The organism is Providencia vermicola (assembly GCF_010748935.1).
GTDB lineage: Bacteria > Pseudomonadota > Gammaproteobacteria > Enterobacterales > Enterobacteriaceae > Providencia > Providencia zhejiangensis.
The window spans coordinates 4,213,541-4,271,211 of the sequence record NZ_CP048796.1 but is presented as its reverse complement, the minus strand read 5'-3'; the positions used below and the strand labels follow the sequence as shown (position 1 = coordinate 4,271,211).

Here is a 57,671-nt window from a genome sequence, read left to right as displayed (position 1 = left end):
CAACATTTGGTCGCGGTGCGATGACCAACCACTGGGTTGATATTAAAAACGCAAACCTTGTTGTTGTTATGGGCGGTAATGCGGCAGAAGCTCACCCAGTCGGTTTTCGCTGGGCGATGGAAGCCAAAATCCATAATAAAGCTAAACTCATTGTTATTGATCCACGCTTTACCCGTACAGCGGCTGTGGCGGATTTCTATACGCCTATCCGTTCTGGTACTGACATTGCATTTTTGTCAGGTGTGATTAAATACCTACTGGATAACAAAAAAATTCAGCAGGAATACGTTGAAGCTTATACCAACGCTAGCCTTATCATTCGTGAAGACTACGGTTTTGATGATGGTTTATTCACAGGCTATGATGCAGAAAAACGTCAGTATGATAAAACGACGTGGAACTACGAGATGGATGAGAATGGTTTCGCACGACGCGATCCTACGTTAACTCACCCTCGTTGTGTCTTGAATCTGCTGAAAGATCACGTTAGCCGTTATACACCTGAAGTGGTGAATAACATCTGCGGTACGCCGATTGAAGACTTCTTGAAAGTCTGTGAGTACATTGCAGAGACGAGTGCAAAAGATAAAACGGCCTCTTTCCTGTATGCACTTGGCTGGACGCAACATACCATCGGTGCACAAAACATTCGTACCATGGCGATGATCCAGTTACTGTTGGGTAATATGGGTATGCTAGGCGGTGGGGTTAACGCACTGCGTGGTCACTCGAATATCCAAGGTCTGACTGACTTAGGCTTGTTATCTCAAAGCTTACCGGGTTATCTGACTTTACCGTCAGAAAAACAAACCACGCTAGAGAGCTATTTAGAAGCGAATACCCCTAAAATGACCCAACCTGGTCAGGTGAACTATTGGGGCAATTACCCGAAATTCTTTGTCAGTATGATGAAGACTTTCTACGGTGATAAAGCGCAAAAAGAGAATAGCTGGGGCTTTGATTGGTTACCTAAATGGGACCAAGGCTATGATGTGTTACGTTATTTCGAAATGATGGATAAAGGTGAAGTCAATGGTTATATTTGCCAAGGCTTTAACCCATTAGCCTCATTCCCGAACAAAAACAAAATCATCAAATCGCTATCTAAGTTGAAATTCTTAGTCACGATTGACCCATTAAATACAGAAACGTCAAACTTCTGGCAAAATCATGGCGAAATGAATGATGTCGACCCATCGACTATTCAAACAACGGTTTTCCGTCTGCCATCTTGCTGTTTTGCTGAAGAGAATGGTTCGATTGTAAACTCTGCTCGTTGGTTGCAATGGCACTGGAAAGGTGCAGATGCCCCAGGTGAAGCCATCAGTGATGGTGAAATTCTGTCAGGTATTTATCACCGTATACGCCAGCTCTATGAAACCGAAGGTGGTGAGTCACCAGAGCCAGTATTAAACATGACTTGGAACTACTTTGACCGTGATAATCCAACTCCGGAAGAAGTGGCACAAGAAAGTAATGGTTATGCGCTGGTCGATCTAAAAGATGCTGATGGCAACATCATTGTGAAGAAAGGTGAACTGTTAAGTTCGTTCGCCCAATTACGTGATGATGGGACTACATCGAGTGGTTGCTGGATCTTTACGGGTAGCTGGACACCGAAAGGTAACCAGATGGCGCGTCGTGATAACTCTGACCCAACAGGTCTGGGTAATACTCTTGGCTGGGCATGGGCATGGCCGTTAAACCGCCGTGTTATTTATAACCGTGCATCTGCTGACCCAATGGGCAAACCATGGGATCCACGCCGTCAAATTCTAGAATGGGATGGCAGCAAGTGGATAGGTATGGACGTACCGGACTACAGTAATGCGCCTCCGGGCAGTGGTGTACACCCATTCATTATGCAACCAGAAGGTATGGGACGTTTGTTTGCACTGGATAAAATGGCGGAAGGTCCATTCCCAGAGCATTATGAACCGATTGAAACACCGCTCGATACCAACCCATTACACCCTAATGTGGTGTCTAACCCTGCTGCTCGTGTATTTAAAGACGACTGGGCGCAAATGGGTAAAGCGACAGAATTCCCTTATGTTGGAACAACCTATCGCTTAACTGAGCATTTCCACTATTGGACAAAACATGCGTTGTTGAATGCCATTATTCAGCCACAGCAATTCATTGAAATTGGTGATCGCTTGGCGAAAGAAAAAGGGATTAAACAAGGCGATATGGTGAAAGTCAGCTCTAAACGCGGCTATATTAAAGCGAAAGCGGTTGTCACAAAACGTATTCATACGTTGAAAGTCAACGGCAAAGATGTGGATACCATAGGTATTCCTATCCACTGGGGCTTTGAAGGTTTAGCGGTGAAAGGCTTCATTGCAAATACACTGACGCCATATGTGGGTGATGCCAATACGCAAACGCCGGAATTTAAATCATTCCTTGTCAATGTGGAAAAGGTGTAAGGAGATAAATTATGTCAATGCAATCACAAGACATTATTCGTCGCTCTGCCACCAATTCCCTGACGCCCCCAGCGCAAGTGAGGGACTTTAAGGAAGAAGTGGCGAAGCTGATTGACGTGACTACCTGTATTGGCTGTAAAGCTTGTCAGGTAGCCTGTTCAGAGTGGAACGATATCCGTGACAAAATCGGTACAAACGTTGGGGTATATGATAACCCAACCGATTTAACCGCTAAGTCATGGACCGTGATGCGTTTTTCTGAAGTGGAAGAGAATGGCAAGTTTGAATGGCTGATTCGTAAAGATGGCTGTATGCACTGCTATGATCCAGGCTGTTTAAAGGCTTGTCCATCAGAAGGCGCGATTGTTCAGTATAAAAACGGTATTGTCGATTTCCAATCAGAACATTGTATTGGTTGTGGCTACTGTATTGCAGGCTGTCCGTTCAATATTCCACGTATTAATCAGGAAGATAACCGTGCATATAAATGTACGCTATGTGTCGACCGTGTGGAAGTTGGGCAAGAACCTGCCTGCGTGAAAACCTGTCCAACCGGTGCTATCCATTTTGGTAGCAAAGAGGACATGACCGCATTGGCGTCAGACCGTGTTGCTGAACTGAAAACACGTGGTTACAACAACGCGGGTCTGTATGATCCGGAAGGTGTTGGTGGTACCCACGTAATGTATGTATTACATCATGCAGATAAGCCTCAGCTATATCATGGTCTGCCGGACAATCCGACAATTAGCCCAACAGTCACTTTCTGGAAAGGTATCTGGAAGCCGTTAGCAGCGGTTGGTTTTGCTGCAACGTTTGCGGCGGCCATCTTCCACTATGTGGGTATTGGTCCGAACCGCGTCTCCAAGAAAGAAGAGGAAGAGGCACTGAAGGACATTCAGGACTCAACATCTTCTGAGACTTCAAAATCAGTTGAAGGGGAGGATCACAAATGATGCCGCAGGATAATGAAAAGATTATTCGCCATAAACCGATTGAGAGGATCAATCACTGGGCGGTTGTGATTTGCTTTTTGTTCACGGCTATCAGTGGATTGGGATTTTTCTTCCCATCCCTGAACTGGTTTATGAACATTCTAGGCACGCCACAGCTGGCTAGGATCCTGCATCCTTTTGTCGGTACAGCGATGTTCTTATTGTTCGTCTTTATGTTCTTCCGCTATTTTCACCATAACTTTATCAATAAAGAAGATATTAAGTGGGCGAAAAATATCGGTAAGGTATTGAAGAATGAAGAGGCTGGGGACGTTGGTCAATATAACCTTGGTCAAAAAGGGGTATATTGGGTGGTGACTATCTGTTTACTGCTGCTAGCGGTAAGCGGTGTGATCATGTGGCGTCCTTACTTCGCAGACTTTTTCTCAATCCCAATTTATCGTGCAGCCATTATCGTGCACTCCATTTCAGCGATTGCCTTGATCATTATGATTGTGGTGCATGCTTATGCTGCTATCTGGGTCAAAGGCTCAGTACGTGCAATGGTTGAAGGTTGGGTAACACGTGGTTGGGCGAAGAAGCATCACACACGTTGGTATCGTGAAATTGTCGAAAAAGAGAAACAGCAGCAACAAGAGAAAAACTAAGCTTCTATTGTTGTTCTGATCAAAAACCCACAAACGTTTATTGTTTGTGGGTTTTTTTTGATAAAAACAATATTCAATGTATTGAATAAATTGGCTTCACAAGCAGTCAATATATTCATATTAGACGTATAATATAACTAAAGCTATTCAGTAATATAAATAATGTAATAATTTATTTCATTATTATCGTAATATAAATAAATTTATAATTTAAGAAAAATAAAAACAATAAGCGTACAAAACGAAAAATATTATTAATACCCTTCATATTATGATGATCTGGATTAATCATAATAAGGGTTATATCAAATAAATAATAATTAAAGCGCATTCAATAATAGTACTCTGATTGTTGATTTTATTTTGATAATAAAGTTGTGTTTTTATTTCCATCATTGATTTATAACACTTTTATCTCTTTTGTTTATCCTTTATGGTTAGCTTAATTAAGATGCTCAAATTAATAATATCAAATAAGATAATCATAATAGGAGTGATTAATGACGTATTATAATAATCAATACTGTACATTTTAGTATTTATAAATAGCAATTCATTCAGTTATTGAAAAATTAAGAGATTAATAACTGTTTATTATTAACAAGATAGAATAATAAAACCATTGGCCGATATTATTTTGATTGCCTAGACATTAGATGAAATATTTATTATAACGGTGTAAATCATTATTTCTTAATAAGAATTCATCTAAATATAATCATTGTTTTTTGAAATGACATTCACCACAGCTAAATAAATCATTTAATTCCATTTACGACAGCTAAATAATGAGGTAATTCATGGATCTTCCTTTACAAGGTATCAAAGTACTCGATTTTACAGGTGTACAGTCTGGGCCATCTTGTACTCAAATGTTAGCGTGGTTCGGTGCTGATGTAATTAAAATTGAACGCCCTGGTGTGGGGGATGTGACGCGTAATCAGTTGAGAGATATTCCTGATGTCGATGCGCTGTATTTCACCATGCTAAACAGTAATAAACGTTCAGTTGAATTAAATACCAAAACACCAGAAGGTAAAGAAGTGATGGAACGCCTGATTAAGCAGGCCGATGTTTTGGTTGAGAATTTCCATCCAGGTGCTATCGACCATATGGGTTTTACTTGGGAACATATTCAAGAACTTAACCCTCGTTTAATTTTTGGTTCAATCAAAGGTTTTAATGAAAATTCACCTTATGCAGATGTAAAAGCCTATGAAAACGTTGCACAAGCTGCGGGTGGTGCGGCTTCAACGACAGGTTTTTGGGATGGCCCACCGTTAGTGAGTGCGGCGGCATTAGGTGACAGTAATACGGGCATGCACTTATTAATCGGCTTACTCGCCGCATTGTTGCACCGTGAAAAAACAGGCAAAGGGCAACGAGTGACGATGTCAATGCAAGATGCAGTATTGAACCTGTGTCGTGTTAAGTTGCGTGACCAACAGCGTTTAGAAAAAGTGGGTTACCTCGAAGAGTATCCTCAATATCCGAACGGTAAGTTTGGTGATGCGGTACCTCGTGGAGGTAATGCGGGGGGCGGTGGCCAACCCGGTTGGATTTTAAAATGTAAAGGTTGGGAAACTGACCCAAATGCGTATATTTACTTCACAATTCAAGAGCAGGATTGGGAGCAAACCTGTATTGCTATTGGTAAACCTGAGTGGGCAAAAGACCCCGCTTACAGCACACCGCAAGCTCGTCAGCCGCATATTTTTGATATCTTTGCTGAGATTGAGAAATTCTTAGCGGATAAAGACAAGCATGAAGCGGTTGAATATCTTAGTCAATACGGTGTGCCATGTGCACCAGTACTTAGCATGCGTGAGATAGCACGTGATCAATCACTGCGTGATAGCGGCAGTATTGTTGAAGTTGAGCAACCAAAACGCGGTACTTACTTAACCGTTGGTTGCCCTATGAAGTTCTCCTCTTTCACCCCTGAAATTAAAAGTGCACCACTGTTAGGCGAGCATACCGAGGAAGTGTTAACTGAATTGGGTTATAGCGCGGAACAAATTGCGTCAATGCGGACTAACAAAGCGATTTAATCTTAAATTAGGGAACGTTGCTGAAAGTTCCCTACGCACTTTTCTGTATTTTATGAGGTGGACATGTCGACTGAACAAACCCAAAACTTAACCGATGGTATGCATATTATCGTCGATGCTCTGAAAAAAAATGGCATTGATACCATTTATGGTGTTGTTGGTATTCCTGTGACAGATATGGCTCGTCACGCTCAAGCCGAAGGTATTCGTTACATCGGTTTTCGTCACGAACAATCTGCGGGTAATGCTGCGGCAATCAGCGGTTTTTTAACGCAAAAACCAGGTATTTGTTTAACCGTATCTGCACCAGGATTCCTAAATGGTATGGTGGCTCTCGCCAATGCGACGACGAATGGTTTTCCCATGATTCAAATCAGTGGTTCCAGTGATAGAGCGATTATCGACCTACAACAGGGCGACTATGAAGAACTGGACCAAATGAATACAGCGAAACCCTTTGTTAAAGCTGCTTACCGTGTCAATAAGCCTGAAGACTTGGGGATCGCGCTAGCACGTGCAATCCGTGCTGCTGTTTCAGGTCGTCCGGGAGGCGTTTATCTGGATTTAACCACAGAAGTACTGGCTGCTGTGATGGATAAAGATGAAGCAGATAAAACCATTTTTACTGTTGAAGATCCTGCTCCTCGCCAACTGCCAGCCCCTGAGTCTGTTGATAAAGCCCTTAAATTGCTGGCGTCAGCTAAACGACCGTTAATTATTTTGGGTAAAGGTGCAGCTTACGCACAAGCAGACGAAAATATTCGTAAATTCATTGAAACAACAGGTATTCCTTATTTACCGATGTCAATGGCGAAAGGGTTATTACCGGATGATCACCCTCAATCAGCGGCAGCAGCACGCTCGCATGCCTTATCTAACGCAGATGTTATCGTATTGATGGGAGCTCGCTTGAACTGGTTGTTAGACCATGGAAAAGGTAAACATTGGTCTCCGGATACACAGTTCATTCAGCTGGATATTGAACCGTCTGAAATTGATAGTAATCGCCGTATTACGGCACCTGTGGTGGGTGATATCTATTCGAGTATTGAGTTATTACTGGCTGGGTTGGCCTCAACGCCTGTGAAATCCCCAAGTGATTGGATGGCGGGTATTGATGATATCAAAAAAGCCAATAGTGAGAAAATGGCGGTTAAGTTAAACACTGATACTTCACCGATGAATTATTTCAACGCGTTACGCGCCATTCGCGATGTATTAGTTGATCATAAAGATGTCTATGTGGTGAATGAAGGCGCTAATACGCTCGATAACGCACGTAACATCATCGATATGTACAAACCTCGTCAGCGTTTAGACTGTGGTACTTGGGGAGTTATGGGCATTGGTATGGGGTATGCGGTAGGCGCCGCCGTGACGAGCGGAAAACCTGTTGTTGCCATTGAAGGCGATAGTGCTTTCGGTTTCAGTGGCATGGAAATTGAAACTATCTGCCGCTACAAACTCCCTGTCACCATTTTGATTTTTAACAATGGGGGCATTTACCGTGGAGACGGCGTGAACTTGCATGGTGATGCAGATCCTTGCCCTACTGTATTAATGGCAGGTGCTCGTTATGACAAGATGATCGAGGCTTTCGGTGGCATCGGTTATAACGCAACAACACCGGATGAGATTCAACAAGCGTTAAAAGCAGGTCTTGAGTCCGGTAAGCCAACATTAATTAATGTAGTTATTGACCCAGCGGTGGGAACTGAAAGTGGCCATATTGGAAACTTAAACCCGAAATCTGTGGTGAAAAACTAGTTATTACTTAATTAAATAAAAGTAAGCATTACATCTGTGCCATTTATATATTAAATGGCACAGGGCTGCTTTTTGCCAAAAAAAGGTGAGTCTAATGGCCGATTTTATGTTTAAGATATTTATGAGTGATCTATTGCCCATAATTATCATTATGATTTTGGGATACGCGAGCGGTAAACGTAACGTATTTACCAACGATCAAGCCAAAGCATTTAATAAACTGGTATTAAACTATGCGTTACCAGCCGCGTTATTTGTCTCGATTGTACGTGCAAACCGCGAAATGATTTTTGCTGATACTAAGCTAACCATTATTTCTTTTGTCGTCCTGTTGGTCTGTTTTTTCTTCTCTTTCTTTAGCTGTAAATACATTTTTAAACATAGTCGTGGTGAAGCCGCGGTGTGCGCACTGATCGCCGGTTCTCCTACTATCGGTTTCTTGGGTTTCGCCGTACTGGACCCTATTTATGGCCAAACTGTCTCTACAGGTTTAGTGGTCGCCATTATCTCGATTATTGTTAATGCTATTACTATCCCAATTGGGTTGTTCTTACTGAATCCTTCTAATGCAGATGGCAAAAAAGGTGGCGGTGGAATGGATGCCTTGATTTCGGCGTTCAAGGAGCCGGTTGTTTGGTCACCAGTCTTAGCAACCGTTTTGGTATTAATTGGCATTAAAATCCCAGATATGTGGGATCCCACTTTTGATTTGATTGCCAAAGCTAACTCGGGAGTGGCGGTCTTTGCTGCGGGCCTGACTCTGGCTGCGAATAAGTTCGAGTTTGACGGTGAGATTATCTACAACACCTTACTTAAATTAGTCTTAATGCCAGGCCTATTATTACTGGTGGGTATGACCTTTAATATGAGTTCAGAGCAGTTACAAATGATGGTATTAGCGGGAGCATTACCTCCGGCATTCTCAGGTATTATTATTGCGAGTCGCTTTAACTTGTACACTCGTACAGGAACCGCCTCTCTGGCCGTGAGTGTGCTTGGTTTTATCATCGCCGCACCGTTGTGGATTTACATCGCACGTTTAGTTGCATAAATAAATGGAGGTGAGGTCGCCGCTGGCGGTCTCACCTCTGTTATGACATAAAGGAGTGATTATGGCTTTTCCACTTCCACTTGAAGGGATTCGTGTTCTCGATTTTACTGGCGTACAGTCTGGCCCATCATGTACTCAAATGTTGGCATGGTTTGGGGCGGACGTTATTAAAATTGAGCGACCGGGTATTGGAGATGTTACCCGTCATCAGCTCAGGGATATTCCTGATATTGATGCACTCTATTTCACTATGCTCAATAGTAATAAACGCTCACTAGAATTAAACACGAAGACGCCAGAAGGCAAAGAAGTGATGGAGAAGCTGATCCGCCAAGCCGATATTTTGGTTGAAAATTTCCATCCCGGCGCTATTGACCATATGGGGTTTACCTGGGAAGTCATTCAGCAGCTCAATCCACGTTTGATTTTTGGTTCAATCAAAGGTTTTAATGAAAATTCGCCATATGCGGATGTGAAAGCCTATGAAAATGTTGCGCAAGCGGCGGGGGGATCTGCATCCACGACAGGTTTTCCTGATGGGCCTCCAGTCGTTAGTTCCGCAGCGTTAGGTGATAGTAACACAGGGATGCATCTCTTAATTGGTTTATTAGCGGCATTACTACAACGTGAAAAAACGGGGAAAGGGCAGCGCGTAACCATGTCGATGCAAGATGCGGTACTCAATTTATGCCGTGTCAAAGTGCGTGATCAACAGCGCTTGGAAAAGCTTGGCTTTTTAGAAGAGTATCCACAATACCCGAATGGGTCATTTGGTGATGCAGTTCCACGAGGCGGCAACGCAAGTGGTGGTGGTCAGCCCGGTACGATGCTGAAATGCAAAGGCAGTGATACTGATCCAAATGCTTATATCTATTTTATTAATCAGGATCATAACTGGGAAAATACGTGCGATGCAATTGGTAAGCCGGAATGGAAAACGGATCCTGCTTTTGCGACGACAGAAGCGAGAATGAGCCATATTCAAGACGTTTGGGATGCGATTGAAGAGGTCGCTAAAGACAAAGATAAACATGAGCTGACGGATTATTTTGATCAGTTTGGTGTGCCTTGCTCTGCGGTATTGAGCATGAAAGAGATTATGTATGACCCCGCTTTGCGCGCTAGTGGTTCTATTGTTGAAGTCAAACAGCCATTAAGAGGTCACTATTTAACGGTTGGTTGCCCAATGAAGTTTTCAGCTTTTACGCCAGAGATTAAAAGCGCCCCACTTTTAGGTGAGCATAATAATGAAATCTTAAAAGAGTTAGGTTATAGCGACCAACAAATAGCGTTAATGAAAACTAAAAACGTTATTTAACGTATTCAGCCCAATTAATTATAAATAGGTTAATTGGGCGGTAATGAAATAATGGCATTCAAAATGCTCAAAATAAGAAAATCCATTATTAACTGAAAAAGGTTAATAGCTCAAATTAAAGGTTTTTTACCTCACCCATTAGGGTGAGGCGGTTTTATTCGCCAATTATTTAAATACTCATTATTTGTTATCGCGGCTTATAGCGAGACGACACTATTTTATTTTTGACAATAACTTTTGTTATTAAATAAGGATTAATAATATGAATAATTTAACCGTCAAGAAAAGCAGTAAAGTGGCTGCTGTTGATTTTGTTCCTGCTTGGGGCGATCTAGAGGGCAATATTCGCCGCCTAGTGGAAGCCGCAGAAAAGGTTGCTGCACAAGGCGTTGATTATGCGGTATTCCCAGAAACAGCGGTGAGTGGCTATTTATTTTCAGATTCAGCAGAGTTAGCGCCTTATTTAGATACGATTCCGGGTAAAACGACAGAGGCAATCTTGCCTGTATTGGCGCGTACAGGTATGTATATGAGTGTTGGTATTGCGGAACGTGATACGGATACAGGGATCGCCTATAACTCGGCAGTATTAATGGGGCCAGAAGGCATTATTGGTAAGTATCGAAAAATAGGCCTAAATTCACAGGATCAAAAAGTGTTCGCCCCCGGAAATACAGGCGTGAATACCTTTGATACTCCGATTGGTCGTATTGCTTTGTTGATTTGTTATGATGATACCTATTGGCAATATGTGCGTTTAGCAGCCTTAGAAGGTGCGCAAATTTTAGGGTGGCATTCAGTATCAGATCGTATGATGCCTAATGCTACACCAGCTGAAATGCTTGGAGATCACTCAACCGTGGCGCATGTTCAGCATATGAGTGCGTTTAATGGCATGTGGGTGATTTGTGCCACCCGTAGTGGCATTGAAACTAACCCTATCACACATGGTCAGCTTTATTACAATGGAGGGTCGAGTGTATGGGCACCTTCAGGGCATAAAGTGGCGCAATCTCCGGTTCTAAGCCCACTTGAATTAGAGCCAGGCCTTAATGGAATATACAGCGCAACGATTGACCTTGATGAAGCAGATAAACAGCGCAATGCATTATTAGCAAAACGTCGCCCTGAATTATATTTCCCAACATTAGCTTTTCATCGTAGCCCAACAGATGCAAATGCAACGACTACAAAAACGCAAGCAACGTTGATTGCAGCACAATGGGAGAAATCCGTGTCTGATTTATCGTCGGTCAAAGTGGAGGAAAATGCGTTATTAGTACTGCCTGAGTTGTCTGCATTGCCTTATACCAATGATCCGAATGTCCTACTAACCCATGCAGAGAAACAAGGTGGCGCTTTTGAGCAAGCATTAGGTCAGATCGCTTCTGAAGGGAAAGGCTATGTCGTTGGAAGCTATCCTGAAATTGATGTTGATAAATTATATCATACGGTCGTATTAGCTGGCCCTGCGGGAGATATCTTAGCAAGATATCGTGTCACTCATCTCAATGAGCGTGATAAAGGTTGGGCAAGCGCGGGTCACTCTGTCAGCGTGACCACAACACCGATTGGACGTATCGCGCTCGCCGCTGCGCACGAATTAGAAGTGCCCGAGCTAGGTGGGCTATATAGTACTTTACGAGCAGATATTATTGCAGCTCCTGCCGGCCTGCCAAGTGATTTACGTGTTGAGATCGACAGCCATCTTTATTCTGTTGACAATCCGCCAACAGGTCGAGCCGACTTTATTCCGTATGCTATCGCAACGTTAAATCAGCTATGGGTAGTGTGCGGAGGACGAAGTGAAAGAGATTTCACGTCAGCAGCAATCTATGGGCCTGAACCCGTCGTGTTAACACCAACACTGACCGCAGAACGCGGTGCAGCAGATGTTAGATTACAAGCACAGGTACCAGCACCCTATACTTGGATTAACCAAGAGCGTCTTATTAGTGGGCAACAAGCGATTTGGTTTCCCCCTCTTGTATCTTAATTAATCTCAATTTATTCATGTGGTTAGGTAGGCATCCAGCGGATTGCCTACCTATTTGATGACAAAGATAAAAATGAATATAACAGCCGCTCAAACTTTTTATACAAAGCAAACCCTGATCAAAACATTACATTTTTTTGGGGTCGTCGCTTCGTTATTTTTAATTGCGAGTATTTCACTTGAAACCTTCAGACATGATCCTTTCTTAGCGCACTCGATTTATTTTGATATCCAGTTCTGGATTTGCATCTATTTTACTCTCGACTTTTTTATCTTTTTATTTCTTTCGAAAGAGAGAAAAAAATTTATTGCTAAGTATTTTATTATTATTTTTCTCTCTATCCCGTATTTAACCATCTTAGATTATACGTCGATTCAATTTACGGAAGAACAAATTTACCTAATTCGTTTTATTCCTCTTTTTCGAGGTGGTGCCGCTTTTGTCATGCTTATGATGATGGTCGTAAAACGAAATACCACTGCCTTATTTGTTTCTTACATCATCCTACTTTTTTCAACGGTGTATTTTATTAGCCTAATTTTCTTTATTTTTGAGCGAGGCAATAATGCAGACGTTAAAAATTATGGTGATGCGATTTGGTGGGCTGCGATGACAGTAACAACACTTGGTTCCAATATTATTCCCGTCACAACCGCAGGAAAAGTGGTGACTACACTATTAGCGGCGACAGGCATGACGGTATTTCCAATATTTACTGTTTATATTACCTCGGTGATCAGCCGACTAAGCCAATCTAAAAAAGTATTATCAGGAAATCCTGATGCACTGTAATCACACAAAATAACCATACTTGATAGGTTTAATCATAATGACAACATCAACATCGAAAATTCCTTTTATGCAATTGCCAACCATTGCCTTTTTATTGGCAATAACCTCGGGCATGCTTGATGGCTATGCTTTTTTTACGACTAAATCATTTGCCACTTTTCAGTCGGGTAACATCATCATGTTAGGCTATGAATTTGCTAAACACGGCATGATGGCAACCGTTCCCTACATTATTGCGATTTTTTCATTTGGTGCTGGTGCCATGCTACTGGCGCTATTACGTTATAAATACAACACCAATGAGAAAACATGGACATTTACCCTATTATCATTAGAAATCATGTTGTTACTGCTGCTTATCGCTTATATTTACTTTTTTAATGTTGCCGCGAGTGGTTTCCATGCCGTTTGGGCGCTGTCCTTTATTGCGGGTATGCAAGGTAATGCATTCCATAAAATTAATGGCATGCTATACGGTAATATTGCCGTGACACTGAATGTTCAACTCGGGTTTAGTTCATTAGCAGAATCCGTTGCGTTTAAAGGACCAGAAAGAAAAGAGGCGCTTTATAAAAGTTATTGCTACTTTTTAACTTTATTTGGCTTTGCGGGTGGGGCTTTTATGATGGCCATGTTAGCTGACTATGCGAGAGAGTACGCATTATTAATTACCCTAATCCCATTATGTTTGATTTTTACCCTGGGGCGGCATTTCTCAAGAGAAAATAGTGGACAATCTATCGACTCTAACTAAGTAGAATATCCGGAAGGTATTGAGTCTATTGTAGTGATATTGAGTCAACTCACTTTACTTGAAATAAAGAATCACAGGCGAGTTAACTCGCCTGTGATTAAAGCAAATATTATTGTTTGATGACCATTGTACTTTCTCATCTTACTATCCATGTCATAGCATGACGCTTTCGCCGCTAAATAACGTCTCGATAATAAGCGAATGTGCTATTCATTCATTTTCATGGCCTCATTGATCACGGTTTCCGATAGTATCTCATGGGGAAACACCAACATTATCTTAAAGGCAATCACCATGCGCCCACTCTACGTTGGGTCATACTGTTGCACTGCGCTCATTTCCCATCATTGCGATTGAATAACACTTAATCGAAGATCATTTCATCACTTTGGCAGGTCAAAAAATTTCGTTAGCGTAAAGTGATTAACTTCAAAGAAGAGAGCGAATAGTGGCTATTTCTCAGAGTATAAACCGCTAAAGGTACAAGGTTAAGTGATGAAGTCGCTTTATTAGATGGATTTTTACTTAGCTCCTTAAAAGGAAACTTGCTGATACCAAGGCAACAAGGTAGCTACCTAGCGACTTTTGTTTTATCCTGAGCAGTAGATAACAGCAATTTTCGCTGAATAAGCATAAAATACGAACAATAAATCCGAGGATATGGCTAGCATTCCCTCGGATAAGTCGTTTAAAAAATTTAAAAGAGAGCAATGCGATGGGTATTCGTATCGTCCCTAAAGAAGAATTAGGGCAAGAAAGACTGAAAGAAAAAGGTATTGGTTTTATTCCTCCTGTCCTATTTCCGAATTTGAAGAGTCTATATCAGCGTCGTGCTGAAAGATTAAAAGAACTCGGCGCTGGAGAACATCCTTTTGCAGGTTATCTTAATTTTGCCGCTGAAGTGGCCACTGCACAGAATAATGCACAGCATGATAATCCATTAGAAATGGATATGAATGCGGTATTAGAGCGAGCGACAGCGAGTCATAATTCGCCTCTTGATGTGAAAACATTTCCGCGTACAGCACATTGGCACAAGCTTCTGCATTCGATTATTGCGGAATTATTACCTGTAGTGCCTGAGTCTGTGCGTCCTGCACTGGAAAATCTCGATAAAGCCTCGGCCAATGAGCTTGAAGAGATGGCCTCCGCATTGCTGAATGAACAGTTCGAAAAAGTACCGGCGGATAAATCAATGTTTATTTGGGCGGCACTCTCTGTTTATTGGGCTCAAATGGCAGCGCAAATTCCGGGTAAAGCTCGTGCGGAACATGGCGATCATCGTCATTTATGTCCGGTTTGTAATAGCATGCCAGTATCAAGTATTGTCCAAATTGGGACAACACAAGGCTTACGTTATTTACACTGTAATTTATGTGAAACCGATTGGCATATGGTTAGAGTGAAATGCAGTAATTGTGAACAAACAGGTAAGCTGAACTATTGGTCTCTTGATGATGAAAACGCGGCCGTTAAAGCAGAAAGTTGTGGTGATTGTGGCAGCTACCTCAAAATTCTTTATCAAGAAAAAGACGCAAAAGTTGAAGCTGTTGCTGATGATTTAGCGTCTATTATTCTCGATGCACGTATGGAAGAAGAAGGCTTTGCTCGTAGTAGCCTTAATCCATTCTTGTTTCCCGGCGAAAAATAGTCACTAAAAGAGAGTAACCATGATGTCAGACTCCACTGCCGCGCTATACCGCCAGCTTCCTGCTATTGATAAGTTACTGCAACTCGACGAGGTACAAACCCTCGTCATTGAATCAGGGCATCATTGGGTGACTGAGCAGTTACGAGATATGCAGCAGCAAGCCCGTGAGTTTATCCAGCAATATGAGCAATTGCCTGCATGGCACGCTGACTGGGTGACAGAGCTGACTAAACGTCATAACAGGTTACAGGAAAGTGCGATAAAACCCGTTTTTAACTTAACGGGCACGGTACTACACACGAATTTAGGTCGTGCGGTAATGGCGCAATCTGCCGTTGAGGCGGTGAATAAGGTGATGAGTTCACCTGTAACGTTGGAGTACTCTCTTGATGGTGCCACGCGAGGGCATCGTGATCGCGCTTTGGCTGACTTATTTTGTCAATTAACTGGCGCAGAAGATGCCTGCATTGTTAATAATAATGCGGCAGCTGTTTTATTGTTATTAGCGACTGTCGCGCAAGGTAAACAAGTGATTGTTTCGCGCGGCGAGCTCGTTGAGATTGGCGGGGCTTTTCGAGTGCCTGATGTGATGGCACAAGCAGGTTGCCAACTCGTGGAAGTCGGAACAACCAATCGAACTCATTTACGTGATTATGTTAATGCTATCAATGAACACACTGCATTATTGATGAAGGTGCATACCAGTAACTACAGCATTGAAGGTTTCACCGCAGAAGTTGAAGGTGCCGAGCTGGCTGAGTTAGGTAAGCAGTATCAATTGCCGACAGCAATTGATTTGGGCAGTGGATCAATGATAGATATGACAGCGTATGGTTTACCTGCTGAGCCAATGCCACAAACGTATCTTTCGCAAGGGATTGATTTGGTGTCGATTTCGGGTGACAAACTGCTGGGAGGGCCGCAAGCAGGGATCATTCTCGGCAAGAAAAAATGGATTGAAGCCATTCAAAAGCATCCGCTTAAACGTGCATTACGTGCCGATAAAATGACATTAGCGGCATTAGAAGCGACATTAAAACTGTATTGCACGCCAGAAAAACTGGTTACTGAGCTACCGACATTACGTTGGTTAACCCGTAGTGCCGATGAAATTAAAGCGCGTGCGCAGCGTTTGATTGTTCCCTTGCAGGCTTTTTATGGTGATAAATTTGTGGTTGAAATCGAACCTTGTTTATCCCAAATCGGTAGTGGGTCTTTACCGGTTGATAGGTTGCCAAGCTATGCTGTGACATTTACGCCATTTGATGGGCGAGGAAATACATTGGCCTTACTTATGGCACGTTGGCGTCACTCTACCCAGCCTGTGATAGGCCGATTGAAAGAGGGTAAATTATGGCTGGATCTCCGTTGTTTAGATGATGAACATGCATTATTGCAGGTACTGCTTTCATGATTTTTGCTACCGCTGGCCATGTTGACCATGGTAAAACTTCATTAATTCAAGCGATTACTGGGGTGAATACCGCCCATTTACCCGAAGAGAAAAAGCGCGGCATGACCATCGATCTTGGTTATGCGTATTGGCCTCAACAAGATGGCAGCTCAATTGGCTTTATTGATGTTCCTGGGCATGAAAAATTTTTAGGTAATATGCTGGCAGGCGTTGGTGGTATTCAACATGCTCTGTTGGTGGTGGCGTGTGATGATGGTGTTATGGCGCAAACACGAGAACACTTAGCCATTTTGCGCTTAGCGGGCTGCCAGAAAATAACGGCTATTTTAACCAAAGCAGACAGAGTTGATGAAAAGCGGATCACTCAAGTTATTCAACAAGTACAGGATGAACTTCATCAACAAGGTTGGTCTGACCCCGTTCTATTTGTGACTTCAGCTAATAATGGTTGTGGTATTGCTGAGTTACAAGCATATCTGCAACAATTACATCTAGAAGCAACCGATCATCAAAACCCCCAACAACGTTTTCGATTAGCTATTGACCGTGTATTTCATGTCAAAGGCGCAGGGATAGTGGTCACCGGTACCGCTTTGGCAGGGCAAGTTCAGCTAGGTGAGAGTTTATGGCTGACGGGAGTGGACACCTCCGTTCGTGTCAGAGGAATTCATAGGCAAAACCAACCCGCAGAATTCGCGCAAGCGGGGGATCGTGTTGCATTAAATCTTACTGGTGACGTCGATAAAGCAGAGATCACCCGTGGTGATTGGTTACTCTCTGAAAAGCCATTTGCAGCGGCAACCCGAGTGATTGTTGAATTAAAATGTGATTCAGTGATTAAACATTGGCAGCCTGTGCATTTGTATCATGGTGCCAGCCATATCACGGGGCGAGTATCCTTATTGACCGAATTCGCAACAACGCCTTTGCTGGCGGAACTTATCCTCGATACGCCTTTGTGGTTAGCAGATAATGATCGTCTCATTGTGCGCGATATTAGCGCCCGTGAAACCTTGGCAGCCGCAAGAGTGATCCGATTAACTTCTCCACGCAGAGGGAAAAGATTACCTGAATTTATTGACTGGCTACAACGTCTTTGTTCGGCGAACGATGAACTCACCCATTTGAAATTACAGCTGCCGAATGGTGAATTAAATTTAAAGAGCTATGGGTGGTCTCGTCAGTTAACACCTAGCGCACTGGAGCCGTTGTTAACTCAGGTGGAATTAGTTCGTGTCGGTGATTTAGTGCTATCCGCTTTTAAGGCTCAAGTCGCGAAAGAGCGATTAGTGCAAACGTTAGAAGATTTCCATGAGGTTCACAGTGACCAAATCGGTGTCAGTAAAGCGAGATTAAAGCGGATGGCATTACCAACAATGAGTGAATCATTAGTTTTTAAATTAATTAATGAGCTGATTGTTGATGAACGTATTAAGCAAACGCGTGGTTGGCTGCATATGCCGCAACATGGTCTGGTATTCGATGCAGAACAACAACGCATTTGGCAACAAATAGTTCCGTTATTTCCTTGTATAGATGCATGGTGGGTTCGCGATATTGCAGCAGAGCTTAACCAGGATGAAAACCTGATACGAGGTGTGATGAAAAAAGCAGCACAGATGGGATTCGTGACGGCAATTGTACGTGATCGCTATTATAGTAGTGATGAAATCAAACAATTTGCTGAGTTAATCTTACGATATTGTCTTGAAAAAGAAGAAATTTGCGCTGCTGATTTTCGGAGTGAATTAGGGATTGGTCGTAAGTTAGCGATTCAGATACTCGAATTTTTTGATAAAAGTGGCTTTACGCGGCGTAAAGGTGATGGACATTTTTTACGTGATAAAGGCATTTTTGCCGAATAGATTTATCGTCTAAATTAGTTAGAATAGCCAGTCAATTCGTGGCGGTCTCTGCCTATTGAAGGCCGTCGGTACTCACATATTTTGTGGTAAGCTCGATGAAAAAAAGCGTATTTTCTGCCATTTATCTCACACTGATTTTAATTGCCTCCCTTTTCCTTGTTTTTGAAAAAAGTGGTGTGATTTACCCAGCATTGATTTCGATCAGTGTTTACGCCGTGATCTTTGGGGGACTCTATTTTCTTTCTGCAAGATGGCTATTTTCGGCGGTTGTCACGAGTACGCTATTTATTATTATTAAATTCCTTAACCAACTCAAAGTCCATTATTATAAAGAGCAGTTATTTTATTCCGATATCAGTGTCATGACAGACACCTCAAATATGGGAACATTGGCTCATTATTGGTTGGCTGGTGTTGCGTTGATTGGCTTATTGATCTTATTCGTGATGAATGCAGTACTGAGCTGGCGTTTATTATCGTCTAAACGATCATTTGTGTGGCGTTTATTGGCGATTGTTCTCGGCATTGGTGGATATTTTGGGGCCAGTTTTGCAGCGTCTCACTATTACACGCAATGGACTGAAACCTTGCCTAAGGGGAAGGGCACAGTAACCAATTTAGTTATGTCGGCGAAAAATTCGAGCTATCACTCGCCACAAGTGAAAGGTTCATCCGATTATTTTTTACAAAGAGCAGCTTCTGTCACATTGCCTGTTTCTGCAACCACAGAAAAACCAGACATTTTATTATTGTTACAAGAATCGACAGTCAATCCAAACATCTATCGATTACCTGATGGAACACAGTTGCCAAATCTATTTATGTTCCAACAAGATAACGAATTGATCGCACATAGTCATATGCGTGTACAAACGTTTGGTGGGGGGACTTGGCTATCTGAGTTTGCGGCACTAACAGGGCTAAACAGTGATGATTTCGGTTCACAGAAAAGTGGTGTTTTCTATTTTATTGTCGACCATCTCAACAATAGTTTATTTAAAGAGATGAAAGCGAATGGTTATTATACGGTTGTTTTAACACCTTTTAACCGTGGAGCTTACCATTCTGGCCATGCATACCAGACGCTGGGTGTAGATAGAATTATTCAACCTCAAGAGTTAGGTTATCCTGGAAAATTACAAGATAACTTATGGACGATCAGCACTGAGGATATGCTGAAATACGCCAAGGAAATTTTAGCGAAAGAAACGGATAAACCGGTATTTATTTTTTCGCTAACGATGTATGAACACGGTCCTTATAAAGATAGTCACAGTGATGATTATGGCTTAAAAGGTAAAGTGAAAAATGCAGATTCAGCGGGTGAATTTAGCCATTATATGGAGAAAATTGTTGCTTCAGATAATGCGATCCGCGATTTTGTTGACTTTATGGCGAAACGAGAAAGGCCACTCATGTTTTTGTATTTTGGTGATCATCAACCGGGTATTAGCTTGAATCAATATCAATCTGATTATGCTAACCCTGCGTTTATCACCCAATTTACGTTACGTGATAATTTAAAATCAGGTAATAGCATCCAAACAGGTAAGCTAACCGATATCGCCTTCCTTGGCGGTATCTTATTAGAACGTGCAAATCTAAAGATTTCGCCATTCTATGAAGCGAATATTAAAATGCGCCATTTGTGTGATGGTAAGTTGGATGATTGTGAAGACAAACAATTATTAGAAAGTTATCACCACTATATCTATCAAACATTACAAGTTGCTAATAAAAAAGCGGAAGAATAAGGTTAATCAATATATCGCGGAGTTTTACTCCGCGATATATTCTCTGTACTGTGGATTAGCGGCGTGTGGCAAGGATTACGCTTGATGCTTTGACCAATGCAGTGATATCGACACCTTTCGTTAATGCCATGTCTTGCAGACTTTCATTGGTAATGATCGCGGTGAGTTCAACACCTTTATTTGTCACTAGGTGAACTGTACTGTTCACAGCCCCTTCAATAATATTACTGACTTTACCGTTAAATTGATTACGTGCTGAAAATAGTAAACCGCAATCCGGTTTTGCGAGTACTACCCACGGGGCTTTAATAATGGCAACGGCTTCTTTGCCGACAGCCAAACCTAATGCTTTGCAGCTTTCGCATGTAATGACAGTTGTTAGCTCTTCACCATTTCCCAATGACAAAACAACCTCATTGTTAACCGCCCCTTCTTTTATTGCGCTAACTGTACCGACTAATTGATTTCGAGCAGAAACTTGCATGATTTACCTCATTCCATTTAATAATAAAAAATCACTCTTCATAGAATAAATGTAAAAGGTGAAGTTAGCTAAAATATGCGCCACGTTCGTGCCTAAGATCACGCCATTCAGATTAATAAGGTACTAGGGGGAATTAAACTCAAGTTCGTAAATATCGCCACGACAAATAATTTCACTGTACTCAATAATTCTGCCAGCTTGAATAGAGCTAGTTTGTCTCACGAGTAAGAGAGGTGCCCCTACCGTCGTGTTTAACCAATTGGCGTACTCTTCATTACAGCTGATAGCTTTGACTTTATGCTGGACACGGCTAAAGTTAATGCCTTGGCTACCCCATAATGCATAAAGGGAGTCAGTGAGTTTTTCCGGTTCAGGGAGGTATTGAGCTGGAATATAGTTATTTTCAAAAGAGACAGGCTGCCCATTTGCGATGCGGATACGCCTCAATTGTGCTATTGGACTATTAACAGGTAAACCTAATTTAGCGGCAATATCCGCGGTAGCCTCAGTTAAGGTGCGGAGTAACCACTGAGTGGTCACCGTTCCTCCCGCTTTAATGACTTGAGAAGTAAAGCCACTTTCATGGGATAGTGAATAGCCTAAATATTTGGCGACTTGTGTTCCCACTCCTTGTTGGCGGATCACTGTTCCTTTCTTTTCCAGAGCCTGCATTGTTTTACTGATTGTCACTCGAGAGAGCTTTAACTGTTGGGCAAGGTAACGCTCCGCAGGAAGATAATCCCCAGCATCGACGATTTTATGTTCAATAGCGGACTCAATCGCATGCTGTAGCTGACGGTACAAAGGTGTCGTTGAGTTCACATCTAGCTGATTTTTTATCCATTCAAGAAAGCGGGCTTGCATTATATTTTTCCATAAAGCTTTCAACAAATTAAGTTTATAACAGACTTTAATATATTCATAATATCATCTAATGGACTTATATTGGCATTATTTTTTCACTGATTGGACTGGTATTGGACTTAATTGCTGCTAATATAATTAATGTTGTTAAGGAAAGTATTGGGAGCAAAAATGGGGCGTAAACCCGACATTCAATCAGCGATTCTTGGATGTTTATATGGTCAGGCGACGGGGGATGCCATGGGCATGCCATCTGAGCTATGGCGACAAGATCGTGTTCAACAGTTTTTCGGCTGGATAGATAATTTTTTGCCAGGGCCAGACGAAAATGTTGCGGCGATTGGGTTTCGTGCCGGTGAAGTGACTGATGATACTCATCAAGCAATTGCGTTAATGGATGCAATTATTACTTGTAATGGTCAGGTAGAGCCGAAGGTGGTGGCACAAAATATTTTAGCGTGGGCGGGACGCATTAATGCTTTCGATAAGAATATTTTTGGACCGACTTCAAAACAATCTCTATTAGCTATTCAAGCAGGCATACCCATTAATGAAATTGTATCAAATGGGGTCACTAATGGTGCGGCAATGCGGATAGCGCCTGTGGGCTGCGTTGCTTCAACTGCGGATCGCAATCAATTTATAAAAACCGTTGAAGCGGCTTGTATTCCGACACATAAGTCGGATATTGCGATTGCAGGTGCCTGTGTCATTGCTTGGGCAATTAGTCGAGCCATTGAGCAAACACCTTGGTCTCAAATAAAAAAAGAACTTCCAATACTTGCCGAAGAGGTTCAGCAGTTGTATGCCTCAACGTTTAGCCCTTCTTTAGGACAGCGAATCTCACTGGCTTTTCAGAAGGCGAACGCGCTACAGAACTGCTCGCCTCAGACAACACTAAAAGAGCTGTACGATTTTATCGGAGCCGGTATGGACACGATAGAATCTATTCCCTGCGCTCTGGCCATAGTCGAGCTAACAAATGGTGATCCTGTCATGTGTGCGAAGTATTGTGCCAACCTGGGGGGAGACACGGACACCATTGGTGCTATGGCCGGAGCGATTTCGGGAGCTCTGTCAGGTATTGAAGCTTTTCCTGAAGAATGGATTGCATTGATTAATAATTCTAATAATATAGATTTCTATCCCTACGCAAAAATACTCAGTACCTTACGCCATTAAGGAGAGTGGAATGAGTGCATTACCTGACACTCCGCAAAAAAATGAAGCTTGGAAAATTGAAAACACGGGTATTGATATCGTTCCCGAACATGAGCGAACAGCTACCCCTCTGGAACTCTTCTGGATTTGGTCCGCCGCGAATATCGGTATACTAGGTATCGTTTATGGCGCGATTATTGTTTCCTTCCGACTCTCCTTCTTTCAATCTCTACTCGCCACCATTATTGGTATAGCCAGTTTCGCGCTGGTGGGCTATATCAGTTTATCAGGGCAGAAAGGCCGCACCTCTACGTTGACGCTGTCGCGCACGATTTTTGGTAAAACAGGTAACATCGCTCCCACATTTTTTAGCTGGATAACACTGATGGGTTGGGAATCCATCAATATGATCACGGGTACGTTGACACTAAAAGCCCTATTTCAAGTAGTTGGATTCAGTGACTCCGTCGCATTAACCGTAGTTTGCATGGTGTTATTTGGTGGATTGGCAATTACGATTAGCTTACTCGGCCAAGCGACCGTCGTTGTGATGCAAAGTTGGATCACGCGTATTTTTGGTACTATGACCTTAATCGCTGCGCTGTATATTATTTGGCAAACAGACTGGAATGCTGTTTTATCAATGCCTTCTGGTAGTTGGTTGACGGGTTTTTTACCCGCGGTATCCATTATTGCCGCTGGAACAGGCATTGGCTGGGGGATAGCGGGAGCAGATTATAGCCGCTACCAAAGTGAACGGTCATCAAAATCCTCTATTTTCAATGCGGTGACCTTTGGGGCCACATTACCGCTATTTATTTTATTATTTACGGGTATTTTGCTTTCTGCTCGTTTGCCTGAATTAGCCTCAGCGGAAAACCCAATTGCATTGATAGGTTCTGAATTACCGAGTTGGATGTCGATCCCTTACTTATTAACGGCGACAGCTGGGATTATCACTATTGCCGTACTCAGCCTCTACTCTGCAAGCCTGAATTTATTAACTATCGGTGTCAAAATTCGCCAAGTTTATGCCGTTGCATTAGATGCTATTTTAGTCATGGGAGTGGCAATTTATATCCTATTTATTTCAGGAGAGTTTATTAACTCATTTATTGCTTTCCTTTTGTTTTGCGGGGTGTTTTTAGCCTCATGGGAAGCGGTATTTATGCTGGATTATGCCGTACTACGGAGCCGAAAAGGCTATGCGTTCGAGCAACTGTTTGGACAATCTAACGCTGGAATCCGTTGGATCCCGCTGTTATGTTGGTTACTCGGTGCACTGGCGGGCCTATTAGTCAGTGATAATGAGTTTATTAAAGGGCCATGGGCGACCGGTATTTTCGAGGGTTCTAGCTTATCTATCCTTCTTTCATTCGTATTAAGCTTTGTACTTTACGGCTTATATCTACTGTTTAGTCGTTCAGCGGAGAAGGTTTAATGCGCACTGTTATTGTGATTGGTGCAGCAGCGGGTGATTGTGTATTGAGTATCGCGAGAATGCCCCGTCGCGGTGAAGACATTGCCGCTCGCGACCATGGATGGCAGATTGGTGGGTGTGCATTTAATGTCCTGCGTGCTTTAAGCCGTCTACAAATCCCCTTGGTGAATGGTATCCGAGTAGGCAAGGGGCAATGGGGAGAGCGTGTTCGCCACGTATTATCGGAACTGGGTGTAAAGCCTATTTTGACGAGTGATACGCAAGATAATGGCTGGTGTTTCGCCCTCACTGAACCTGATGGCGAAAGGACATTTATTTCAATTCCTGGCTGTGAAGAAGAGTGGAATAGAGCTGAACTACAGGCTCTTCCACTACCTACAGAGGGTATCATCTATGCTAGCGGTTATGAATTAGGTTGCCAACAAGGGGAAGCGTTGCAGGAATGGCTGCTCCATGATTGCCCCACACAAACGATTGTTTTGGACTTAGGGCCACGGCTTGCGGCTCTCCCCCGTGATTTTATCGCCCAATTACCTGCCAATAGAACTATTTTGACAGTCAATCGCGATGAGGCCCGTTTTCTTTGCGGAGACGGTGACTTAATACAACTTGCGGTGGAGTATGCCAACCATAACGGCATCACGTTAATTGTTCGTTTAGATAGTCAAGGGGCATGGTTGTGTCAGCCACATAAACAACCCCAGTTTGTACCCGCGTATCAAGTTTCTGTTGTTGATACGATAGGCGCTGGCGATGCACATACCGCTGGAGTATTAGCTGGATTATCTCACGGGTTGTCATTGAAAGAGTGTGTTGACCTTGGGAACCATGTTGCCGCGATTGTGGTGAGTCAGCAAGGCCCAGCTGGCGCTCCAACAATAACGGAAATACAGCAATCCAATCTGAAAAAAGTCATACCTGAAACGTCTTAATTGTTCTTCAGCGCATTTTTATTTACTGGCAAATAAAACCATTGCTACATTTATAGGTCTTATACTCTAAATTACCATGAATGGTTCGTCTCGAACTATTGAGTACGGCTTAACGCTAGAAGAACATTAATATGAAATACTTAGTTACTGGCAGTGCAGGTTTTATTGGCTTTAGACTATGTCAGCGTTTATTAGATAGTGGGCATGAAGTTGTCGGTATCGACAACATGAACGCTTATTACGATCAGGGGCTGAAACAATCCCGTCTACATATTCTTGAACACTATCCTCATTTTCGTTTTATCCCACTTGATATTACCGATCGAGAAAAAGTGGTTGTACTTTGTACGCAAGAAGATTTTGACCGTGTGATCCACCTTGCCGCTCAAGCTGGCGTTCGTTATTCACTGCAAAATCCCTTTGCGTATGCAGACAGTAATCTCAATGGCCATTTGGCGATCCTTGAAGGATGCCGACAGGCAAACGTCAAACACCTAGTGTATGCCTCGTCTAGCTCCGTGTATGGCATAAGCAATCAAACACCATTCAGTACTGATATGCCGACCGACCATCCGGTTTCCCTGTATGCAGCAACGAAGAAAGCCAATGAGTTAATGGCTCACTCCTACTCTCATCTTTACCAGTTGCCAACGACCGGTTTACGTTTTTTCACGGTGTATGGCCCATGGGGTCGTCCAGACATGGCGTTATTTAAATTTACTAAAGCCATTTTAGCTGGTGAACCCATTGATGTTTATAATAACGGCAATCTCAGTCGTGATTTCACTTTTATTGATGATATCGTGGAAGGGGTTATCCGTATTTCCGATATAATCCCACAAGCAGACCCAGAAAATGGTTCTCCTTCTCCTGCACAGAGTCGCGCCCCATACCGGTTATACAATATTGGTAATGGGCAACCGGTTCAGTTAACGGATTTTATTGCCGCACTGGAAAAATCCTTAGGCAAAAAAGCGATCAAAAACTTTTTACCTATGCAGGCTGGGGATGTGTATACCACTTGGGCGGATACCGAAGACTTATTTAAGGTGACGGGATATCGTCCACAAGTTTCTATTGAACAGGGTGTACAAGCGTTTGTTGATTGGTATCAGTCATACTATCGCCTGTAACTTATGATATTGATGAAGGATACCCTGTAATCTACTAAGATGGATTTGAGAGGTCAGTTTTGAAAATAGCAATTGCGGGTACAGGCTATGTGGGTCTGTCTAATGCCATGTTACTGTCACAACACCATGAAGTGGTGGCAGTCGATATCATTGCCGAAAAAGTGGCGATGCTGAATAATAAACAGTCACCAATTATTGATGCTGAAATCGAGCAGTTTCTACGGGAAAAAACACTCAATTTCCGTGCCACGCAAGACATCGTTGAAGCCTATACTGGCGCCCAGTACGTGATTGTGGCAACACCGACAGATTATGACCCAAAAACCAACTACTTTAATACTAAATCGGTTGAGTCGGTCATTCATGACGTGCAGAAAATTAACCCCGATGCCACGATTATCGTCAAATCCACTATTCCTGTCGGTTTCACCGAGCGTTTACGTGAAGAGTTCGGCTACACCAATGTCATTTTCTCGCCTGAGTTTTTACGCGAAGGTCGCGCACTTTGGGATAACCTGCACCCTTCTCGTATTGTGGTGGGCGAGCGCTCTGAGCGTGCGGAAACTTTTGCGAACTTATTGCTCGAAGGTGCCATCAAAAAAGACGTTCCTGTGCTGTTTACCGATGGCACGGAAGCCGAAGCGATTAAACTGTTTGCAAACACCTATTTGGCGATGCGCGTCGCTTATTTCAATGAATTAGATACCTATGCAGAAAGCCGTGGTTTGAACGCACGACAAATCATTGAAGGGGTGTCATTAGACCCGCGTATCGGTAGCCACTACAACAACCCCTCTTTCGGTTACGGCGGGTATTGTCTCCCTAAAGACACCAAACAGTTGTTGGCAAACTACGATGATGTGCCGAATAACCTGATTAACGCCATTGTGGAGTCTAACCGCACACGTAAAGACTTTATTTCCGATGCGATTATTGCCAAAGCGCCACGTAAAGTGGGGGTATACCGTTTGGTGATGAAGGCAGGCTCTGATAATTTCCGTGCCTCTGCGGTGCAGGGCGTGATGAAACGTATTAAGGCCAAAGGTATCGAAGTGATTGTGTATGAGCCAGTGCTAAAAGAAGATGAGTTCTTCCGCTCGAAAGTCTATCGTGACCTTGAGGCCTTTAAAGCGGACAGCGACATTATTTTGGCTAACCGGATGGTACCTGAAATCGAAGATGTGGCGGATAAAGTGTATACTCGTGATCTTTTTGGTAACGATTAAACTAAGATCCCTTCCAATATATTGCTTCTATCACTAGCCAGTTATCACGCTGGCTAGTTGACTATTTTTTGTCATTTTACTGCCTAGTTTAATTGAATCACTCGAGTAATCTGCAATAATCGCTAAGAAATAAATATCACTAATTGTTAGCATCAGCTTTTAATAGCGGGTAGGGCTGAGTGGCGGGCGATGAATAAAATAATAAAGACACAAAAAAATGGATATCAAGTATACCAAAAAGAAAGTGAGATTGATTATTGGCAAGTTATTGATGATTATATTCAAGGAAAAATTATCGGTAAAAATCTCAATAGTGGAAATATGGAGCGTAGCGTCGCTCGTATTAATATTGATGGAAAAAACTACATTATTAAATGCGAAAAAGAGCGTGATAGTCGTTTAGAAAAACGTATTATGCGTATGATGTACGGCCCTTATTTTTCTCGCTTACTTGTTCGTTTAGTTCAAGCACAAAACCAAGGTTGTACCATCACCAATGATATTTATTTTGTGGCAGAGAAAATGCGATGCCGAGAATCGATTGAAACTTGGATTATTGCCGAATATGTTGAGGGAACGGTACTCTCTGAAATTAACGATATCACCCCTTATTATTCTGAAATAGCAGCATTAATTAGCCAACTGCACGCCTATAATTTATCATCAAATGATATTCATGCCGGTAATTTGGTACTGACTGAGCATGGTCTGAAAATTATTGATTTATCAGATTTTGGTAACCTCGCGATTTGCAAAGCGAATGATTTAATCGCATTAAAACGGTTTTATGGTATCGAACCAGATAAAAAGAGTTTTATGTACCGATTCATTATGTTGCGAAATAATATTCGCCATTGGTCACGTAAAATTCGCGGTAAGAAAACACGTTTATAAAGGAAAGCCATCACAAAATTATTAATGATGGCTAGTTATTCTACTGTGATAAGGCATCAAGAAACTCAGGAATAAAGCTGCCCGTTCCTCGGCAATTTCTCTTCGCAATTTCACCAGCTTGTTTCATGATGGCGCAGGTATTTGCAATATTAAGTAATCGGTCACCAGGTAGGGCACAAGCTGCGGTAACAGCGGCCGATAGCCCGCAACCCGTGCCAACCACACGGGTCATTATGGGGTGTCCGCCTGTTATCGCAATCGTTCTGTGACCATCAGTGACATAGTCAACCTCGCCACTTATCACAATCATGGTGTTGACTTCACGAGCAAGAGCTTGAGCTGCGGGTAAGGCATCATTGGGGGTATTTAATGAATCGACCCCGCGCCCACCTTGACTCGACCCCGCCAATGCCATGATTTCGGAAGCATTACCGCGAATGGCTGTGGGGGTTAGCTTCAACAGTTCTCGACAAAACTGTGTTCGAAACTGAAGAGCGCCCACCGCAACAGGATCTAAAACCCATGGTTTCTGGGCGTGTCGAGCGCTATAAACGGCTAAACGCATTGCAGACTGGCGATCAGAAGTTAAGGTTCCCACGTTAATCAACACACCATCAGCAATCGCCGCAAATTGTTCTGCTTCTTCAGGCTCAATAACCATGGCCGGTGAACACCCTATCGCTAATAAAATATTGGCGGTAAAGGTTTGCACAACATCATTAGTCATACAATGGATCAATGGAGAGTGCACAGTAAATAACTGTTTAGTCTTTGAAATTTGAGTTTCTGAAACAGTTTCAAATTGCATTTTTTTCTCCTCTCCTCGTCTACATAAACTAACGGCTATGATTTAGTCAGATAAATAATTTTCCAACACCATCCCTCCAGCCCCTTGTGCTACCACCTCATATGAGTCATTTGCTGGAAAAATACGTGTTTTAATATGTGGGAATGCGGACATTTTTTCTTCTATCGATTTCTTTGTCATCGCAAAAAAATGATTTTTGGGTGTCAGTGTTCCACCACACACTACAACATCAGGCTGTAATGTCAAAATAGCATTTGCTAGCGCTAGGCCGTAATAATAGGCAGCTTCTTCTAACACATCCAAACACAACTGATCATCCATGGCGAGAGCTTGAAAAATAGTATGGTAATTAATTTCTGCTTCAGTACTAACCAGTTTATTTATTACTGAAGATTTTCCTAAGCGAATTTGCTGAATAATGCGTGTTTTTATCGCTGATAATGAGCTGTATTGTTTCAAACAACCATATGAGCCACATTCACATCGCTGGCCCCGAATATCAATGGTGATATGACCGAAAGCTTGAGCGGTGCTAATTGATGCAGGCGCAAATGTATTATTAATGACGGTACAACTTCGTATATCTGTATCACAGGTTGTAAATAAAAAGCGCTGGCTTTTTGAATGATAGCGTAACCGATATTCGGCAAGTGCAGCGAAAGTAATGCCGCTGCCTAGCGTGACAAAGCAGGGAACTCTGTCATTAATATAACTGAATAAGTCAGTAATTCTTGCATCATACTGACTAAATTCGACCTTATCGCGTTCTAATATATGGTCAATGGCAATGCCGATACCCAATATTTTTTCTGTGGTGAGTTGATGCTCAGATAATAACTGTTCAACTTTTATTAATAGGTTATCCAGCATCTTTTCCGCTGTTTCTAATTGCTCATTTTTTATTTTGAGCATGCCTAAAATATCTAATTTTAAGTTGAGTAATAGAATCGTTGAATAGAGATCACTCATCTCAATACCGACAACATAGCCATCATCAGAGTTAATGCTGTACAGTATTGGCTTACGTCCACCCGTTGACTCGCCAAGCTCTGACGTAGAAATCAATTGGCTTTTACTCAACTCATCAAGCAGTCTTGCACAAGTTGCAGGTTTCATACTCGCCAGTGATGATAACTCTTCCGCTCTAATCGGCCCATGATTCAAAATTAATCGATAAAGCATTTTCAGCTTACGAGTTTTGGAATTCTTAGAGGTGCGAAATTCATTCAATAATGTCAGTAACAAGTCATCACCCTTTTCTTATCAAGAGATACCGCGTCAAAGATTAGCAGATTTGCTCAGAAAGTACTGCTCTTTGGTCGATATCATAGCGAGAATCTTTTTCTTAAAATGAGATTAAGATCGCTGTACAGTTTTTAAATTGCTTTATCATCCCTCTTATTCATCCTTTTGGTACTATTTCGGAGATTTCCATGCATAACACCAATGATATTTTAGAAAGCTTACGCTTCATTGAGACTCACACCGACATTAAACCAACCGTTGGTATCATTTTAGGGTCAGGTCTAGGTCCATTCGCAGATACATTAGAAAACGCGGTTCATATTCCTTATAGCGAAATCCCCCATTTTGCAAAATCTGAGGCTGTTGGCCACGCGAATGAATTGGTGATCGGAACTATCGCGGGTAAAAATGTGGTCGCGATGAAAGGCCGTTTCCACTATTACGAAGGTTTTTCTCTCGACCAAGTGACCTTTCCTGTGCGATTGATGAAAGCACTCGGGGTAGAAAAACTGATCATTACTAACGCATGTGGTGCAGTGAATACCGACTTTAACCCTGGCGACCTGATGGTGATTACTGACCATATTAACCTCACTGCAAATAACCCATTGATTGGGCCAAATAACCCTGAATTAGGTGTCCGTTTCTTGGATGTCAGTGAAGTTTATAACAAAGAACTACGTCAAATAATTTTGGATGTTGCTAAAGAACAAGGGGTTTCCGTGCGTCAAGGCGTTTACGCGTGGTGGACTGGCCCAACGTATGAAACACCTGCTGAAATCCGCATGATTAGAACATTAGGCGCTGATGCTGTTGGTATGTCAACGGTACCTGAAGCACTGGTGGCCCATCATTCACAAATTAAAACGGTTGGTATTTCCTGCTTAACGAATATGGCTTGCGGTATTTTGGAACAGCCTCTGAGCCATGATGAAGTGATCGAAACGGCTGAAAAAGTGAAAGCCACCTTCTTGCAATTAGTCACTGGCGTGATTGCTCGCTTCTAACTTATTCTCAAAATAATATAAAGAATGTCATAGAAACAAGTAGGTAGGTATTCAATGAAATTAAAGGGGCTAGTTTTAGTTTCGCTTGGCGCTTGTAGCTATGGCATTTTATCAACATTGGTTGTATTGGCTTATCAGGCTGGATTCTCTTTAAATGATGTGATTGGTAGTCAAACTGTTTTAGGTGCGGCATTACTTTGGGTGTTTGTGTTAGCTGGATCAGCGATGAGAAAAAAAACGCTAAACTGGCCAACAGGAAAGCAATCAACATTAATGTTATTGACGGGAACCACTACTGGGTTAACGGGACTACTCTATTACGCCTCATTACAGTATTTATCACCGGCATTGGGGGTTGTGCTATTTTTGCAGTTCACTTGGATGGGAGTCGCGATTAATTCTATTGTGACTCGCCGAATGCCTACCGTCATGACGATCTTATCAGTACTCTTTATCTTAGTTGGAACCTTACTAGCGACAGGGCTACTGAACAGTTCGAGTGTGCAATTCCACTGGTTAGGTATTGTATTTGGCTTATGTGCAGCGCTATCAAATGCAGTACGTGTTTATGTCAGTGGCGCGCTTGCTGTAAAAACTGAACCAATGATGCGTTCAGCCATTATGGTAACAGGAGGGGCTATTTTGACCTCGATTGTTGTGCCTCCAACCTTTTTATTAGACTTCACCACATTTAACTCCTTGTTTTTCTCTTACGGATTACCATTGGCCTTTTTTGGTTCTTTCTTTGGGATGTGGATGTTTGCTAAAGGTACTCCATTGATTGGAACGAGCTTAGCGACAATAGTCAGTTCAATGCAATTGCCTGTAACCATCATATTGTCCGTAACTGTATTACATTTACCTCTTGAATTCATTCAGTTTGTCGGTGTCGCCATTATCTTATTTGGTGTCGCAATTGCTGAAGTGAAAATAAAAACAAATAAACAAACACGTTAAACAATTCGGGGTTACAGCTGAGTCGATAATTGCGCTGTGATGAGCGTAAATGAGTGAAATAACTATGCTATCACTTGAAGTATTGACGAATATAACTCCAAACGGAGATTGATATGAATATTAAAACCCGTCTAAAAACCATGTTATTCCTACAATATTTTGTCTGGGGAAGTTGGTTAGTCACGCTAGGTGCCTACATGATGAAAACACTGAATTTCTCTGGCGCTGAAGTTGGAATGGTTTATAGTTCGAAAGGGATTGCTGCTATTTTAATGCCGGGTATTATCGGAATTATTGCAGATAAATATATCCCTGCTAATCGGTTATATATGATTTGTCATATTATCTGTGCTGGTTCGTTATTCTACGCCGCCAGCGTAACAGACTCTACATTGATGTTCTGGGTAATGCTGATTAATGCGATGGCATTTATGCCAACGATTGCATTATCCAACTCAATTAGTTACTCCTCATTAAGCCAATTTCATCTAGATTCAGTGACAAATTTTCCGCCTATTCGAGTATTTGGCACGGTAGGTTTTATTATCGCTATGTGGAGTATTAGTCTATTAAAATTTGAATTAAGTAGCATGCAACTCTATATTGCGGGTAGCTGTTCATTGTTGTTGGCGCTATATTCTTTGACTTTGCCGCATATTGCCGTTAACAAAAAAGCTATTTCTACTAGTTGGGTTAGTAAGTTAGGTCTTGATGCATTAGTGTTATTCAAAAAACCGATAATGGCGGTTTTCTTTTTATTCGCAATGCTACTGGGGGCTGTTTTACAAATCACTAATACATTTGGTAGCCCATTCTTACACGACTTTGCTCGTGACCCATTGTACCAAGATAGTTTAATCGTTCAGTATCCTGCTATCTTATTATCCGTTTCACAAATGGCAGAAGTTGTGTTTATTTTAGCCATTCCATTCTTTTTAAAACGCTATGGCATCAAAACAGTCATGCTATTGAGCATGTTAGCTTGGACATTAAGATTTGGTTTTTTTGCTTTTGGCGATCCATCCGCAATTGGTTTAATGTTCCTGATTTTATCCATGATCGTATATGGATGTGCTTTTGATTTCTTTAATATTTCTGGCTCCATTTTCATTGAAAAAGAAGTTGATCATCGAATGAGAGCAAGCGCTCAGGGATTATTTATGACCATGGTGAATGGCGTTGGCGCTTATTTTGGTGCGATATTAAGTGGACTCGTGGTTGATTACTTTAGTGTGGATGGCGTTAAAGATTGGCAGACGATTTGGCTTGTTTTTTCATCGTATACCGTTGTGCTTGCTATTATTTTCTATTTCACTTTTCACTATCATCATGTGAGGGAAGGTGAAGTCAAAGCTGATTGAGATTAAATTTCATGGGATCTGGTGATGTGAGTATCACCAGATTTTTTGACAAATTATCTATTAACATACTCATTATTAGCTAACAATTGTTTGAGCTGTAATTATACTCCTCGTATTGAATTGGTTTTGAATGGGTATCAGCTTAAGTGGGGAAGGCTTAAGGTGTAGATGCGATTTCAATCGATTAAAGTCATCATGATAGCCCTCATACTCTGAGGGCTATTAATTTATTATTGTGCGGCTTGAGACCCCCAAAGTGCATCAGCAATAGGGATTGTTGTATATGTTTTAATAATTTGATTATACGTTTCTTCAGGCTTAAGTGATGTAAATTGTTCGGGATAGATAAATTTTGCAAGATATTCCATACCGACAATATTATAAGGATGGTTATAGAAGTTATGGTAGACGCCATATAACCGATTATTTTTAACGGCACTAATTTGGCTAAAACCCGTTCTATTTTTTAGTCGTTCAAAACCACGTTGGTTTTCTTCTTTTGTCACGCCATAACCAAAGGGAGCAGCAATATTGTTTTTATTAACCCAACGAGAGCCGGTGACGATATAAACGTCAGGCGTTGTTGTAATGACTTGTTCTAAAGAGACAGTGCCAGAAGCACCCGGTAAAAATTGACTGCCAATATTATCGGCGCCAATTGCTTGCACTAAACCACCCCAACCGGCGTTATTATGGGTAAAACAGCAGCTATCGCTACCATTTGCTCCTGCCTTGGCTTCAATAAAAACACGCGGCTTATTCTGGATTTTTGCCGTTGCTTGTTGGATGTCTGATAAGCGAGCTTGATAAAAGTCAGTATATTCTTTGGCTTCTTTTTCTTTATTTAACACCAATCCAAGCATGTCGATGCTCGTGGTTGTATTTTCGATTGGGTGCAAAAAAGTATCGATATATAGAATAGGAATATTAGCATCTTTTAAACGGCTAACAACACCAGAGCCTTCTAATGCAGGTTTTGCACGTAACTGCGCAATCAGGAGGTCGGGTTTTTGAGCAATTACCACTTCAGTGTTAACTTCACCTTTGTCATTGAATCCCATATCGGGAATTTTCTGTAGATCGGATTGCCATTTTTTTGCCAGTAATTCTACCGTCTGAGGGTCCGTTTTTTGCAGATTATTATTCCATGCGACGAGGCGATTAAACGGATTCTCTCTATCAAGCAAAGCCAGCGTTAAAATATCTCGACCATCTTGCAATACAACTCGTTTCGGTTCTTGTTGTAACGTAATTTTTTGGCCATCGGTATCGGTCACTGTAACGGGATAGGTCGTTGCTAAGGCCGAGGATGAGCATAAGGTTACGAATGTTATTGATAGCAGGTGATTAATTATCTTCATATTTAGACCCTTTTTGATTGAGCCTTGATAATAACAATTATCATTATCAATTTTAAGTATTCTAAGCCAATCGCTGATAGTTTTTATTTACCTATCGGTGAGTTGCTGTCTTTAACAATAAATTCAATGCATTACACGTTTAATCATTTGAGTAAATCCTACAGAAAAAGAAAAGAGGGTATTTAATCTGCGAATATAGTGACGGTTAGAAGGGCTAAAATGGAGAGAGACAAAACTTAGGTTAAGTAGGGAAAGAAATCATGTTTAATCTTGATACACTCGAAAAAACTAAGTGTATCAAGTAGTAATCGCGTGTTTACTTATTTCTTGAGATCAAAACATAAGAGACAATTTTTGAAAAGTTAATTTTTAATAAGATTTTTTCACTATCGCTTAATGGATAATCACCTTGATCTCTAGACTTTTTAAATCGACTAATAATAAATTTATTAAGAATTTTTAATTTATCTTTTCTTTTATGTGACGGTAGCCAAGAGCCGCTGAAGTGGTGAATAGAATAGTTAATCTTATTATATTCAGGACTGCAAAAATAATAAGATGGATAAATGACTACCCCTTCTGCTAGATGGGATTCTTGGCTTCCATCGTAGGGGGGATTAAGGCCAAATTCATTAGAGAAATAGCGGCTAATTTTGAATGTATTGGGTTCTAAAACAAGTTCTCCATTGACTTCAAAATTCAGATTGTCATAATCAGAAAGTAGCCCTTTTATGACTGATGAGCCTTTTACAGAACCCATAGCAGCTGTAATAGGTAGATACTTACCATCATATTGTTCATACCCGCTAAAAAAACTAAGGTTCAAAAAACGGTCAAAACTTTGTGTTACTTCTACATCACTATCAAGATAGATCCCTCCGTAATTATAGAGAGCATAAAGCCTTATATAGTCAGAAGCAAAGGCCCATTTTTTATTTTTTATTGCTTCGGTAACATAGGTGTTATTTATTTCGTCTAGGCAGTCATTTCCCCATTCCATAATCTCATAATCAGGAAGGTGTTTTTTCCAAGTATCAATACAATCTAACACAAATTGAGGTTTAGGGTTATTACCAACCCAAACATAGTGTATTATTTTAGGTATCAAAATGAATTCCTATTAGTATTTTAGTGAACGGAAAAATTTTCTTATTTGCAAGAAAAATAAAGATATTTTACTTTCAATGAAACCTTTTTGTCGTCTGGTTTTTTTTTCTGTAATCCTATATTTCTCAATATTACTATTTTCAAGTGTTAGTATTGGATGCTCAATTATTTCAGTCAAAAAGTAACCATCTACAATTTTGAGCTTATAAAATAAATTCCATGAATCAGCAACATAATAAGCTTTGTCAAATAGAGTAATTAATTTTTCACACTCATCTCTATGAATTAAGTAACAACATGTTCTAAATAACTTACTTGGTTTGTAAGTGACTTTTCTAAAAACAACATTACCGATTTTAATTTTATTAAAAAAACTGAGAGAAAGGCGTTTTCTTGAATTTAAGCCTTCTTGACCACCTAGTAAGTAAATATTATTCTTTTTGAGTAAGGATGTTTTTTCATTATTTAACTGTTTAACGAGATCTGATAATTTATCGCTAATAATAGCATCATCTTCTAGAATAATTGCCCACTCATAATTGCTGTTAACAATTTTTTTATATATTAATTGGTGGCTGAGACTACATGCAACTTCATTAGCACATGAGGGCTTATTATATTGAAAGTTTAGTGAGTTAAGGTAGTCAGATGGCAAATCTTTGCCTTCGACAGCATCGATCATTACCCAAGACAACTTTTGTGCTGATAGCGAATCAGTAATTTTTTTTCGACGTTCAATATCTTTTTTTAATGAAACTATGAAAATAGGGATGTTACTTTCCATAACAGCGGATCCTGTATCGTTATGCAACCTTTTTGTATTATAAATAAAAAATGATAATTAGTCTTCAGATATTATTCCATTATTGTTAAAAATAATGCTCCTAGACTATTATTGAAACCCTATCAATGCATTGATTATATTGGTTTTTTCTTATGGTGAATGCATGGGGTGTTTTGCTCGTTTAGCTGGAAAATGCAATGCGACTATTATTAAAATAGCTATATTTAAAATAAAGCACACTTAAAATATTTTTTAGTTATTAATGAATTAAAGTAATATAAGGTTATACGTCGGTATGCTTTCTAATGATTTTTATTTTTGCTGTCCCTGTATTAAAATTCTTAATAGAAAGACAGATAAAGAGTGGTTGGAATTCATATATAAGATAAATATAAAGCCAGTAAAAATTTAGGTATAGAGAATGAACCGGCTTTATATTTTATAATACGTTTACGTTATTCAATATTTTGAATTTGTTCTCTCATTTGTTCTATCAACACTTTGAGCTCAACGGCTGAATTGGTCACTTCACTATTGATAGATTTTGATGCGAGAGTATTTGATTCACGATTAAACTCTTGCATCATAAAGTCTAGGCGTCGACCATTGGCTTCTTTTTTCTTGAGAATATTACGCGTTTCTTTCACGTGTGCTTCCAGCCGATCCAGTTCTTCGGCGACATCGACACGTTGAGCTAATAAAATGAGTTCTTGCTCTAAACGGTTGCTATCTACTTGAATATCAGCTTCTTCTAATTTGGTTTGTAGGCGCTCACGCTGCCATTGCAAAATTTCGGGCATATGCTGACGGACTTTTGCAACTTCAACCAGTACTGCATCCAGACGTTGTTCGATAAGAGCGTGTAACGCAGCGCCTTCAGCTTCTCGGCTTTGAATAAATGCATCTAATGTCTCATCAAGCCCTGCTAACAGCTGCTCGCTGATCGCATCTAAATCCTGCTCGCCCGCTGACATAACACCAGGCCAACGTAGAATTTCTAATGGATTAATTTCGCCTTCATGACTGTAATTTTTTACCCAGTTAGCCGCACTAATAATTTGACGAGCTAAATTTTCGTTAAGGATTAATTCTCCTCGATTTGCTCCATCTAATTCAAAACGTAGATTACATTCAACTTTGCCTCGAGTCAGGCGAGCACGAATTCGTTCACGAACCACTGGCTCAAGACTTCGTAATTGTTCTGGTAAGCGGATATAGGTTTCTAGATAGCGTTGGTTAACGGAACGCAGCTCCCAGGCCGCACTCCCCCATTCACCCTTGATATCACGGCGGGCAAAAGCGGTCATACTACGGATCATAATTCGTTCCTATCAAAATGAATATAAGAGGGATTATAACGCTATGAGTGATGTCATGATAGGCATTATCGTTTTAAGGACGTATAATGCGCGGCAATTTAGTTGAAAATGGAGATAACACCATGCGTCCAGAAGGCAGAATGGCAGACCAAATGCGTCCGATTAAAATATCACGCAACTATACTAAGCATGCGGAAGGCTCTGTTCTTATTGAGTTTGGCGACACTAAGGTGTTATGCAATGCAACTGTCGAAGAGGGAGTGCCTCGTTTTTTAAAAGGTCAAGGCCAAGGCTGGGTGACAGCAGAATATGGCATGCTACCTCGAGCAACAAATTCGCGTAATCAACGTGAAGCGGCAAAAGGTAAGCAGACTGGGCGTACAATGGAAATCCAACGTCTAATCGCACGATCTTTACGCGCAGCGGTTGATTTGAAAAAGTTAGGCGAATATACCATTACGTTAGATTGTGATGTGATACAAGCAGATGGTGGTACTCGTACAGCAGCTATTTCAGGGGCTTGCGTTGCGTTAGTCGATGCACTTAATAAAATGGTTGAACAAGGTAAATTGACGGCGAGCCCTTTAAAATCGATGGTAGCCGCAGTCTCTGTAGGAATTGTGAATAATGAAGCTGTATGTGACCTTGAATATGTTGAGGACTCTGCGGCTGAGACCGATATGAACGTCGTTATGATGGATGATGGTCGTATGATAGAGGTTCAGGGAACTGCCGAAGGCGAACCATTTAGCCATGAAGAGCTATTGTCGTTACTTGCATTAGCAAAAACGGGACTAGAATCTATTTTTGAAGCTCAACGAGAAGCGTTGAAATAAGAATATTTTTAATAGGCGGCTGAAATAGTCGCCTTTTTTATGGCTGGTGATTTTTTTGAGCTCACCAGTATGTGTATCATCGTATTAAATATATTGACATTAAATATTGAGGAGATTGACCCATGAAAGCCTATCAGCGCGAATTTATAGAGCTTGCCATGAAAAAACAGGTGCTTAAATTTGGTGAGTTTACGCTGAAATCAGGCCGTAAAAGCCCCTATTTCTTTAATGCTGGGCTGTTTAATACGGGGCGTGATCTGGCACTGGTTGGTCGATTCTACGCGCAAGCTCTCAAAGAAAGTGCAATCGAATGTGATGTTTTGTTTGGGCCTGCTTATAAGGGGATCCCAATAGCAACGACGACAGCAGTTGCACTTGCTGAACATCATAATATTGATATGCCATACTGCTTTAACCGTAAAGAAGCCAAGGATCATGGTGAAGGTGGCACATTAGTGGGCTCTCCACTACAGGGGCGTGTGGTGGTTGTCGATGATGTTATTACAGCGGGTACGGCAATTCGTGAATCGATGGAAATTATTAAACAGCAAAATGCGACACTTAATGGCGTCCTTCTCTGTCTTGATCGTCAAGAAAAAGGCAAAGGTGAGATCTCGGCGGTACAGGAAGTTGAACGCGATTATCACTGCAAAGTTTATTCAATTATTACGATGAGCGACTTGATTGCTTACCTCGCTGAACGAGAAGATATGCAACAACATCTCATCGCGATGCAAGCTTATCGTCAGCAGTATGGTATTTGAGGTTAATCAGCTGTTGTCTTCTTATTCAGGGTAATCACTTTTTAGATGAAAGTCAGATAAGAGGGATTTGGGCTAGTCATCCTACAATGATGAGGAGCTGCACAGATGAATGGCATTCATCATGTCCTGGATTTGAGCTTGTTTACCCTAAGGTAATCAAGAAACAGGTAAATAAAGAAAAAAGCCCTCGCCCAAAGAATGTGGGCGGGGTGAGTAGTTGTTTAATCTGTTATTGTAACTGAGCTAAAATTAAAGGCCAGCGTGATTCAAATTCTACTGTGGGTCGATAACGGAATTCTGAACGTACAAAACGCGACAACATTCCTTCACAAAATGCGAGCAGTTGGCTTGCAAGAAGGGATTCATCATGCAGAAAACCATGCCCATCTCGTATTTTTTTCTCTTTTAATACTTGGCGTAATTGTGACTCTATTCGTTCAAATAATTGGTTTATACGACCTTGCAGCCTATCTTGCTCAAACATCAGGGCGTGGCCGGTCATAATACGGGTCAGCCCCGGGTTTTTCTCTGAAAAGCCTAAAATAAGGGCTAAAATCAGTTTAATGCGAGTTAGCGTATCTTTCTCATCGCTTAGGATAAGATTGATGCGCGAAACTAAAGAGTCCTCGATAAACTCAATTAAGCTATCGAACATTTTCGTTTTACTCGGAAAATGACGATAAAGTGCAGCTTCAGATACTCCTACAGTTGCTGCAAGCTTTGCAGTTGTAATTCGTTGACTACCATCACTACTTTCTAACATCAGCGCCAGAGACTGCAAAATCTCTTCACGTCTGTTGCGTTTTTTTGTTATCGCTTTTTCTGCCATGTCTGATAAGACCCCTGCTAAAACAGCAAAACAAACTATCTAAAATTTTGCCCCGAGTAAATAGAAAATAAAGGGCAAAAAGTAGATAAAAGAGCACGATATCGATGAAGTTCGGCTGGCTTAAAAGGGCATATGCTTGTTGTATCGTTAGATGGTATATATTTGTGACCTTGCATGTGGCATGTAAAGTGACCATTTTCAGCCTTCGAGGGACGAGTTTCTTGCCCGCGAACTTTTTATCAATGGAACCTTACTTGCCCCTTGCGCGACTTAGCGTATTAGCTCCTCAGTTAAATCATAAAGAGGGGAGCTAGTAGGCTAAGCCATCAATTTATCTTAAAAAGCTGACAAAATAACAGCCTATATTTCACGAATTGCTATTGTTGTCAGTTTCGAGATAGGGTCTGTTAGGACGTATACCTCGTTTAGATAAACATATCGCTACCAACAAAATACCCTTTAAAGCAACTAAACTGTCGTACTAAAATGATACCGTCTATTTTTCGCTAAACTCACTGATAAGTTTATTTGTTATTCCATCATGAAATATGGATTTGGTATTATCAGTAAAGCTAAGAATTAGGTGTAAGCAAATTTATTGACGTCCTGAATGTCCGAAGCCTCCAGCGCCTCGTTCTGTCGCATCAAAGTCATCGACAATATTAAATTCAGCTTGAACGACTGGAACGAAAACCATTTGGGCCATCCGTTCGCCCGGTTCAATGGTAAATGTCTGGTTGCCTCTGTTCCATACAGACACCATCAATTGCCCTTGATAGTCAGAGTCAATCAATCCAACTAGATTACCAAGTACAACACCATGTTTATGGCCAAGACCGGAACGCGGTAGGATGACTGCTGCTAGCTGCTCATCAGCGATATGAATCGCGAGGCCAGTAGGGATTAACTCTGTTTGACCCGGCGCTAAATCGATTGGTGCATCAAGGCAAGCACGCAGATCTAATCCCGCTGAGCCAGTCGTTGCATAAGTTGGTAAAGGAAACTCGTTACCAATACGGGGATCAAGAATTTTCAGATCAATTTTTTTCATAACGTTGAAGTATCTCGTCTAATAAACGGTGGCTTAATTCAAGTTTACTACTGTGTGGTAAACGGGTGTCGCCAAAAGCATCAAAAATATGCAGTGCATTGTTATCACTGTTAAAACCATTATCAGCGAGCGAAACATCATTCGCACAAATTAGGTCTAACTGTTTTTGTTGGCGTTTCTGACGTGCGTATTCTTCCACATTCTGGGTTTCGGCTGCAAATCCAACCACATAAGGGCGATGTTGTGCTAATTGGCCAACACTGGCAACAATATCAGGATTTTTGACTAATGTAATGACAACTTCATCACCCTGTTTTTTAATTTTATTTTCAGCAATTGTTTTTGCACGGTAGTCAGCGACAGCCGCACAACCGATAAAGATATCTTGCTCAGTGATAGTTTGGTGCACTTTTTCGTACATATCGAGAGCACTGATAACATCAATTCGCGTGACTCCTGCCGGTGTCGCTAAAGTCACTGGGCCTGCAATTAAAGTCACTTGTGCACCACGTTGACTGGCTGCTTCAGCAATAGCGAACCCCATTTTTCCTGAGCTGTGATTACTAATAAAGCGGACTGGGTCTAAATCTTCACGGGTAGGCCCTGCCGTAATCATAATTTTTCGATTTTGTAAGTCAGTTCGAGAACGGAAGTGTTCACAGGTAAAACGTACAATCTCTAATGGATCGAGCATTCTTCCTGGGCCGATGTCACCGCAGGCTTGGCTGCCATCATCTGGCCCCCAAATCATACATTGACGTTGTTTCAGTTTGATTAAATTTTCTTGTGTCGCCGTTGCTCGATACATTTGTTGATTCATGGCAGGAACAACCGCAAGCGGCGCAGCCGAAGCTAAACAAATGGTGGTCAATAAATCATTCGCCATACCAGCACTTATTCGAGCAATTAAATCTGCTGTAGCTGGCGCTAATATGATGATATCGGCCCATTTAGCGAGCTCAATATGGCCCATTGCTGCTTCCGCCGCTGGGTCAAGTAAATCGTCAGAGACGGGATGACCAGAAACCGCCTGCAATGTTAAAGGTGTAATAAAGGCTTTTGCCCCATGAGTCATAACAACGCGGACTATAGCACCCTCATCACGTAAGCGACGAGTGAGCTCAGGAATTTTATATGCGGCAATACCACCACTTATGCCGAGGACTATTTTTTTACCTAATAGCTGTGCCATCGTTTTATCCATCTAATCATCGTGAAGAGCATATTATCATATCAGAAGTGTCAGCGAGAGTACTGTATATATCATCACCCTTTTATTTTTTGCGAAGCGTTACGCAAATCAACAATTGATGTGTTGTTGTCGTTACCGCCTATGTATAGAAAGAGAAGCAGCAAGGGGCATAAGGGGGTGATAATGGAGCATGAAGAGAGCTTAAAGCCAAGGGAGAAAATATTGGCGTATGGTGCCGCAACTCTGACGGATGCAGAGTTATTGGCTATTTTTTTACGAACGGGTAGCCAAGGCGAATCCGTTTTACAACTTGCGGAGCGTTTGTTGAAAGAGTTCGGCTCTTTATACTTACTCTTACAGTCTGACTACACAAAGCTAGCAAAATGCAAAGGTGTCGGTGTTTGTAAATTCTCTCAATTTCAGGCGATTAGTGAGATCGCACGGCGTTTTTTTACTGAACAATTTTTATATGAAGATGTGATCTCTGAACCTAACCATTTAAAAATACGATTACTTGAATTGTTTGCTGGGCAAGAAAGAGAAGTTTTTGTGGTACTCTTTTTAAACAATCAACATCAAATTATTAGTTATGAAGAACTCTTTAAAGGCACTATCAATCGGGTAGAGGTTCATCCTAGAGAAATTATTCGTTATGCCATGAAAATGAATGCAAGTGCGGTCATCTTGGCGCATAATCACCCATCAGGCAATGCAGAGCCTAGCGAAGCGGATAAACAAGTGACTTTTCGTATTAAAGATGCTTGTAGCTTAGTGGGAATTAAATTGCTTGACCATTTTGTTGTTGGACATAAAAATTGTGTTTCATTTCTTGAACGAGGGTGGTTGTAAAAGCATTTTTTTGACTAAAAAATGACAACTTTTGCCGCATTGGGCTTGAGTGAGAACGATTGAAAGCGTATACTACGCCACCTTTGAGGATCTTGGGTTTGGCGAGAAGAGCCTATCTCAGTAAATTTTTTACTAAGATGATAACATTCTTTTCAGTCAATAAAGTTTGCTGAGATGGGCTCCTAAGCCTGACGAGGCGGCCATACCCAGAACAAAAAAGCTCGAGCTGATTAGATTTTTGGAGAATAGACATGTCACGAGTCTGCCAAGTTACTGGCAAGCGTCCAATGAGCGGTAACAACCGTTCACACGCATTAAACGCGACCAAGCGTCGTTTTTTGCCAAACCTGCACTCTCATCGTTTCTGGGTTGAGTCTGAGAAACGTTTCGTAACGCTGCGTGTATCTGCTAAAGGCATGCGCATTATCGATAAAAAGGGTATTGATGCTGTTCTTGCTGAACTGCGTGCCCGCGGTGAGAAGTACTAAGGAGCTAAAAAATGGCTAAAGGTATTCGCGAGAAAATCAAGCTGGTTTCTTCTGAAGGTACTGGTCACTTCTATACCACGACGAAGAACAAGCGCACTATGCCTGAAAAACTGGAAATGAAAAAATTCGATCCAGTTGTTCGTAAGCATGTGATCTACAAAGAAGCGAAAATTAAATAATTTTTGTTTTCTTATTAAAAAACCCAGCTTTGGCTGGGTTTTTTATTTTCAAAATCAAAAAACTATACTTATACGCATTCAAGGCTATATCGATTATTCCTAAAGTAGTAACATGTTCGTTCTTGATTGAATTAATAGTGTTAGTTTTTGTCAAAGAACTATGTCATTTTGCGTATAGATATCATTAAGAGTGTCTGGTGAAAAAACAGTTTAAAAAAATTCTTGTTATCAAGATGCGGTTTCATGGGGATATGCTACTGACTACGCCTGTGATCAGTACATTAAAGCAAAACTATCCTGATGCCGAGATTGACGTGTTACTTTATCAAGATACGATCCCTATTTTGTCTGAAAATAGGGAAATCCATGCCTTGTATGGAATTAAAGGTAAGAAGGCTAATGGGCTCAGTAAAGCCTGTAACTTTGTCAATTTGTTATTAAAATTACGTCGTAATAAGTATGATTTGGTTGTAAATCTTGCAGACCAATGGATGATATCAGTGCTTGTGCGGGCTATCCCTGCTCAGGTAAAAATTTCACATAAATTTGCTCATCGAGAGTCGACGTTTTGGCATAATAGCTTTACTCATTTGACTGCACCTCACGGTGAACACGTTGTTATGAACAATCTTTCTGTTCTTGAACCGTTAAAAATCAATAACCTTAAAACAGATTTAACGATGTCATATGCAGAGCAAGATTGGAAAAAGATCGATCAGCAGCTATTGGAACTTGGTGTTCATAGCAGCTATGTCGTCATCCAGCCAACGGCACGGCAGATATTTAAGTGTTGGGATGATGAAAAATTTGCGGAAGTCATTGATGCGTTGCAATCCCGTGGTTACCAAGTGGTATTGACTTCTGGGCCAAGTCAAGATGACCTTGATTGTGTTGAAAATATTGCATCCCTTTGCCACACTAGGCCCATCACTGAGTTGGCGGGTAAAACGACATTTCCTGAACTTGGTGCACTCATTGCCCATTCTGCGTTATTTATCGGTGTAGATTCTGCCCCAATGCACATTGCAGCAGCGGTCAAAACACCCATAGTTTGTTTGTTCGGTGCAACCAACCATGTATTCTGGCGTCCGTGGAGTGAAAACGTAGTGCAATTCTGGGCGGGTGACTATGAAGCTATGCCACCACGCGAGAAACTCGATAGAAATAAAAAATACCTTTCTATCATTCCTGCATCTGACGTTATCAAGGCAACAGAAAAAATGTTGCCGATGAATATTCGTTCAATAATGACAAGGTTCTAATATGATTTTGGCATTTTGTCTGTACAAGTATTTTCCGTTTGGTGGTTTACAACGTGATTTCTTACGTATTGCGTTAGCGTGTCAGGCAAGAGGGCATCATATCCGCGTTTATACTCAATCTTGGCATGGTGAGAAACCTGCTGGTTTTGAAATTATGATTGTACCAGTCACATCGAAAACCAATCATGGACGTAATGCACAATATTGTGAGTGGGTGCACACTCATATCAAACAATATCCAGTAGACCGTATTATTGGTTTCAATAAAATGCCTGGCCTAGATGTATATTATGCAGCGGACGTTTGTTATGCAGAAAAAGTCGCTAATGAAAAAGGTTTTTTTTATAGGCTAACTCCCCGTTATAAGCATTATGCAACGTTTGAAAAGGCCGTATTTCAAGTAGGAAAAACTACCAAATTATTAATGCTGACTCCTCATCAAATTGCACATTTTAAAAAACATTATGCTACAGAAGCATCGCGTTTTTATATGCTACCGCCGGGTATTGCGCAAGATAGAAAATACGATAAGCAGATCCCCAATGCACGGCAAATTTATCGAGAAAAAAATCAGATACCTCCGTCAGCGTATTTGTTATTGCAGGTTGGTTCCGACTTTAAGCGTAAAGGAGTCGATAGAACCTTAAGAGCAATGGCTGCATTGCCTGAAGAGATTAAGAAAAATACGCGATTAATGGTTGTTGGGCAGGATAAACCTGAAAAATATCAGCGTCTAGCCAATACACTGGGCATAGGTCAACAAGTCTCCTTTTTTAGTGGGCGTAATGACGTTGCTGAGCTAATGGCAGCGGCAGATATTTTAATGCATCCAGCATACCAAGAAGCCGCGGGTATTGTGTTACTGGAGGCTATAACAGCAGGTTTACCTATTATTGTTACGGAAGTTTGTGGTTATGCCTCATTTATTGCTGATGCTCAATGCGGCATGGTGATCCGTGAACCATTTGAGCAAAAAACGTTAGATTCCGCGCTTTCAGAAACTCTGCAAAATAAACAACAATTAAAAAATTGGGCAGAAAAGGCGCGGCATTTTGCGGATACAGAGGACTTATATAGTTTACCTGAAAAAGCGGCTGATATTATTTTAGGACATCTAGATGATTGAACTTAAAACACCTTTTAGTGAGCTATGGAAAAATAAAGATCCTTTTGTGGAAACTGAGCAGTTAGAAGGTGAGGTGTTTCGTCAGCTAGAAAGCCGCAAAACATTGCGCTTTGAGCTTGGTGGAGAGAGCTATTTTATCAAAATCCATTATGGTACAAGTTTAAAAGAGGTGTTAAAAAACCTGTTTTCATTAAGGTTACCAGTATTGGGTGCTGATAGGGAATGGAACGCGATACATCGGCTAACAAAAGCGGGTGTGGATACGATGGATGGTCGTGCATTTGGGCAAAAGGGGATGAACCCGCTACGTCGACATTCCTTTATTATTACGAAAGATTTAACGCCAACGATCAGTTTGGAAGATTACTGTGCCAATTGGTCAAGCCTAGCGCCTGATTTTACAGTCAAACAATTGATTATTCGCCGTGTTGCTCAAATGGTACGTAAAATGCACGCCGTTGGTATAAATCACCGCGACTGTTATATTTGCCATTTTTTACTACACTTGCCTTTTTCAGGTGAAGAGCAGGACTTGAAAATCTCGGTGATAGATTTACATCGAGCACAACTCAGAAAAAAGGTTCCAATACGTTGGCGTGATAAAGACCTTATTGGGTTATACTTTTCTTCATTAAATATCGGCCTAACAAGCAGAGATATTTTCCGTTTTATGAAGGTTTACTTTGATTTGCCTTTACGAGATATTTTAAAAGAAGAACAGGCTTTGATACTCAAAGCGGGAAGCAAAGCAAAAAAAATCCAAGAGCGTACAAAGCGCCGTGGTTTATAGATAAACAATTTGTTGGGGTCTTATATGGTCGTTGAATTTGATAAAATGATACAACAAGTTATCCCGCTCGGTGTGTCAGACTTAGATATTTCATCTTATTTTCATGTCGCCTATGGCATTGATCATCATTTTTTATATGGCTGTGGCGTATCTATTGCCTCGTTGTTGATGCACAATGAGCATACCAATTTTTCTTTTCATGTATTTATAGACGATTCAATTAGTGATGCGGATTTAGCTCTGTTTAGGGAGCTCAGTGACGACTATAATGTACAAATCACCCTCTATATAATTAATTCTAGTAGTATAAAAACACTTCCGACGACTAAGAATTGGACGCATGCCATCTATTTTCGATTTATTGTTGCCGAATACTTTATCAATAAAATAGATTATCTATTGTATTTAGATGCTGATGTTATTTGTAATAATTCGATTGAAGGGCTGACTCAGTTAGACTTACAAAATAAAGTGGCTGCGGTTGTCACTGAAAGGGATGAAAATTGGTGGAAAAAACGGGCTCAAACGTTAGGTTTCCCCGAAGTATCCGCTGGCTATTTTAATAGTGGTGTGATGTATGTAAATTTAGCCGCTTGGAAAGAAAATCAGGTTACAAAAAAATCAATGTCATTGCTTATGGATACGAATATTAATCATAAGATTAGTTATCCTGACCAAGATGTATTAAATATATTATTAGCAGATAAAGTCATTTATTTGGATGCTGTTTATAATACACAATTTAGCTTAAATTATGAGTTAAAAGATCAATTTCACTATCCTGTTACTCAAAACACTATTTTTATTCACTATGTTGGACCAACGAAACCTTGGCACGAATGGGCTACTTATGAAACAGCCAAGCCTTTCTCTGATGCTCGATCAGCGTCACCTTGGAATAAAGTACCATTATTAAAGGCTAAAAGTAGCAACCATTTACGTTATTGTGCGAAGCATAATATCAATCAAGGCCACTATCTATTTGGATTTCTTCTCCATTTTAGGTACTTATTATCTAAGCTTAGTAAATAATTAACATTTACGTTTTAGTGAAAAGTAGCATAAAACAATATTTTATTATTGGAGATAAATGATGAATTTTAATATCCATGACATAGTGACTGAGAGATATGTTTTAAACGATAGTGATGAAGACTTAAATGAAAAATACCTTAATATCGTTTATGGCTCAGATGAAAACTACCAGTTTGGAGCAGGAGTTTCAGCAGTATCTTTGTTAATTAATAATCCTAGTACATCTTTTAGATTCCACTTTTTTTTGGATACGATAAATCCTAATTTTGTTGATAAATTAAAATGGATTGCTGAACAATTTTCAACACAAATAATTGTGTATAAACTGAATCACGATTTTTTAGAGAAATTACCTGCCTGTGACGTTTGGTCATCAGCAATGTATTTTAGGCTGATCGCGCTTGATTATTTAGCTTTTCATTATGATTATGCACTATATCTCGATGCAGATGTAGTATGTCATAGTGAACTAAATTTAGATGCCAATATTCTTAGCCAAGTTATTTGTGGTGTTGTTCTTGATAGTGAAATGGTGAGAAGCAAAAGTGGGTCAAGGTTGGGTGTACCTGAATTAAGTACACGGTACTTTAATTCAGGCGTGATGTTTATTAATTTAAAAAAATGGCAAGAACATGAAGTGACTAAACGTTGTTTAGCACTATTATCTGCTCCGGATGCAAAGCAACGTTATAAATACCCTGACCAGGATGTGTTAAATTTGATTCTGGTGGATAACCAAGTTCAGCTTAATCAGCGTTTTAATACTATTTATACCTTAAAGAATGAGCTATATGATCGAAGCCATAAAAAATATCAACAGGTGATCACGGATAATACCACGTTGATACATTATACAGGGATCACTAAGCCATGGCATACTTGGGCAAACTACCCGTCTGCTAAGCCTTTTTATATCGCTCTTGAGCAGTCGCCATGGTGTAAAAATGATTTAAAATCAGCAAGTAAATTTGTTGAAAGAAAAAAAGAATATAAGCACTTATTGAAACAAAAAAAGATTGTTGCTGGCTGTCTGTGTGGAATCCAATACTTGTTGATGAAAGTTTTTCGAAATAAAAAATAGTAATATGCTAAATAAATGGTTTTTACTGTGAAGTTTATTAATCCTTCCTTAGTCACTGTCTGTCGTGAGAATGAAGGGTACCCTTATTACTCAAAAGTGAATGATAGGCATTGTTTATGCATAGTGTTCACAAATTTTGCCTCTGTGAAAGGGATAATAATTGATATGCTGGATAGGGAAGCATATTGAATGCGTTCGATTGAGTTAAGGTAGCATCATAATGTCTTGATTTTTATCGTATATCAATATTATTGTAGATGTTAACATTTCGATTTATATATTTTCAGAATATTATGAATAGATACTAGGTTATGATAGAATTTTTGTATGTTCTGTAGTTGTTTGATTTGGACTGAAAATAAAAACAGTCTTCCGGTTACAAAACAGGTATCGAACAATAATATTCAGTAAGGTCAACAAAATGTTAAGCCATGAAATGATCAAATCTCTAGTTGAAATAAGTGGTAGCAAAGCTAGTGATGGTGATAAAGCGTATTTTCATATTGCTTATGGGGTTGATGAAAAGTTCCTCTACGGTGTTGGTACATCAATCTCTTCGATACTCCTTAACAATAAAGAGACGCATTTTCATTTCCATATTTTAGTTGATAGCTTAGTTGACGAGAATCTTTTTCAGCAGTTAATTGCAAATAGTTACCATAAAATCACGGTTTATCTGATCGACATCCAAGAATTTAAACGCTTACCATTGCCATCACCTGCTTGGAGCCACGCCATCTACTTTAGATTAGTGATTATTGATTATCTGTCTCAATCAATCGATAAATTATTGTATTTAGATGCGGATATTATTTGTAAAGGCAATCTCGAATATCTAAAAACATTAGAATTTAATGAGCATGTTTACCTTTATGCTGTAAAAGATAAATTTTGCAGTGAAAAGAAACAGTTGCCTATGGATATGAGCAAATACTTTAACTCTGGGTTTTTATATATGTCGATTCAGGAAATGGTGAAAGCAGACATACCCAACAGAGTTATTGAATTAGTAAAAAATAATAATTTTACTCATCCAGATCAGGATGCATTGAATATTTTATTAAATGATAAACTGGTTAATATAAGTGAAAATTTCAACTTTATGTTTTCTTTAGATTGGTATATTACTAGCAAAAGAAGCACTAATAATATACCAAATGATGTTGTTTTTATTCACTTTGTTGGTTTAACTAAGCCATTTCATGAATGGGCTATTTTCTATAAAGAGTATCAGTTTTTTGATATTGCACGACAGAATTCGCCTTGGAAGAATATTCCCTTGCTCAAAGCCGAAAATTACAAGCAATTATCTCGCAAAAAATCACATCTAAGAAAAAATAGAAAGTTTTTTCAATTTTTATTAGCAACAGTTGAATATATAAACAAGAAAATATTTCATTGATATCATGCTGACATTGTCAGCATGAATATGACTAATGGATGCGCTTTTGGTTAATTAAGATAGCAACGAGAATATTGTATAGGAAGAAAATATCTAAAAATATAAATTCAAAGAGGCAGTAGATTAAAAAATAGCCAATAGAGGAGGCAAAGATACCCACATTTAAAATATTTTTTTGCGATTTTATATTTCTCATTAAATCTTTTAAGTTAATAACATAAGCAATAATAAATAATAGCAACCCACCTAAACCTACATTATATAAGATGTTTAAGAAAAATGGGTCATCATTATTATGTACATATTCATTTTTGCGTTGTGAAAATTTTCCGCCACCACGAAATCTTTCTGCATTATTATCATTCAGATACTGGTTGTAAGAGACAGAACCATACCCAACACCAAATAGAATATTTTTAGTTTGATTCATAAAAATAGGGAAACGTGTCATCACAATTTTGTCTCTACCTGATGAAATGTTTTTTGCGTATAGAGTTTGGTTTATCTTATTTTTTACTTGAGGAATGGTGGTATAAGCGATGGTTGTAACACTTAAAGAGGCAATGGCAAAAATAACAATGTATAAAGTAAATTTTTTAATACTTTGAGAAAACAAAAATAAAATAATTAATGTTTCAATAACTACAGCAAGTACGCCTCCACGACTACCAGTATAAAGTAAAAAACAAAATGCAAAAATGGATAAAATAAACATTGCTACTTTTAATAGATTATTTTTAAAAATAAATAAGGCAGCGAAGGTAAATGGAAAAAGCAATGTTGTATAGTGAGCAAAACCATACCTAAGCTGTAAAAATAGAGGTAAGTCACTATCTTTAAATTGTTTTAATATTGGAGATATAAAAAGAGTAAATGCCAAAGTGGCAATCAAGGCATAACTTATTGTTTTTATTGATTTTGATTCGTTATTTTTGAATGCGATTAAAAATAACGTAATGATAATGACATAGCGCCAGTCATTGAAAAATTCTTTCAGCGCTTCTAGTGTAAATTGAGAGTAAGTAAAAAATATCGCGCATAAAATGCACCATAAGCTAAATAAAAAGAATACTTTTCGTCCTCTAACTAACTGAATAAGGTCATCTTTGATATTTATTTTATTTTTAATAATGGTATAGACAGTATAGAGAAAGAGTAAGACAGCAGAAATATTTAACACGCCTTGAGTATCATTTGTAAACATACCCAATATGACAAGGGAAACTAATAAAAAAGGAAATTGACTAATAATATAGTTTTTTATATTCACAAGTTTGCCTATCGATTGCTGTCAGATTTTTGTCGGTGATCAAAAGTGACGATATTGTGTTAGATAACGGATCTTTGATTGCTAATAGGCGAATTGTATTTATCATATACTTGAATGTCCAGTTGATCAGTGGGTTAACATGGCCAGTTCGTTTAAGGTATTTTGATTTTGATATTAATCATATCGCTGTTTAAGGATCTATTCATGCCAGAGCTACCCGAGGTTGAAACCAGCCGCAGAGGCATAGAGCCTCATCTCGTCGGTAATATTATCCAATATGCCGTAGTGCGTAATGGCCGGTTACGTTGGCCTGTTTCAGAACAGATCAAAAGTTTATCTGATGAGGTTATTTTAAGTGTTCAAAGGCGTGCGAAATATCTATTAATTGAACTACGACAAGGTTGGATAGTCATTCATCTCGGTATGTCGGGCAGCTTACGCATTTTGTTAGAAGAGTTGCCTGAAGAAAAGCATGACCATATTGATTTAGTATTAAAGGATGGCAAGGTTTTGCGTTATACCGACCCGAGACGCTTCGGGGCTTGGTTATGGTGTGACGACCTTGCGACGAGCTCTGTCTTGGCACATTTAGGGCCTGAACCTCTTTCGGATGAGTTTAATGCTCAATATTTATTTGAGCAGGCAGCAAAACGAAAAATTGCCATCAAGCCTTGGCTGATGGATAACAAGGTGGTCGTCGGGGTGGGGAATATTTATGCGAATGAAGCGCTATTTGCGGCAGGTATTTCGCCAGAAAAAATCACGAATACATTAACGCTTGAGCAATCAGAGGGTTTGGTTACACAAATTAAGAAAGTATTGCGGCGTTCCATTGAACAAGGTGGAACAACGTTGAAAGACTTTTTACAGTCTGATGGTAAGCCTGGTTACTTTGCTCAAGAATTATTTGTTTATGGTAAAAAAGGGGAACCTTGTTTGATGTGCGGGACGCCGATTATGAGTATCAAACAAGGTCAACGCACTACTTTTTATTGCCCTCAATGCCAAAAATAATTTAAATTTTATTGAGTTTTTTTAGCATCGCTTCTGCAACGATCGGTGGTAGGAAAGAAGAGATATCACCATCATGAAGAGCAACATCTTTGATCAGTGATGATGAAACGAACGACAAGCTTTGTGAAGGAAGTAGAAATACCGTTTCTAATTCAGGCACAAAATGGCGGTTCATATTGGCGAGTTGCCATTCATACTCGAAATCAGCGACTGAGCGAACGCCACGGATCAAGATGTTGGCACCATGCTTTTGTGCGAAGTTAGCCATGAGCTCTGAGAAGCCAACGACTTCTACGTTATCTAAATGTGCGGTAACGTTTTGCGCAAGTTCCACGCGTTCTTCAAGGGTAAACATAGGGCTTTTGCGTTGGCTATTGGCGATGGCGAGTAACACATGGTCAAACATTGCTGCTGCACGAGAAACAATATCAATATGGCCTGATGTTATGGGGTCAAAGGTGCCAGGGTAAATCGCTTTGTGTTTCATAAATTGTTATCTCGTTGTTTATTAATACTTATTTATATGAATTTAAATTAAGTAATATGTGCATATCATCAACATTATCGACTATTAAGGGGAGTTGCAACTCACGAATAGCCGCTTAAGTTAATTTCAAGTCTATTTTTAGGTGCATATTCTGCACACTTTCATAAAAGGTTTATGTTAAGATAGCGCCAATTTTAGTAAGTGAATCAGATCGAATGTTATTGCGTTTATATCAGGTACTGCTTTATCTTATCCAACCACTCATTTGGATTCGTCTATTAGTGCGAGGTCGCAAGGCTCCCGCGTATCGTAAACGCTGGGGAGAACGCTATGGCTTTTGCGCCGGTAAAGTTGCGCCAGGTGGTATTCTGTTACATTCCGTCTCTGTTGGTGAAACACTTGCTGCTGTGCCTTTAGTAAGAGCACTACGACATCACTACCCATCATTACCAATAACAGTGACAACGATGACCCCAACGGGTTCTGAACGTGTGGTATCCGCATTTGGTGATGATGTTTATCATGTTTATCTCCCTTATGACCTTCCTGGCTCGATGCGCCGTTTCCTCAACCACGTTGACCCTAAGCTGGTCATCATTATGGAAACGGAATTATGGCCTAATATGATTAATCAGCTTAATCGCCGACAAATTCCATTAGTGATTGCTAATGCACGGTTATCAGAACGTTCTGCCGCGGGTTACCAAAAACTGGGTAGTTTCGTGAAGCGTATGTTGCGGAATGTCACGATGGTAGCAGCACAACATCAAGAAGATGGGGAACGCTTCATTAAGCTTGGTTTAAGACGGGTGCAATTGAATGTGACGGGTAGCTTGAAGTTTGATATTTCGGTGACACCGGAACTTGCTGTTCGTGCAGTCACATTGCGTCGGCAATGGGCAGCACATCGGCCCGTTTGGATCGCAACGAGTACTCACGAAGGTGAGGAAGCCATTGTTTTAGATGCCCATCAACAGCTACTTACCCAGTTCCCTGATTTATTATTAATTTTAGTGCCTCGTCATCCTGAACGTTTTAGCAAAGCGGAAGAGTTGACACGTAAAGCAGGACTAAAATTCATCCGGCGCAGTGAGGGGATTGTTCCTACCGCAGAGACACAAGTCGTGATCGGCGATACGATGGGCGAATTGATGTTGCTGTATGGAATTGCGGATTTGGCGTTTGTCGGTGGCAGCCTTGTGGAAACCGGTGGACATAATCCCCTTGAGGCAGCCGCTCATGCATTACCTGTATTAATGGGGCCACATACATTTAACTTTAAAGATATTTGTGGAAAGTTAAAGCAAGCGGATGGCCTAATCACGGTGACTGACAGTGATTCGATGACACAAGCCGTGACAAGTCTTTTATCAGATGAAGATTATCGTTTGTATTATGGGCGTCATGCAGCAGAAGTATTGCATGAAAATCAAGGCGCATTACAACGGTTGCTCAAGCTGTTACAGCCTTATTTACCTCCTAGAGAACAATAATTTTAGTCATTATCTTTAATTCAGAATTTTTTAACTTGAATAAAACGACAATAGATAATGACTATTTGTCTACTCTTCTTATTATTCACTATAAACTATAGTAGAATCTGCCGTTTAATTTCCATTACGACTATTCGCCTTATGTTTCTGTAAGTTATAAAAGGGCTGAATAGATAGTGGGTACCTTTACTTGATTATTTAAGACAGTATGCCAACAATCAATCAATCAACATCAAACAAATATGTTTATTTATGGGTCATTGGCTATGCGGTTGCATGGATTTTAGCCAGTTTCTATTTAGACCCCACTGTACCTTATGATACGGTAGAGGCCGTTAACTGGGGGATGAATGGGGAGTGGGGATCACCTAAAAATCCTTGGTTTGTTGGTGCACTTATGTGGCCAGCTATCCACTTAGGTATATCCTACAGCTTTTATTGGTACTTTATTCATTTTGTCGGTATTGCCTTCGGTTTATTAGGCGTTTGGAAATTAGCCTATTATTTAACAGAACGTCGTGATTTAGCGTGGTTCGCGATGCTCATGTTGAATTTATCGGGTGTCATTAATTTTGATATCATCCCTTATAATGATAACTATATTTTAGTCACTTTCTGGGCTTGGATAATCTATTTCTTCCTACGTGCTGTTTATGAAAACCCAACATGGTGGCTGTTATTCGCGCTATGTGCTGGGTTAGCGACAATGGGTAAATACTCCACGTTATCACTTGTAGGCTCAGTATTTCTCTTGACGTTATTCGTTAAGCAAGTTCGTCAAAGTTATCGCTATCCTGTTTTCTATTTAGCGATAGCCCTTTGGTTCGCCATTGTACTACCTAACTTCTTTTGGCTAATGGCCAGTGATTTTTCTGCCTTTAAGTGGGTAGATTCACAGATCGACCCAGGTTTTAATTTACATACGACCCAAGCCGCGTTAAGCGTATTTTATCCTTTAATTATTGCGGCAATTATTTTGTATTGTTGCGGTGGGAAATTAGGTTGGCCAAAAACTCTGGCGAATCGAATGGCAAATTTTTTAGTCCTTTTCCCTCTTATCGTTATTTATGGTTGGTTTTCCTTCCATGATGGTGGTCGTATTACTGAGTGGCTACAACCCTTTATGGCGGCCTGTGCTCCGTTATTTATTGGTTCGATAACGGTTATGCCAACGAAGTCGTTAAGAAAACCACTCATTGGCTTAGCCATTTTTGGTGTCGTTGTTTTGTTAGGCTACTGCATTGTGCAGGCCGCAAATATCCGAGGGGCAGGCCAAAAGTTTATTGGTGTAAAAACGCTGATTGCAGAAGGTGAAGAGCGTTGGTATCAACGTTATGGGGTTCCCTTAAAATATGTTGGAGGGGAAGATAACTTACACCAATGGTTTATTATTTATGCTAAAGATAGACCACATGTGATCCAGCCTTGGACTCTTGAGCATCATATGCCGCCAAATGTGTATAACCGTGGCATTACCGAAGAAGAAATTCGCCAGCATGGCGCTATCTTATTGGGGCGTAAGTATGATGACTGTGCTCATGAAAACTTTGATAAAGTTCGTAAATATTGGCCACAGTTCAGGATAGAAAAAGAAGATGTTATTTACCGCTCTGAGCCGGATGCCGAACCTGAAACCATGTGTTTTGGCTTTATCGCGCCTGAGAAGTCCAAATAAACGACAATAAGCGGCGATATTGCCGCTTATTTTTTTACACTAAGCGATGATGGCTCATAATAAGCAGTAAACGGATTAAAGAGAGTCTTTTAATTGAGCAAAGACAGTAGCCGCTTCGATAGTGTCCATCGTGTGTTTATCCGACTTAATTTCATGTTGCTCTAAACCGTAGCCACCAATTAACCCAGGGTCTGTTGGGCCGAATAGGGTGAAATTTGGTTTATCTAAGGCCGCGGTTAAATGGCTAAGACCTGTATCAACAGAGACGACCGCCTTCGCATTAGCAATCTGTAGAGCCACTTCCGCTAAGGTTAA

51 protein-coding genes (2 of these 51 running past the window's edge) are annotated in these 57,671 nt (G+C 40.5%); 37 read left to right on the top strand and 14 right to left on the bottom strand.

Translation table 11 applies throughout. The features are described 5' to 3' along the window. The 14 genes from fdnG to G3341_RS19385 all read left to right on the top strand — a co-directional run. Positions 1-2,432 carry the 3' portion of a formate dehydrogenase-N subunit alpha gene (fdnG, locus tag G3341_RS19450; protein ID WP_154624782.1) on the top strand. 616 nt of this gene lie to the left of the window's left edge, so 2,432 of the gene's 3,048 nt are visible here — the last part of the coding sequence; its start codon lies beyond the left edge, outside the window; its stop codon occupies positions 2,430-2,432. 11 nt (positions 2,433-2,443) lie between these two features. Further along, entirely contained in the window at positions 2,444-3,388 is a 945-nt protein-coding gene (gene fdxH, locus G3341_RS19445) for a formate dehydrogenase subunit beta (protein ID WP_154624781.1), read from the top strand. Continuing rightward, a complete protein-coding gene (gene fdoI, locus G3341_RS19440) occupies positions 3,385-4,035 on the top strand; it encodes a formate dehydrogenase cytochrome b556 subunit (protein ID WP_163863434.1) in 651 nt (216 codons plus the stop codon). The genes fdxH and fdoI overlap by 4 nt, the downstream gene beginning before the upstream one ends. An 800-nt stretch (positions 4,036-4,835) precedes the next feature. After that, complete coding sequence (gene frc / locus G3341_RS19435; RefSeq protein WP_154622150.1) at positions 4,836-6,086, top strand: formyl-CoA transferase; 1,251 nt, start codon at positions 4,836-4,838, stop codon at positions 6,084-6,086. Between the two features lie 63 nt (positions 6,087-6,149). Continuing rightward, entirely contained in the window at positions 6,150-7,853 is a 1,704-nt protein-coding gene (gene oxc / locus G3341_RS19430) for an oxalyl-CoA decarboxylase (protein ID WP_154622149.1), read from the top strand. A gap of 106 nt (positions 7,854-7,959) precedes the next feature. After that, positions 7,960-8,904: a transporter YfdV gene (yfdV, locus tag G3341_RS19425; protein WP_154622151.1), complete on the top strand. Its 945-nt coding sequence runs from the start codon at positions 7,960-7,962 to the stop codon at positions 8,902-8,904. A 61-nt stretch (positions 8,905-8,965) separates the two neighbouring features. Beyond that, positions 8,966-10,222 carry a formyl-CoA transferase gene (frc, locus tag G3341_RS19420; RefSeq protein WP_163863432.1) on the top strand — a complete coding sequence of 419 codons (1,257 nt, stop codon included), beginning with the start codon at positions 8,966-8,968 and terminating at the stop codon, positions 10,220-10,222. A gap of 262 nt (positions 10,223-10,484) precedes the next feature. Further along, positions 10,485-12,218 carry a nitrilase-related carbon-nitrogen hydrolase gene (locus G3341_RS19415; protein WP_154622147.1) on the top strand — a complete coding sequence of 578 codons (1,734 nt, stop codon included), beginning with the start codon at positions 10,485-10,487 and terminating at the stop codon, positions 12,216-12,218. A gap of 73 nt (positions 12,219-12,291) precedes the next feature. Beyond that, entirely contained in the window at positions 12,292-13,011 is a 720-nt protein-coding gene (locus G3341_RS19410; RefSeq protein ID WP_154635715.1) for a potassium channel family protein, read from the top strand. A 37-nt stretch (positions 13,012-13,048) separates the two neighbouring features. Then, positions 13,049-13,765, top strand: a complete 717-nt coding sequence (locus G3341_RS19405) for a YoaK family protein (protein WP_154624751.1) — start codon at positions 13,049-13,051, stop codon at positions 13,763-13,765. Positions 13,766-14,480: 715 nt separating this feature from the next. Continuing rightward, the gene (gene fdhE / locus G3341_RS19400; RefSeq protein ID WP_154624752.1) at positions 14,481-15,416 is read left to right on the top strand and encodes a formate dehydrogenase accessory protein FdhE; all 936 of its coding nucleotides are present in this window, start codon (positions 14,481-14,483) and stop codon (positions 15,414-15,416) included. A 22-nt stretch (positions 15,417-15,438) separates the two neighbouring features. Next, on the top strand, positions 15,439-16,830 hold the full coding sequence (gene selA, locus G3341_RS19395; protein WP_163863680.1) for an L-seryl-tRNA(Sec) selenium transferase: 1,392 nt from the start codon (positions 15,439-15,441) through the stop codon (positions 16,828-16,830). Continuing rightward, entirely contained in the window at positions 16,827-18,695 is a 1,869-nt protein-coding gene (selB, locus tag G3341_RS19390) for a selenocysteine-specific translation elongation factor (RefSeq protein ID WP_163863429.1), read from the top strand. Before selA ends, selB begins: the two co-directional genes overlap by 4 nt. A 95-nt stretch (positions 18,696-18,790) precedes the next feature. Next, positions 18,791-20,449 carry an LTA synthase family protein gene (locus tag G3341_RS19385; RefSeq protein WP_163863427.1) on the top strand — a complete coding sequence of 553 codons (1,659 nt, stop codon included), beginning with the start codon at positions 18,791-18,793 and terminating at the stop codon, positions 20,447-20,449. A gap of 55 nt (positions 20,450-20,504) precedes the next feature. Here G3341_RS19385 and G3341_RS19380 read toward each other — a convergent pair whose 3' ends face one another. Together G3341_RS19380 and G3341_RS19375 are read right to left on the bottom strand one after the other, a co-directional pair. Continuing rightward, positions 20,505-20,933, bottom strand: a complete 429-nt coding sequence (locus G3341_RS19380) for a TOBE domain-containing protein (RefSeq protein WP_154624755.1) — start codon at positions 20,931-20,933, stop codon at positions 20,505-20,507. 123 nt (positions 20,934-21,056) lie between these two features. After that, a complete protein-coding gene (locus G3341_RS19375) occupies positions 21,057-21,797 on the bottom strand; it encodes a GntR family transcriptional regulator (RefSeq protein WP_154624756.1) in 741 nt (246 codons plus the stop codon). Between the two features lie 171 nt (positions 21,798-21,968). Here G3341_RS19375 and G3341_RS19370 point away from each other — a divergent pair, with 171 nt between their 5' ends. The 6 genes from G3341_RS19370 to G3341_RS19345 all read left to right on the top strand — a co-directional run bounded on the left by G3341_RS19370 (position 21,969) and on the right by G3341_RS19345 (position 28,584). Next, positions 21,969-22,979 (top strand): ADP-ribosylglycohydrolase family protein, encoded by a 1,011-nt coding sequence (locus G3341_RS19370; RefSeq protein ID WP_163863425.1) that lies wholly within the window; start codon positions 21,969-21,971, stop codon positions 22,977-22,979. 10 nt (positions 22,980-22,989) lie between these two features. After that, positions 22,990-24,399, top strand: a complete 1,410-nt coding sequence (locus tag G3341_RS19365) for a purine-cytosine permease family protein (RefSeq protein ID WP_154624758.1) — start codon at positions 22,990-22,992, stop codon at positions 24,397-24,399. Next, positions 24,399-25,331 (top strand): PfkB family carbohydrate kinase, encoded by a 933-nt coding sequence (locus G3341_RS19360; RefSeq protein WP_154624759.1) that lies wholly within the window; start codon positions 24,399-24,401, stop codon positions 25,329-25,331. Before G3341_RS19365 ends, G3341_RS19360 begins: the two co-directional genes overlap by 1 nt. Positions 25,332-25,462: 131 nt before the next feature. Beyond that, complete coding sequence (locus G3341_RS19355) at positions 25,463-26,464, top strand: NAD-dependent epimerase (RefSeq protein WP_163863423.1); 1,002 nt, start codon at positions 25,463-25,465, stop codon at positions 26,462-26,464. 59 nt (positions 26,465-26,523) lie between these two features. After that, positions 26,524-27,690 (top strand): nucleotide sugar dehydrogenase, encoded by a 1,167-nt coding sequence (locus G3341_RS19350; protein ID WP_163863421.1) that lies wholly within the window; start codon positions 26,524-26,526, stop codon positions 27,688-27,690. A 189-nt stretch (positions 27,691-27,879) separates the two neighbouring features. Continuing rightward, entirely contained in the window at positions 27,880-28,584 is a 705-nt protein-coding gene (locus G3341_RS19345; protein WP_154625027.1) for a lipopolysaccharide core heptose(II) kinase RfaY, read from the top strand. Between the two features lie 40 nt (positions 28,585-28,624). Here G3341_RS19345 and thiM read toward each other — a convergent pair whose 3' ends face one another. Then, positions 28,625-29,392 (bottom strand): hydroxyethylthiazole kinase, encoded by a 768-nt coding sequence (thiM, locus tag G3341_RS19340; RefSeq protein ID WP_163863419.1) that lies wholly within the window; start codon positions 29,390-29,392, stop codon positions 28,625-28,627. Positions 29,393-29,434: 42 nt separating this feature from the next. Continuing rightward, positions 29,435-30,637 carry an ROK family protein gene (locus G3341_RS19335; RefSeq protein ID WP_154625025.1) on the bottom strand — a complete coding sequence of 401 codons (1,203 nt, stop codon included), beginning with the start codon at positions 30,635-30,637 and terminating at the stop codon, positions 29,435-29,437. A 188-nt stretch (positions 30,638-30,825) separates the two neighbouring features. Between G3341_RS19335 and G3341_RS19330 the strand changes: the two genes are divergently transcribed. The 3 genes from G3341_RS19330 to G3341_RS19320 all read left to right on the top strand — a co-directional run bounded on the left by G3341_RS19330 (position 30,826) and on the right by G3341_RS19320 (position 33,962). Further along, positions 30,826-31,644, top strand: a complete 819-nt coding sequence (locus tag G3341_RS19330; RefSeq protein WP_154625024.1) for a purine-nucleoside phosphorylase — start codon at positions 30,826-30,828, stop codon at positions 31,642-31,644. A gap of 54 nt (positions 31,645-31,698) precedes the next feature. Continuing rightward, positions 31,699-32,601, top strand: a complete 903-nt coding sequence (locus G3341_RS19325; RefSeq protein WP_154625023.1) for a DMT family transporter — start codon at positions 31,699-31,701, stop codon at positions 32,599-32,601. A gap of 113 nt (positions 32,602-32,714) precedes the next feature. After that, entirely contained in the window at positions 32,715-33,962 is a 1,248-nt protein-coding gene (locus G3341_RS19320) for a nucleoside permease (RefSeq protein WP_154625022.1), read from the top strand. Positions 33,963-34,192: 230 nt separating this feature from the next. On the opposite strand, the gene G3341_RS19315 is transcribed toward G3341_RS19320, so the two are convergent. The 4 genes from G3341_RS19315 to G3341_RS19295 form a co-directional block, all read right to left on the bottom strand. Beyond that, positions 34,193-35,323, bottom strand: coding sequence for an ABC transporter substrate-binding protein (locus G3341_RS19315; protein ID WP_163863416.1), 1,131 nt, complete (start codon positions 35,321-35,323; stop codon positions 34,193-34,195). 316 nt (positions 35,324-35,639) lie between these two features. Beyond that, on the bottom strand, positions 35,640-36,431 hold the full coding sequence (locus G3341_RS20805; protein WP_244316456.1) for a glycosyltransferase family 32 protein: 792 nt from the start codon (positions 36,429-36,431) through the stop codon (positions 35,640-35,642). Positions 36,432-36,443: 12 nt separating this feature from the next. Next, the gene (locus G3341_RS19300; RefSeq protein WP_154635713.1) at positions 36,444-37,214 is read right to left on the bottom strand and encodes a glycosyltransferase family 25 protein; all 771 of its coding nucleotides are present in this window, start codon (positions 37,212-37,214) and stop codon (positions 36,444-36,446) included. A 455-nt stretch (positions 37,215-37,669) separates the two neighbouring features. Then, positions 37,670-38,533, bottom strand: coding sequence for a YicC/YloC family endoribonuclease (locus G3341_RS19295; protein ID WP_154622530.1), 864 nt, complete (start codon positions 38,531-38,533; stop codon positions 37,670-37,672). 122 nt (positions 38,534-38,655) lie between these two features. Between G3341_RS19295 and rph the strand changes: the two genes are divergently transcribed. Both rph and pyrE read left to right on the top strand, forming a co-directional pair. Beyond that, positions 38,656-39,369: a ribonuclease PH gene (rph, locus tag G3341_RS19290; protein ID WP_154622540.1), complete on the top strand. Its 714-nt coding sequence runs from the start codon at positions 38,656-38,658 to the stop codon at positions 39,367-39,369. A gap of 122 nt (positions 39,370-39,491) precedes the next feature. Next, the gene (gene pyrE / locus G3341_RS19285) at positions 39,492-40,133 is read left to right on the top strand and encodes an orotate phosphoribosyltransferase (RefSeq protein ID WP_154622531.1); all 642 of its coding nucleotides are present in this window, start codon (positions 39,492-39,494) and stop codon (positions 40,131-40,133) included. A 229-nt stretch (positions 40,134-40,362) separates the two neighbouring features. On the opposite strand, the gene slmA is transcribed toward pyrE, so the two are convergent. The 3 genes from slmA to coaBC all read right to left on the bottom strand — a co-directional run bounded on the left by slmA (position 40,363) and on the right by coaBC (position 43,205). After that, positions 40,363-40,962 (bottom strand): nucleoid occlusion factor SlmA, encoded by a 600-nt coding sequence (gene slmA, locus G3341_RS19280; RefSeq protein WP_154622532.1) that lies wholly within the window; start codon positions 40,960-40,962, stop codon positions 40,363-40,365. Between the two features lie 595 nt (positions 40,963-41,557). Then, positions 41,558-42,013 (bottom strand): dUTP diphosphatase, encoded by a 456-nt coding sequence (gene dut, locus G3341_RS19275; protein ID WP_154622533.1) that lies wholly within the window; start codon positions 42,011-42,013, stop codon positions 41,558-41,560. Beyond that, complete coding sequence (gene coaBC / locus G3341_RS19270; RefSeq protein WP_163863414.1) at positions 42,000-43,205, bottom strand: bifunctional phosphopantothenoylcysteine decarboxylase/phosphopantothenate--cysteine ligase CoaBC; 1,206 nt, start codon at positions 43,203-43,205, stop codon at positions 42,000-42,002. Before coaBC ends, dut begins: the two co-directional genes overlap by 14 nt. Before the next feature lie 180 nt (positions 43,206-43,385). On the opposite strand from coaBC, the gene radC reads away from it, so the two are divergent. From radC to G3341_RS19220, 9 genes are all read left to right on the top strand, one after another. Then, positions 43,386-44,054: a RadC family protein gene (gene radC, locus G3341_RS19265; protein WP_163863676.1), complete on the top strand. Its 669-nt coding sequence runs from the start codon at positions 43,386-43,388 to the stop codon at positions 44,052-44,054. A gap of 251 nt (positions 44,055-44,305) precedes the next feature. Next, on the top strand, positions 44,306-44,542 hold the full coding sequence (rpmB, locus tag G3341_RS19255) for a 50S ribosomal protein L28 (protein ID WP_004924239.1): 237 nt from the start codon (positions 44,306-44,308) through the stop codon (positions 44,540-44,542). Positions 44,543-44,553: 11 nt separating this feature from the next. Continuing rightward, complete coding sequence (rpmG, locus tag G3341_RS19250; RefSeq protein WP_004924244.1) at positions 44,554-44,721, top strand: 50S ribosomal protein L33; 168 nt, start codon at positions 44,554-44,556, stop codon at positions 44,719-44,721. 197 nt (positions 44,722-44,918) lie between these two features. Next, on the top strand, positions 44,919-45,983 hold the full coding sequence (gene rfaQ / locus G3341_RS19245) for a lipopolysaccharide core heptosyltransferase RfaQ (RefSeq protein WP_163863411.1): 1,065 nt from the start codon (positions 44,919-44,921) through the stop codon (positions 45,981-45,983). Position 45,984: 1 nt separating this feature from the next. After that, complete coding sequence (locus tag G3341_RS19240) at positions 45,985-47,109, top strand: glycosyltransferase family 4 protein (protein ID WP_163863409.1); 1,125 nt, start codon at positions 45,985-45,987, stop codon at positions 47,107-47,109. Continuing rightward, positions 47,102-47,899: a lipopolysaccharide core heptose(I) kinase RfaP gene (gene rfaP, locus G3341_RS19235; protein WP_154622537.1), complete on the top strand. Its 798-nt coding sequence runs from the start codon at positions 47,102-47,104 to the stop codon at positions 47,897-47,899. Before G3341_RS19240 ends, rfaP begins: the two co-directional genes overlap by 8 nt. A gap of 24 nt (positions 47,900-47,923) precedes the next feature. Continuing rightward, on the top strand, positions 47,924-48,931 hold the full coding sequence (locus tag G3341_RS19230; protein WP_163863407.1) for a glycosyltransferase: 1,008 nt from the start codon (positions 47,924-47,926) through the stop codon (positions 48,929-48,931). 58 nt (positions 48,932-48,989) lie between these two features. Next, positions 48,990-50,015: a glycosyltransferase family 8 protein gene (locus G3341_RS19225; RefSeq protein ID WP_244316455.1), complete on the top strand. Its 1,026-nt coding sequence runs from the start codon at positions 48,990-48,992 to the stop codon at positions 50,013-50,015. Positions 50,016-50,436: 421 nt separating this feature from the next. After that, on the top strand, positions 50,437-51,417 hold the full coding sequence (locus tag G3341_RS19220) for a glycosyltransferase (protein WP_163863405.1): 981 nt from the start codon (positions 50,437-50,439) through the stop codon (positions 51,415-51,417). 31 nt (positions 51,418-51,448) lie between these two features. Here the strand turns inward: G3341_RS19220 and G3341_RS19215 are convergent, their stop codons facing one another. Next, positions 51,449-52,687: an O-antigen ligase family protein gene (locus G3341_RS19215; protein ID WP_163863402.1), complete on the bottom strand. Its 1,239-nt coding sequence runs from the start codon at positions 52,685-52,687 to the stop codon at positions 51,449-51,451. 204 nt (positions 52,688-52,891) lie between these two features. Here G3341_RS19215 and mutM point away from each other — a divergent pair, with 204 nt between their 5' ends. Beyond that, positions 52,892-53,701, top strand: coding sequence for a bifunctional DNA-formamidopyrimidine glycosylase/DNA-(apurinic or apyrimidinic site) lyase (mutM, locus tag G3341_RS19210; protein WP_163863400.1), 810 nt, complete (start codon positions 52,892-52,894; stop codon positions 53,699-53,701). 1 nt (position 53,702) lies between these two features. Here the strand turns inward: mutM and coaD are convergent, their stop codons facing one another. Further along, positions 53,703-54,188, bottom strand: coding sequence for a pantetheine-phosphate adenylyltransferase (gene coaD, locus G3341_RS19205; RefSeq protein ID WP_154624184.1), 486 nt, complete (start codon positions 54,186-54,188; stop codon positions 53,703-53,705). Between the two features lie 215 nt (positions 54,189-54,403). Here coaD and waaA point away from each other — a divergent pair, with 215 nt between their 5' ends. Beyond that, a complete protein-coding gene (waaA, locus tag G3341_RS19200) occupies positions 54,404-55,681 on the top strand; it encodes a lipid IV(A) 3-deoxy-D-manno-octulosonic acid transferase (protein WP_154624183.1) in 1,278 nt (425 codons plus the stop codon). 208 nt (positions 55,682-55,889) lie between these two features. Continuing rightward, entirely contained in the window at positions 55,890-57,356 is a 1,467-nt protein-coding gene (locus tag G3341_RS19195) for an ArnT family glycosyltransferase (protein WP_154624182.1), read from the top strand. A 75-nt stretch (positions 57,357-57,431) separates the two neighbouring features. On the opposite strand, the gene rfaC is transcribed toward G3341_RS19195, so the two are convergent. After that, positions 57,432-57,671, bottom strand: partial view of a lipopolysaccharide heptosyltransferase RfaC gene (gene rfaC, locus G3341_RS19190; protein WP_163863398.1) — the end only. It continues 723 nt past the right edge of the window; the window shows 240 of its 963 coding nt (coding positions 724-963); its start codon lies beyond the right edge, outside the window; the stop codon is at positions 57,432-57,434.

Bases quoted from the DNA above. Each gene is read 5' to 3' on its own strand.
- G3341_RS19370 (WP_163863425.1), top strand. From the start codon at position 21,969: ATGGGGCGTAAACCCGACATTCAATCAGCGATTCTTGGATGTTTATAT.
- rph (WP_154622540.1), top strand. From the start codon at position 38,656: ATGCGTCCAGAAGGCAGAATGGCAGACCAAATGCGTCCGATTAAAATA.
- thiM (WP_163863419.1), bottom strand. From the start codon at position 29,392: ATGCAATTTGAAACTGTTTCAGAAACTCAAATTTCAAAGACTAAACAG.
- G3341_RS19325 (WP_154625023.1), top strand. From the start codon at position 31,699: ATGAAATTAAAGGGGCTAGTTTTAGTTTCGCTTGGCGCTTGTAGCTAT.
- G3341_RS19315 (WP_163863416.1), bottom strand. From the start codon at position 35,323: ATGAAGATAATTAATCACCTGCTATCAATAACATTCGTAACCTTATGC.
- coaD (WP_154624184.1), bottom strand. From the start codon at position 54,188: ATGAAACACAAAGCGATTTACCCTGGCACCTTTGACCCCATAACATCA.
- mutM (WP_163863400.1), top strand. From the start codon at position 52,892: ATGCCAGAGCTACCCGAGGTTGAAACCAGCCGCAGAGGCATAGAGCCT.
- pyrE (WP_154622531.1), top strand. From the start codon at position 39,492: ATGAAAGCCTATCAGCGCGAATTTATAGAGCTTGCCATGAAAAAACAG.
- G3341_RS19295 (WP_154622530.1), bottom strand. From the start codon at position 38,533: ATGATCCGTAGTATGACCGCTTTTGCCCGCCGTGATATCAAGGGTGAA.
- G3341_RS19240 (WP_163863409.1), top strand. From the start codon at position 45,985: ATGATTTTGGCATTTTGTCTGTACAAGTATTTTCCGTTTGGTGGTTTA.
- G3341_RS19220 (WP_163863405.1), top strand. From the start codon at position 50,437: ATGTTAAGCCATGAAATGATCAAATCTCTAGTTGAAATAAGTGGTAGC.
- G3341_RS19300 (WP_154635713.1), bottom strand. From the start codon at position 37,214: ATGGAAAGTAACATCCCTATTTTCATAGTTTCATTAAAAAAAGATATT.
- rfaP (WP_154622537.1), top strand. From the start codon at position 47,102: ATGATTGAACTTAAAACACCTTTTAGTGAGCTATGGAAAAATAAAGAT.
- rpmG (WP_004924244.1), top strand. From the start codon at position 44,554: ATGGCTAAAGGTATTCGCGAGAAAATCAAGCTGGTTTCTTCTGAAGGT.
- G3341_RS19195 (WP_154624182.1), top strand. From the start codon at position 55,890: ATGCCAACAATCAATCAATCAACATCAAACAAATATGTTTATTTATGG.
- frc (WP_163863432.1), top strand. From the start codon at position 8,966: ATGGCTTTTCCACTTCCACTTGAAGGGATTCGTGTTCTCGATTTTACT.
- G3341_RS19365 (WP_154624758.1), top strand. From the start codon at position 22,990: ATGAGTGCATTACCTGACACTCCGCAAAAAAATGAAGCTTGGAAAATT.
- oxc (WP_154622149.1), top strand. From the start codon at position 6,150: ATGTCGACTGAACAAACCCAAAACTTAACCGATGGTATGCATATTATC.
- G3341_RS19410 (WP_154635715.1), top strand. From the start codon at position 12,292: ATGAATATAACAGCCGCTCAAACTTTTTATACAAAGCAAACCCTGATC.
- G3341_RS19360 (WP_154624759.1), top strand. From the start codon at position 24,399: ATGCGCACTGTTATTGTGATTGGTGCAGCAGCGGGTGATTGTGTATTG.
- G3341_RS19405 (WP_154624751.1), top strand. From the start codon at position 13,049: ATGACAACATCAACATCGAAAATTCCTTTTATGCAATTGCCAACCATT.
- coaBC (WP_163863414.1), bottom strand. From the start codon at position 43,205: ATGGCACAGCTATTAGGTAAAAAAATAGTCCTCGGCATAAGTGGTGGT.
- waaA (WP_154624183.1), top strand. From the start codon at position 54,404: ATGTTATTGCGTTTATATCAGGTACTGCTTTATCTTATCCAACCACTC.
- fdoI (WP_163863434.1), top strand. From the start codon at position 3,385: ATGATGCCGCAGGATAATGAAAAGATTATTCGCCATAAACCGATTGAG.
- G3341_RS19330 (WP_154625024.1), top strand. From the start codon at position 30,826: ATGCATAACACCAATGATATTTTAGAAAGCTTACGCTTCATTGAGACT.
- G3341_RS19380 (WP_154624755.1), bottom strand. From the start codon at position 20,933: ATGCAAGTTTCTGCTCGAAATCAATTAGTCGGTACAGTTAGCGCAATA.
- dut (WP_154622533.1), bottom strand. From the start codon at position 42,013: ATGAAAAAAATTGATCTGAAAATTCTTGATCCCCGTATTGGTAACGAG.
- slmA (WP_154622532.1), bottom strand. From the start codon at position 40,962: ATGGCAGAAAAAGCGATAACAAAAAAACGCAACAGACGTGAAGAGATT.
- fdxH (WP_154624781.1), top strand. From the start codon at position 2,444: ATGTCAATGCAATCACAAGACATTATTCGTCGCTCTGCCACCAATTCC.
- G3341_RS19345 (WP_154625027.1), top strand. From the start codon at position 27,880: ATGAATAAAATAATAAAGACACAAAAAAATGGATATCAAGTATACCAA.
- G3341_RS19320 (WP_154625022.1), top strand. From the start codon at position 32,715: ATGAATATTAAAACCCGTCTAAAAACCATGTTATTCCTACAATATTTT.
- selB (WP_163863429.1), top strand. From the start codon at position 16,827: ATGATTTTTGCTACCGCTGGCCATGTTGACCATGGTAAAACTTCATTA.
- rpmB (WP_004924239.1), top strand. From the start codon at position 44,306: ATGTCACGAGTCTGCCAAGTTACTGGCAAGCGTCCAATGAGCGGTAAC.
- fdhE (WP_154624752.1), top strand. From the start codon at position 14,481: ATGGGTATTCGTATCGTCCCTAAAGAAGAATTAGGGCAAGAAAGACTG.
- selA (WP_163863680.1), top strand. From the start codon at position 15,439: ATGTCAGACTCCACTGCCGCGCTATACCGCCAGCTTCCTGCTATTGAT.
- G3341_RS19355 (WP_163863423.1), top strand. From the start codon at position 25,463: ATGAAATACTTAGTTACTGGCAGTGCAGGTTTTATTGGCTTTAGACTA.
- yfdV (WP_154622151.1), top strand. From the start codon at position 7,960: ATGTTTAAGATATTTATGAGTGATCTATTGCCCATAATTATCATTATG.
- G3341_RS19415 (WP_154622147.1), top strand. From the start codon at position 10,485: ATGAATAATTTAACCGTCAAGAAAAGCAGTAAAGTGGCTGCTGTTGAT.
- G3341_RS19385 (WP_163863427.1), top strand. From the start codon at position 18,791: ATGAAAAAAAGCGTATTTTCTGCCATTTATCTCACACTGATTTTAATT.
- G3341_RS19230 (WP_163863407.1), top strand. From the start codon at position 47,924: ATGGTCGTTGAATTTGATAAAATGATACAACAAGTTATCCCGCTCGGT.
- G3341_RS19225 (WP_244316455.1), top strand. From the start codon at position 48,990: ATGATGAATTTTAATATCCATGACATAGTGACTGAGAGATATGTTTTA.
- G3341_RS19375 (WP_154624756.1), bottom strand. From the start codon at position 21,797: ATGCAAGCCCGCTTTCTTGAATGGATAAAAAATCAGCTAGATGTGAAC.
- frc (WP_154622150.1), top strand. From the start codon at position 4,836: ATGGATCTTCCTTTACAAGGTATCAAAGTACTCGATTTTACAGGTGTA.